Source organism: Vibrio penaeicida (assembly GCF_019977755.1).
Taxonomy (GTDB): Bacteria; Pseudomonadota; Gammaproteobacteria; order Enterobacterales; family Vibrionaceae; genus Vibrio; species Vibrio penaeicida.
This window is the reverse complement of record NZ_AP025144.1, coordinates 2,474,507-2,532,177: the sequence shown is the minus strand read 5'-3', so window position 1 is coordinate 2,532,177 and position 57,671 is coordinate 2,474,507. Positions and strand designations below refer to the sequence as shown.

Below are 57,671 nucleotides of genomic sequence, written 5' to 3'. Positions count from 1 at the left end.
CGTTAAGATTCCATTTTCATAGGTAGCCAGTTCAGTATCAACAAGATCAGAAATGAGCATGTCTAGCTCTCGGTAACCTTGTTGCTTTTCAGTCAGGGATACATCCAGTCTCTGTTCTTTACGACAGGTCGTCGCTAAGTAGTTGAGGGTAGCCAGACCAGGACCAAGTTCAAGGGCATTTCCTGCCCAGCGTTCACCTAATTGATACAGTTTTTGATCGAGCTGCTCTGGAATGACTTGTTCAGAAAACTCGCTTCTCGCCCCAAAAATGGTGAGGTAATCTTCAATTTTTATATGATCTTGTACTTGGGCATCTTCGCGACCGTCTGGGTATAGCCAACAAAGCTTGTCACTGAAAGGTTCAACCACAAAAATTGGCCAGTGATAAGTGCGAAAAACCTCGTAAACAGACAGTAATCGATGCCTTAATCCACAACTGGCATTGAGTTTTACTTCCACATTTCGAGTTTGTAAATCTTCCGCAAGTGCTTGAATGGATTTTTTAATTTTTGATGTATTAACCGCACTTGGTATTTCGTAAAATTCGGAAGTTATGCCTCTAGGCGCTAGTATCGAGTAGAGTCTTTGGTACATTGATTCTTGGTTCTTATCACCAATGAATACGATATGCGTACTTACTGTTCTGTGATCCAAAAGTGGCGTCACCAGTCGCACAGGATCTTGATCGATAATACCTACATGTACGGCCATTTCATGTCCTCAATAAACGGACCTGCTGGAAAATGAGAGTTGAAAAATCAGCAAGTAACTAAGTTATGGGGATGGGGTAAATAAATAACAAGAGCTATGCATTGAAAACTGCATCCTTTAAAGCTTAGAAGAGAAAATAAGAACGGTTCATTTGCATTGTTGATAAAACGGTTCTTATCGATAAAGCAAGCCCACTTTGAAAGTGGGCTAGAGGTTGATATTTGAATGCTCAGCCTTAAAGCTTAAAGCGGTGAACAATATCACCTTGCTGACTGGAAAGACGCGTTAGATCTTGGCTTACCGTGGCAATTTCCGACATTGCTTCATAGCTTTGATTCGCTATGCTGTTGATGTCGTTTAAGCTTCTAGCAATACTGCTGGATGTCGCTTGTTGCTCTGCTGCCGCTTGCGAAATGTGATTACTCATATGGCTAATCTCTAAAATCAGAGCCTGAATTTCTTCCATGGCGCTGTTCGCATCGGAGGCCTGAGTAACAGATTGCTCCATATCACTCATGCAGCTTTTTATCACTTCATTGGCTGATTGAGAGCTGCTTTGGAGGTTGCTGATCATGCTTTCAATTTCACTGGTGGAATGCGTTGTTTTTTGAGCTAACACCCTAACTTCATCCGCAACCACGGCAAAGCCTCGACCCTGTTCTCCAGCGCGAGCAGCCTCAATGGCTGCGTTTAGAGCAAGCAAGTTAGTTTGCTCAGCAATACTTCTAATAACATCCAATATAGAGCCAATCTCACTGCTCATTTGTTGAAGTTGAGAAACGGCATTAACCGAGTCATTTAAACGGGTTTCAAGCTGATTGATCGTTGAAATATTCGCATTCATAATCTTTCTGCCAGACTCGGATGCAGACTCAACTTTATGAACCATATCAGATGAGCTTTGTGCACTTTGCGCAACTTCGGTAACCGAGTGTTCCATTTCCGTCATCGCAGTAGCAACTCCTGCGGTTTGCTCTCTTTGAGTATTCAGTTGGCTTTGAGCTCCGACAGAGGTACTTCTATTTGCAGACGCCACTTCGGTTAGTTCATCGGCAGCTTCATTGAGTTCTTGCAAGATATCGTGAAGATTGTCGGCCAGTGAGTTTATATGGCGGCTTACTCGGCTGAATTCATTGTTGTAGCGGATGTCGATCCGTTTTGTCATGTCTCCAGCAGTGAGGCTTTCTAATGTTGCCAAAATTCGCGTTAGCGGTTCTCGAACACTGTGTGCAACGTGGTAGCCAATTCCAAGGGCGATGGCACAGACAATGACACCGATACCAATAGCCTTAACATAGCCTTCTTCGTACACTGTTCCCGCTTCTTCAAGCGACTTTCCAAGCTGGTTTGAAGCGGTTTCATTGAATGATTCAAGTAGCTGCATCGAGTCATCGACTTTAATTGCTAAATTAGCAATATTGTCGTAAAGCTTTTGACGTGCAACTAAATAGGTATAGTGCTGATCAAGTACGCCGCCCGCTTTTCCTACATCGCGAGTAAACTGGCTAACGGATTCATCGAAGACTTCTTTTAAAGAAGGAAGTTGATTTACCAACCCACGGTATGCGTAATTTAAATGAGTAACGGCCTTTTTATTCTTGTTTACGGCTGCTTTTACAAATTCGGTATCACTGCTCGCAAGTGCATCAGACGTGACTGTTTGAGAGTCTTTCAGTTTATCGAAATAGCTCCCTGACATGACTTTTACAGCGATGTTATCTTGCTTGTTCACATACTCCTTCATGCGAACGCTGAGCTCTGTATGCAATCTTTGGAAGTTGCGAGATGATTTTTGCACATCTTCTTGAGCCGAAAACATGGCTTTGTAGTTGTCCATCGCTTCGATGGCTTCCTCAAAGTATTGACCTTCCATCTGGCGTAACTCCTCGATTCTAGGAGCGATTTCAGGAATAGTACGGCTGGCTTTTTCCAAAGCGATCAAAGCTTCTTGGAAATTATTTTGAGCCTCGATGAACGCTGCTTTGGAGCTGTCCATTCGAGATTGACTTTGTGTGGTCAGATAATCCTTAAATGCTTTATCAGCAGAAAGTAACCGAACACTGGTTTGGTTAGACATTGAAACTAAAGGTAAAGACGTGTTGGAAACCGTCTCGAAGTTGGTGTGTATTTTTTCCATTCCACCCATCATGATAGTGATGGTCGCAATGAAGAGCACTACAATGAGTGCAAAGCCCGCATACATGCGCCGTATGACTGAACCCTTCATACGTTCTCTCCCAGATCAAAAAAGCTCGCAAAATGTCAGAACCTACAATTATTCTTCTAATTGAGGTATCGACTGAGCCAAAAAATAAATAAATATTGCCGACGTATTCTACGACGAGTATCAAAAATTTACTTTGACGAGCTTTAAAGTTTCCGTATGTGATATGGGTTCAAAAGCACTTTAGGTAACAAAATTATCATTACGGCATACTATATAATGCGAGTGTTATGTACAGTGTTTTTTATTGTTATATGTATTGGGTTCCGCCATACTATTGTTTCTATATCAAAAAGATATTTGTAGTATATCAATGAACTTAGTATTCATTATTGCGGTCAATCACTCAGGAGCTCGCGACCATGGCTGAAGAAACCATATTTACAAAGATTATCAATAAAGAAATTCCAGCAGATATTGTATTCCAAGACGATTTGGTAACGGCATTTCGCGACATTAACCCTCGCGCTCCTAAGCATATTCTTATCATTCCCAATAAACTTATCCCTACCACGAACGACGTAGAAGCTGAAGATGAAGCGATGATGGGGCGTATGTTTACCGCAGCGAGAAAAATCGCAGAGCAAGAAGGCGTGGCACAAGATGGCTACCGACTCATCGTGAACTGCAATGCTCACGGCGGTCAAGAGGTGTACCATATACACATGCATTTGGTTGGTGGGCAACCACTTGGTCCTATGCTTATCAGCTAATTAAGATGGATTTGATAGTATTCATCATCAATTAAAAAAACAAAGCAAACGTTAGGGGCCGGAGTGTTTTTTGTTCGAAAAACAAGTTTAATCCAGAAAGCGGCAGTTATTGGCTCAAGTGCTCTCTTGAGTGCTTGTGCGACGATGTCTGCCGGAAACCTGTTTAGCCACTATAGTGCGCAAACAAAAGAAGTGTATTTTGCAGTTCGTAACGGAAATTATCTTGAAGCCCAAGCCAGTCTAAATCAGGATATTGCTGGTCCGATTTTAGATAATATGGAAAAAGGCAGGGTGTCTTTTTTGGCAGAAGACTACCCACAAAGTTTATCGTTTTTCCAAGTAAGTGATAACGCGGTAAAGGTATTAAACGATAGAGCCATTATTTCTGTCAGTGAGACGGCTTCATCGGTAGGGGCATTGGCTACCAATGACAACCTTACGACCTATGAACCAGCAGATTATGAACTGGGCTTTTTACATTTATATTTAGGGCTGAATTACCTTAAGAAAAATGACTTGTCCGGTGCTCTCGTTGAAATGCGCAGGGCCAATCAAGTTCAAGAGCAGGCAAAAAAACGCAGGCAGTCCGAGCTTGAGTCTGCGCAAGAATCAGCAGTACAGCAAGGTGTCTCGCCAAACATTGCCTCAATCATGGCTAATTATCCAGACGCAGGTAAAACGCTTCAAGCTGTTCAAAATGGTTACTTACTCTATTTGTCAGCGTTACTTTATGAAACAGATAATGATTTAAACAGCGCTTATATTGACTACAAGCGTGCATTAGCTGTTATGCCTGAGAATGAGGAAGTCATTGATGGTGTGTTGCGAGTCGGTCATAAGCTCGGCATGAGGCAAGATTTAAAAACGTACGAAGCGCGCTACGGCAAATATTCTAAACCATCGAAAGATAAAGCTAGAGTGATTGTTTTAGATGAGCAACGTATCGTGAAGGCGATGGACTCTTGGAACTTTTCTCTACCCATTTACAGTTCTAGAGATGATCTGACATCCATCTATAGTTTGGCTTTACCCTATTACCCGAATATTGAAAGCTACCCATCGGCAAGTTTGATGCTAAATGGTCGGTCTCTAAACGGTTCGGAGCTAGTGGATGTCAATCTTATGGCACAAAACAATCTTAACGAGCGGATGCCAAGCATTGTGATTCGTCAAGCGTTGCGTGTTGTTGCAAAAGATCAGCTTAGAAGAGAAGCAGCAAAAGGTGATGATGTCGGTAACGCATTATTCAGTATTTGGAATGCACTTACAGAGCAAGCTGACACCCGCAGTTGGCAAACATTACCTGCCAAGGTGTACAGTAGCAGTCAACAAGTGAATTCAGGGGAACATACTCTCGTTGTGAACGGTCAAAACTATACTTTCAATGTTAAAGCCGGACAAACTACTTTGGTTTGGGTATCACGACAAGGGACAGGATCGTCAGTGTGGCACAAACAATTAGGGGCTATCTAATGAAAAGATTATCGATTGTATTATTGTCTGCGATTGCAGCGTTCGGTTGTGCTCAGGCACCTACCGCTGGCTTGAGTATCGATGGACAATCGCAAAGAGTGATTATGAGCGACAATGCGTTAGGCGGTCGTTTAGATATCGACAATATTGATACGGATGAAGTGAATGGTCACGCACGTGGCATTGTTCGTCTGGCAAGCCAATACAAAGGCGACCAGCATGTTCAATATCGCTTTTATTGGTACGATGACAAAGGCTTAGAAGTAAACAGTAAACCTGGCGCTTGGCGCAAAGTCATTGTTAGAGGTTTTGAGACGATTTCGATTTCAGAAGTCTCTGTGAACCCTAATGCGACTCAATACCGTGTTCAAATTCGCCAAGCTAATAACTAAGGAAACATTATGAAAAAAAGTGCTATTGCCCTACTTGGACTCGCTGCAATTTTGGGTGGTTGTTCAAACCAAGTGTCTTATGGTGACGCTCAAGCCGTTGAAACGACTACTATAGATTTTGGTTCTACTGACTTACAAACAATTGCAGGTCAAATGGTAGACAGTATGCTGATGTCAGGTTCTGTAGCGGCAATCACTCGTGAGAGCCGTCCAATTGTTTTTGTTGAGCGAATTAAGAACAAAACCAGTGAGCATATCGATACAGAATCCATCACGGATTCAATCAGTACTAAAATGCTGAATTCTGGTAAGTTCCGCTTCGTTGATATGGATCGTGTTGAATCGGTACGTGAACAACTGAACTTCCAAAACAATGACGAACTTGTAAATCAAAGCAGCGCTATCCAGTTTGGTAAAATGGTAGGTGCTCAGTACATGCTTTACGGAAACCTAGCAAGTATCGTTAAGAACGCTGGAAGCGACCAAGACGTTTACTACAAAATGACGATGCGTTTAATGGACCTAGAGACAGGTCTAATTGAATGGGCTGATGAAACTGAAATCCGTAAGCAAAAATCTAAGAGCTTCCTAGGTCTATAAGCTATAGACCTATAAGCATTGATTCTATACGCTCTAGGATTAAAAACGCTAAATGAAGGGGTAGTGTTAAGTGGCAAAAATGGGATGGCAAGAGGCAGTTCAACTCGATGATTCCTTAGTATCACTTACCGACTACTTTCCTGACCCACCAGAAGAGATGGAACTTCTCTCTGGTGGGCTTAGCAATAGATGTTGGAAAATATCCCATCAGGATCGCCAATATGTATGGCGACCAGTTTCAAAAAGTACGTCAGTTTTCGGTATTTCACGTGCTAACGAATACCACCTTCTAGTGGCGCTTTCCTCTTATCAATTCTCACCAAATCCAGTTCTAAACAATGATCGTGGATTACTCGTCAATTGGATTGACGGGCAACCAGTTGGCGATCAAATTTCTCAAGATGAACTTTTGAATACTCTCGCAACGATTCATAACGTCCAGATAAACGATAAGCCCATTCAAAAACTGCTGTTTTCCGAAAAAGTTGATCACTTGTGGATGCAACTTGCTAACGAACAGAAAGACGAAGCCTTAGTTAGTCTATATAAAAAGCATCGTGAACCACTGTATTTACCTGAATCACTCAAAACCTTATGTCATTTGGATTTAGGTGCTTATAACTTAATTCGAGCGCGCGATGGGATTGGTGTCATCGATTGGGAATATTCGGCTATTGGTGATCCTAGGATGGATCTTGCAATGACGATTGAAGTTTCCGGTCTTAGCCCTGAAATCGCGGTAGCAATGTATTGTCATTATCGCGGGATCGATTTGTCCGATATGGGTGAGTGGCAACAGAATGTAGAATTGTGGTTACCTAAAATCCGACTGTTAGGGATGTTGTGGTATCAAATAGGTTACCAGTTGTGGGGCGACGATTTGTATTATGAACGATTCCAGCAGCTTAAAATGGAGTTGTTGAAAACACTTAATTGAGCGTAAGCGCACTGAGGACAGTTTTGTATAAAACTGCTAGAAGGATCACTTTCCTAAACATTCTCTTTTATTGATTCTTTAAAACCCTAATGTTCGTGGTAGATTTGTTGAATAACAACATAAAATGGCACCGTAGGAGGTTCCATGATTATCTATTTGCACGGCTTTGACTCAACTAGCCCCGGAAATCACGAGAAAGTACTTCAACTTCAGTTTATTGACGATGATATTCGATTTGTAAACTACAGCACTTTGCACCCAAAGCATGACATGCAGCATTTATTAAAAGAAGTCCACAAAGCAATGGAAATGTCTTCCGATCCAAACCCGCTGATCTGTGGGGTAGGGCTAGGTGGATATTGGTCCGAGCGTATTGGTTTCTTGTCTGGTATTAAACAAGTCATTTTTAACCCAAATTTACACCCAGAAGACAACATGCAAGGTCGTATTGATCGTCCCGAAGAATATGAAGACATCGCGACTAAATGCGTAGAGAAATTCAGAACAAAAAATAAAGATAATTGCCTTGTGATCTTGTCACGAGAGGATGAAATCCGAAACAACCAAATCTCAGCTGACGAGCTTGAACCATACTATCAAGTTGTTTGGGATGAATCTGAAACCCATAAGTTTAAAAAAATTTCGCAACACTTACAGATGATGAAGCAGTTTAAAGAGCAAAGCGGAGGTTGAGAATCGAATCGACGAAATTTTTTACTTCATGCACTTAGAACCCAATAAGCATCTGGTTTTTCTAGAAAAAATGCCACATTAAAGTGGCATTTTTTTTTGGATATCTTAGATGGTAGTGGAACGTTGGGCTCTTAATTCATACCGTTTTTGCAAGTCTTTGATGAGTATTCAATGTAGCCCCGCGAGTTATTCCTTACATCTAGATAGCACCCTTTTGCTCTAATACTCTCTATATTGTCGTCTTTCAGCCCAAAGTGGAAGATAACCCCATTCTTACCGTTAACCTCTCCGCGGGGTACGTAATCCGTCATTGTTATTGATGTGTCGATGGCGTTTTTTAAGTTGTCGGAAGTTGTGACAATATTTCCCTTAGTTATACGTAGCTCTTTTCCTTCAACCTCAATCGTTGCGTCGGAGCGAAGGTGAATATTCTCGGTGAGTGCGATACCTCGCACAAATGTGTTTGCGCTACGTACGGCACTACCCGCACTTTCAATAACACTTGTTTTCGATGTATCAATTACTTCAATGAATCTAGGCGTTGCAACGGATGCTAGTACTCCTAGAATCGCGATGACAACGATCATTTCGAGGAGAGTAAACCCTCGCTGCATATTCGTACTCAATTTGTATAAACTCTGGAATGTTCAAAATTTGTTGCCTACCGTACAGAAGCTTTTTATGGCGAGCGAGTGTAAAGGTTAAACGAAAGCATCGATATATTAAGTTAATGCTCACTTAAGTTTCTTTCCTCTACAGTGCTCAAAGGCATGAAAGACTTATGCCTAACCAATTCCTATGGAGTACTACCGCATAAAGGATGATATCTAACGGCTCAAAAACTCGTCAATTAGTCTGAAAACAAAGGATTTCTTACAAACATAAGTTGCCAAGTTGGTGCGGGGCTTTATAATGATTTTTAAAGATATTTTTGATAAATATCAAAAAAATTTGAGAGCGAGTAAGAAACTTGCCCAATATATATGTGCTAGAGCACACTTTGATCCAAATTGTGATTCCTTAGGTTCCCTTCACTTCGTTGATATGAGGCTTCAATACAAGCCCAAAAGAATTCAATGCTTTGGCTGTTTTATCAGCGGGAGCAAATATTTTTCATATTACATAGGAGTGTCGTTGTGACGCGTATTATAGTTGTAGGCGGTGGCGCAGGTGGACTTGAACTTGCAACCAAGCTAGGGCGTACTTTGGGTCGAAAAGGGCGTGCAAACGTGACTTTGGTAGACCGTAAAGCCAGCCATTTGTGGAAACCTTTGTTGCATGAAGTGGCAACGGGTTCTTTGGATGAAGGTGTCGATGCATTGAGCTACCGAGCTCATGCTAAAAATCATCACTTTGATTTTCAAATGGGCAGCCTAAAAGACATTGATCGAGAGCGTAAGGTTATTTTCTTAACCGAGCTTCGAGATGAGCAAGATGAACTTTTGATGCCGGAGCGAGAACTTGAGTACGATATTCTCGTTATGGCCATCGGTTCTACCTCAAATGATTTCAACACGCCAGGTGTTCGAGACAACTGTATTTTCCTTGATAGCCCAGAGCAAGCTCACCGTTTCCGTACTGAAATGAACAATGAGTTCTTGAAGCTACACGCGAAAAACGGCCAAGGCACAGTTGATATTGCGATTGTTGGTGCTGGTGCAACTGGAGTAGAGCTCTCTGCCGAACTTCACAATGCTGTCAAAGAACTCCGAACTTACGGTTTTGGGGACTTGGACTCTAGCAAACTCAATGTAAACCTTGTTGAGGCGGGCGAGCGAATTCTTCCTGCACTACCACCTCGTATTTCAGCCGCAGCGCATCAAGAGTTAACCAAGCTTGGTGTTAATGTACGTACGGCAACGATGGTTACTCAAGCTGACGAAGACGGCTTAACGACCAAGGAAGGCGAGAAGATTCATGCTCAAATTATGGTTTGGGCTGCGGGAATCAAAGCCCCAGATTTCATTAAAGACATCGCTGGCTTGGAAACAAATCGCATAAATCAGTTGGTCGTTAAAGACACACTCCAAACCACGCGTGATGATGACATTTTTGTTATCGGCGATCTTGCGCAATGTACGCAAGCTGATGGGAAGTTCGTGCCACCACGTGCGCAAGCTGCCCACCAAATGGCAAGCCAAGCGTTTACCAATATTGTGGCGAAATTGAACGGACGTGATATTAAGCCATACATATACAAAGACCATGGTTCACTGGTTTCGTTGAGCCGATTCTCTACAGTAGGTAGCTTGATGGGTAATCTTACCAAAGGCTCAATGATGGTTGAGGGTAGGATTGCTAGGGTGGTTTACATATCATTGTACAGAATGCACCAAATGGCCTTACACGGTGTGATTAAAACGGGGCTTATGATGCTCGTTGGTCGAATTAATCGCGTGTTGCGTCCAAACTTAAAACTGCATTAATTCGGTGTTTTTTACTATTCAATAAAAAGGGCTCGTATGAGCCCTTTCTGTTTGAAATTCATCTTTATTCGAGATTTCTCTTTTATTAATCCAACCATTTTCAGATGCGACGAATACTCAGAAAAAAGTCGTTATTCAGGAATGATCGAATATACGATGCCATCTTTGGGTTTACCGTTATGAACGAAACGGTTTCGTGCAACTCCCTCGCAGATGGCTCCGCACTTTTCAGCAATTTTGTGGCTGATGATGTTCTCAGGGTCACACACAATTTCTAGCCGAGTCAGTTTCATCTTACTAAAACAGCATTCAATTAAAGCCTCTAGCGCTTCCTTCCCATAACCTTGATGTTGATGTGAATCAGAAATCCAATAGCCCAAACACCCCATATTGAAAGATAAATAGCGTTCAGTGAGAGCGACCATTCCCATAAATTGGTTAGTCTCTTTATCAAAGACACCAAAGCCAAAAGCCAGACCTTTTAACCAGTTCAGTCGATTGGCTATGAGGAAGTCATAACCGTCTTCCGTCGAAAAATCGCTGTCGCACCAGTCGAGCCATTGATGGAGAGATGGGGAGGTTTGAATCGCTTGCGTAAACGACCCGACTTCTTCATTTTTAATCAAACGAAGTACGAGTCGTTGAGTGATGATGCAAAAATCAGGTGAAAAGTGCATAGTCAGTAGAGACCAAATGACTTAATCAATACGTCGGGCTTAATCAACACGACGAACTTGAATTATCATACCCATTAATGGGTGATCCAAATAGTGGGTTTCTGTGCTGCGCATACGTCGCTTCTGGTCCATGCGGTAAGACTTAAGGAACTCTTCAACTTGCAATGTTGGGGAAACGGACTCCAAGTTACCAACTTGAACAGTATCGTTACCTTCTTCGGGTGTTAGCTCTAGAGCTTTTTCTTCGAATGTTACATCACGAATACTTGGCTTTTTTAAATCAAGTTTAATGTCTGCAAATAGGTAGTGCTGTACGTAAACTTGAAGTTTTCCTTCCAGTTCATAGTTTGGTTGGAAATGGGTTTCTTCGGTAATCCCATCACCTAAATCTGCAACTAACTGGTTTTTCGTACGAGCTTTGCCTGTTTCATCAAACTGCTGAGAATAATCTTTGCCCGCGTTAATTTTAAATACTGGCGCACTGTGACTGCCTCTGTCTCCTTGTCGCCAAGCAACATGAAGAAGAGGGGTAAATGCCGCGTGTTTTCTTAATGCGTTGTATTGGGCGTTGAGCGCGTAGCTTGATTTGGGCAGCAAGGCGGCCCCTTTACGACGCATGCCCTCTGAATCTTGGAAAGAATAAGTACCCTCCAAATTAACTTGAGGGTTTTGATTGGGCCAAGCTTCGTTCAGAATTTCGGGATCCACTGCGCGTTTAAACAAAATGACTTCTATATCAAATTGTCGGGCTGCCATAGATTCAAATGAAAACAGGCACAGCAGTAATGGGATCAGTTTTTTCATTGTTGCTCCGTCAGATAAGAGCGGCGGCGTGCCACTCTTCGGCTGTAAATAGGCATTCGGTAAGCGTACCAAATTACGGTTTAACTTGGCAGGCGATTCTCAGCAAACTGTTGAAGTAAGTCGTTAATAAAACGCACTCTTTCACGGCGATCTGTTAATGGTATCGCAAACTTCAGCTTGGTTGGACCTTCCATTCCATATTTTTGCGGTGCTGATTGCAGCAATTTAACAAGAAATGCAGGGTTAATGTCAGCGGTAGGATAAAATTCAATAAATCCACCTTTAGCATGTGCTTCGATTTTCTTGATGTGCATTTTGCCAGCTGTCAGCTTCACTTCGCTTATTGCCAGTAAGTTCTTAGCGGCATCTGGAAGCGTGCCAAATCTATCGATGAGTTCGACTTTCATTTCTGCCAATTCATTCTCTGTACTCACGCTTGCAATGCGTTTGTACATCGATAAACGTGTGTTGATGTCAGGGATGTATTCATCGGGCAATAGTGCAGGTAAGCGCAGTTCCACTTCGGTTTGATCTCGGAGAAGTTCATCCAGAGACGGCTCTTTCCCTTCTTTTAGTGCTTCTACCGCTTGTTCTAGCATTTCCATGTAAAGGGTAAAGCCAACGGATTGAATCTGACCACTCTGATCATCACCCAATAGTTCACCAGCACCACGAATCTCTAAGTCGTGCGTGGCGAGAGTAAAGCCAGCACCTAAGTCTTCAAGTGATGCGATTGCGTCTAACCGTTTAATGGCATCCTTTGTCATGGCTTTTGGATGTGGTGTGAGCAAATAGGCGTAGGCTTGATGGTGTGAACGACCAACGCGTCCTCTTAATTGGTGCAACTGTGCCAAACCAAGATTGTCTGCTCTATCCATGATTATGGTGTTTGCCGTTGGTACATCGATACCCGTTTCGATGATGGTCGTACAGACGAGAAGGTTGAAACGCTGATGATAGAAATCATTCATGATACGTTCCAGCTCTCTTTCTCTCATTTGACCATGAGCGACGGTAATTCGAGCCTCTGGAATCAATTTTTCAAGATCAGCCGCAACTTTATCGATGGTTTCAACCTGATTGTGCAGGAAGTAAACCTGTCCACCACGCATGATTTCACGCAGTACCGCTTCTCGCGTCACGCTATCTTCTCGCTCGCGAACAAACGTTTTAATCGCCAGTCTGCGCGCGGGTGGGGTTGCAATGATAGAAAGATCACGCATACCACTCATTGCCATATTCAGTGTTCTAGGAATAGGCGTTGCGGTAAGCGTTAATATATCCACATCGGCACGCATGGCTTTTACTTTTTCCTTTTGGCGCACACCAAAGCGATGCTCTTCATCAACAACGAGCAAGCCTAAGTCTCGGAACTTGATGTCGTTTTGTAGGAGTTTGTGAGTGCCAATAATGATATCGACTTTGCCTTCTTCGACATCGGTAAGTATTTGCTTTTGTTCTTTCGCTGATTTGAAGCGAGACAGCACTTCCACGCGAATTGGGAGATTAGCAAAGCGGTCTCGGAAATTTTCAAAGTGCTGTTGAGCCAGCAATGTTGTCGGAACGAGCACTGCGACTTGCTTACTGTTGTCGGTAGAGACAAACGCTGCACGCATCGCTACTTCCGTTTTTCCGAAACCTACGTCGCCACAGACCAATCTGTCCATCGCTTTCGCTTGGCACATATCAGACAGTACGGCGTTAATAGCCATTGCTTGGTCATCGGTTTCTTCAAAAGGAAAACTTGCTTTGAAGGTAGCGTATTGCTCTCTATCTAGCTTGAATTTGAAGCCAGGTTTGAGCTCACGCTTGGCGTATACATCCAATAGTTCAGCAGCGACATCACGAACTTTTTCCGCTGCTTTTCTTCGCGCTTTTGCCCACGCTTCTCCACCAAGCTTATGCAGAGGTGCACTGTCTTCTGCACCACCTGAATATCGGCTGATTAGGTTGAGTGAAGATACCGGAACGTAAAGCTTTGCACCGTTTTGATATTCGAGTGTGACGTATTCCGTTTGCATACCACCCGCTTCAAGGGTTTGAAGCCCAGTATAGCGACCAATACCGTGATCCAAATGAACGACGGGCTGACCCGGTTTCAGCTCTGCTAAATGGCGGATAACGGTATCGGAATTGACCGCTTTGCGATCTTTTTTACGCCTTTGAATGACTCGATCGCCGAGTAAATCACTTTCGCAAATTATCGCGAGATTGGCGGATTCATGGATGAAACCATGTTCGGCAGCACCGAGAATCAATGTGGTTTTGTCTTTAGACTCGATGGCATGAGTAAGATGATTATGCTCGACGGGTTTTAGCTTGATTCGTTGCAGCAGTTCTAACAAAGCTTCGCGTCTACCTTCGGATTCAACCGAAAACACAACTTGACCGCTGAATTGTTCAATGAACTGGCGAAGCAATGCCATAGGTTCTTTGTGTTGGTGCTGAACGTGCAACTCAGGTAGGGCACATATATTTTCGTTTGAACGACCTGCTTTTTCTGAAATGGCTTCGATACTAAGCAGTGATTGAGGCAATGACTTGAAGCGAGTGTACAATTCATCTTTTTTAAGCCACAGAGCTTCAGGCTCAAGCAAAGGACGAAGTGGATCGACTTTACGTTGATCAAATCGGTAATCCACATCCGTTAGAAATGTGTCCACTGCGCTGTCTAAGTCACCGACGGTAACAAGTAGCGTATTGTCAGGAAGGTAGTCGAACAGCGTCTCTGTTTCTTCAAAGAACAGCGGCTGCCAATATTCAATACCTGCTGGCCATGTCCCTTTGCTGATTTGCATGTAAATGGATTCGGGTTCTCGGCGTGCCTCAAATTTCTGGCGCCAACGCCCACGAAAGTCTTCAATGGCTTGCTCGGTGGTAGGGAATTCGTGAGCAGGTAGTAGTCGAATCTCTTGAATGTCGTCGATCGAACGTTGATTTTCAGGATCGAATGTACGAATACTGTCTATTTCGTCATCGAAAAAATCAATTCGATAAGGGTCACTTGCCCCGGTTGGGTACAAATCGATGATTGAGCCACGGCTTGCGTATTCACCCGGCCCAAACACTTGGTCCACATGTCTATAACCAGATTTCTCCAACTGAAGCCGCAATGCATCCAGAGAATAATTATCTCCACTCTTCACCATCAATGTGTGTTGAAGTAAGAAACTACGAGGAGACTGACGTTGGAGCAGGGTACTTACGGGGATGACAGTGATGCCATCGCCTTGACTTGGCATTTGATAAAGGTGCGCGATTCTGTCAGAAATGATGTCCTGATGTGGTGAAAAATTATCATAAGGCAATGTCTCCCAATCGGGAAACAGGTGGACATCTCGCTGTGAAAATTGTTCGACCTCAGCGGAAAGCTTGAGCGCTAATTGAGGGTCTGGGACAACAAGTAACAGGTGCCCTTGATGTTGCTCTGCAAGCTGTGCGATCGCGATCGATAGTGCCGAACCTTTAAGGTTACCGACGTGCTTTTTATCTCCCGCGTTACTTGGTAACGCCAGAGAAAGAAGATTTGAATTAGGCATAACGTTTATTTTCGGTCACGTTCCAGTGAACGTTGTCTTAGTAGTTTTTGTTGTTGATGAAGTGCGGCTTTGATCAGCAAATCCTGATCTTCTTCACGCAAGAGAGAGAATGATATCGTGATTTTATGGGATTGCTCATTCTCTTCACACTCCACGACTTCGCCGTAACAGTAAATGGCTGCTGCTGGAAATTCCAGAAAAATTTTGGTTCGTACCTGTCGCCCTAACGGTAATGCATTTTTAGAGAAGTACGTGAACTGGCTAGCGCCAAAAGAAGTCGTGGTATGGCTGAATGCAGGGTCATTTTGTTGAGAAAGCATATAGGTGAGTAATAAATTCAGCTTGCTGTTCTGAGTTTCCAGCAATTGAACGACATGAGATAGGTCGCTACTGCGGAGTTCTCCAATGGCTTTCTCCGTTACGGTGTCGAGGGAACTGAATTCGCTTGCGACCAAGAAAGGTGCCGGGATCTCAGTAACAAACTGCTCTAAATCCGGTAAAATGAACTCGGATTCTAGCGGTTCAATGTTGACTGATAGTCCATGTTGGACGGTAAAATACTCTTGCTGGCTCATACGGCAATTCCTTTCTGTTAACCTTTTGATTATCGTCATGTAGGCGTATGAATCAAGAAAACCCCTCGTATATGTCGTTTTTTCGTCAATTTAATTCTGCAAATCTCAGTAAAGACTACTAAATCAGTGTCTTTCTCGTTACATTACCGACCAGAGATTTATCAAGGTTCCCTTAATATGTTCCATCCCATTTCAATTTACATCGGGTTGCGTTATTTGCGCGGAAGGTCAGGAGATCGCTTCAGTCGCTTTGTTTCTTTTATGTCGACAGCTGGCATAACGATTGGTGTTCTGGCGCTAATTACGGTCACATCCGTAATGAATGGATTTGAAGGGCAATTGAAAGGACGAATCTTGGGGGTATTACCTCATGCAGTTATTAGTCAGGATTCCGGAAAAGCGGAAAAAACTGATGCACCACCAGAATTTCTGTCTCAGTATTCATTATCTTCCAAACCTTCCCCAATTGTTCGGTCTGAAGCGGTTATACAAAGCCCAGTTCAGTTAAGTGCTGGTATGCTGTTAGGCATTGACCCTGCGTTAAATGATCCCATAGGAAAACATTTGCTTGGTGGAAAACTAGAGCAGCTGGAGCAGGGGGAATACCGAGTATTTTTGGGGCATACCTTGGCTCGTCAATTAAAATCGAGGGTTGGCGATAAAGTGAGGATCATGGTGACAGGTGCGAGCCGATTCACTCCTTTAGGACGAATTCCTAGCCAAAGAAATTTTACTGTGGCCGGCGTATTTAATACGGGATCCGATGTGGATGCACAGTTGATGGTTGCGAATATTAATGATGCCGGTCGCCTGCTTCGATATTCTTCCGACACGATTACGGGTTGGAGACTGAGTTTTGATGATCCGTTCATCGTGTCTGAATATGCCTCGCTCTCATTACCTAGTGGGTGGAAATGGAGCGATTGGCGCGAGCAAAGAGGTGAGCTATTCCAAGCCGTTAAGATGGAAAAAAATATGATGGGTCTGATGCTAGGGCTTATTGTTGCTGTTGCGGCATTTAATATTATTTCTGCGTTGATTATGGTGGTAATGGAGAAGCAAGCTGAAGTCGCCATTCTAAAAACGCAGGGTTTATCCAATTTTCAGGTAATGACTGTCTTTATTGTTCAGGGGGCGAGTAGCGGAATTATTGGCTCTTTGGTGGGGGGCTTGTTAGGTATAGCGCTTGCGACAAACATAAACGGTGTATTAGAAACGTTTAATTTGAGCTTGTTTGCCGTCGGTGGTGAACTGCCCGTTCTTATCAATTATTCGCAAGTTTTCACCATCATCATACTTGCAGTGGCATTGAGTATTGTTGCCACGTTGTATCCTTCTTATCGGGCTTCGTCCGTCAAACCTGCTGAGGCACTTCGTTATGAGTAAATTACTTCTTTGTGATTCTGTCTGTAAAACCTATCGCGAAGGGAGTGTGGAAACCGAAGTTCTGAAAGGGGTGAGCTTTGCATTGGACGCAGGAGAGCTGGTCTCTATTGTAGGTTCTTCGGGGTCTGGAAAAAGCACTTTATTGCATGTTTTGGGAGCGCTAGATGATGCTTCTGAGGGAGAAGTCTCGTTTCAAGAGCAAAGCCTAAAGAAGTTATCGGGCAATCAGCAAGCGAAGCTGCGTAATCAACACATTGGTTTTGTGTATCAATTTCATCACCTTCTAGCTGATTTTACCGCAGTTGAAAACGTCGCTATGCCTCTTATGATTGGCGGTTCATCTCCAAAGCAGGCGAAATCAAAAGCAGAGAGCTTGCTCACTAAAGTAGGGTTAGCACATAGGTTGGCGCACCGACCTGCGGAACTTTCTGGTGGCGAACGGCAAAGAGTGGCTATCGCCAGAGCTTTAGTGAATGAGCCTGCACTGGTACTTGCCGATGAACCAACTGGTAACCTAGACCATACTACGGCTTTGGCTATTTATGACCTTATGCGTGAATTAAATCGAGAGTCTGGTACGGCATTTCTTGTTGTTACCCATGACAATGAACTTGCTGACAAGATGGACCGAAAGCTGCACATGCAAGATGGGCTACTGGTTCACGAAAATGAAATGCGCGTCGCGCACTAAGAGGCTGACCAGATGTTTTCTCTTTCCTTACTTATTGGAAGCCGCTTTAGCCGTGCTAAACAACGGAACAAATTAGTTTCGTTTATCTCTTTGTCTTCTACGATTGGTATTGCTGTCGGTGTGGCTGTTGTACTTATCGGTTTATCTGCGATGAACGGTTTTGAACGCGAACTTGAAAACCGTGTGCTTGCGGTTATTCCTCATGGTGAGTTTGAAGGGTTTAATGCCCCTATTTCAGATTGGCAAACTGTCGCGAGAACAGCAGAAGAGCATGAAAAAGTGATCGCGGCTGCCCCCTATATTCGACTAACTGGTTTAGCGGAGAAAGGGCAAACACTAAAGGCAGTGGAGATAAGAGGCGTCGACCCTCAATTGGAATCACGAGTGTCGAATCTATCTGACTACATTGGGGAGGAAGCGTGGCAGAATTTTCGCTCCGGCAGTAATCAAGTGATATTAGGAAAGGGGATTGCCGACCATCTTGGAGTAACGCTGGGTGAGAGCATTACTTTGTTGATTCCTCAAACGAGTAATTCGCTGAAAGTGCGCTCTCCAAAGCGTGTCCGCTTGAAAATCGTTGGGCTTCTGTCCTTAGGGGGGCAAATCGATCATGGGCTGGTATTGCTGCCTTTAGAAGATGCACAGAAATACTCTGATATTACTGAAGGTGTTACGGGTGTTTCCATTAAAACGACCGATGTCCTTAATGCTCAAATGATTGTGCGAGAAGCGGGTAACACGCTGCAAGTAAAGGTGTACCTAAAAAGCTGGCAGCAAAAGTTTGGCTTCTTGTACCGAGATATACAACTGGTTAGAACCATCATGTACCTAGTAATGGTATTGGTGATCAGCGTTGCTTGTTTCAACATCGTGTCTACTTTGATGATGGCGGTAAAAGACAGGCTTTCAGAAATTGCTATTCTAAAAACGATGGGTGCGACGGATGGGCTTATTCGTCGTACTTTTGTTTGGCAAGGAGTGTTTTCTGGAATAACGGGAAGTCTTGCTGGCAGTGCTTTAGGGGTGCTCGTTTCGAGTAATTTGACCGTTTTAATTAAAGGGCTTGAAAGTCTCGTTGGCCATCAATTTTTGTCGGGAGATATCTATTTTATCGACTTCTTACCCTCCGAGATTATTTGGCAAGACGTAGCGCTGGTTTCTGGCACCGCAGTTATCTTAAGTCTATTCGCTACGCTTTATCCTGCATCTAGAGCCAGTCAGACTAACCCCGCGAAAGTGCTGAGTGGTAAATAACCCGATTTGAATTGGAAAGTGACGAACTTAAAAGGGCTCAATGTGAGCCCTTTTTTGATGGTAGTAACTAAATCTAATTGTGAGAAACAGCGTGATTACATTTAGCTGTATATCGGCTCGGAGCGTTAGACTTCCAGTTACTTATTGTTAGAAAAATCTTCTAACGTACACGCACTCCGCGTTTTTGCCAGCTACGGACAACGGAGTAACGCCAAATCCCGCGTATGCCAAAGTAGCCCGCCATGGCACTGACCACACCGCAGATGGCGCATCCAAGAATAAACGGGGGACCGATGGTCGACATTTGAGCAACAATAAAATCCCAAGACAGCTCAAAGTGAAAGGTTTGCGGTGGAACAGACATAACGACTGCGCCTACTTTATACGCGAAGTAGAACAAAACGGGCATGGTAATAGGGTTGCTGACCCAAACGAGAGCGACAGAAAGTGGCAGGTTCACCCCGCAAGCAATTGCAAGACCGGCTGCCATGATCATCTGGCTAGGGAGTGGAACAAATGCCATAAACAAACCAACGGCAAATGCACCAGCGGCAGAACGACGATTTAGGCACCACAAGTTTGGGTTATATAGAACGTTGCCAAAGATTTTAAGGGCTTTTTGACGTTTGATTAATTCGTGATCGGGCAAGAAACGTCGGATTAGTTTTTTTGGCATAGGATATGAAAACTCACTTATCTAACTGGACACTAACTTCTTTCACGACATTGATTGCTTCGTCCGCACTTTGGACAATAATGCCGAGTGTTTACTGGGTCTTTCCTGCAATTATCCTATGCTTGCTCGTTTGGAATAGACCTTATACTGATTGCCTGAAAGGCATGTTACTCGGTTTAATAGTGGTAGTCGTCCATTCCAGCCTATTTCAACACCAGCAACGTTTGCTTTTTTCTGAAGGTCAGAATAGTACCATAACTGGGCAGATTGACAGCTTTTTTAAACAAATAAGTCATGGATATGAAGCGTCTTTTGTGGTGCATCAACTTAACGGCAGGAAAATTCCATATTTGCTCCGACCGACCGTTAGAGTTATTTGGTCTATTGATGGCGAGCTGCCATTGCTGGGCCAATTTTTAACCTTAGACGCCGCTCTCAAACCGGTTTATGGTCGGTTAAATGAAGCAGGCAGAGACCAAGAAAAACATTACGTAGCGAATCGTTGGCATGGGAAAGCGGTGGTTAAGCAAGCGACACTTCTTTACAACACCACTCAGTATAGACAAAGCCTTCACAGCCGTGTTTTTAATCTTGTGAACGATTTCAAAAGTGCACCATATCTGCTCGCACTCAGTTTTGGAGACAGACGAGGTTTAACGGATTCAGATTGGCGGTACCTACAAAGCAGTGGTCTTCTTCATTTGATGGCGATTTCCGGATTGCATATTGGTTTGATATTTGGACTAGGGTGGTTTTTTGGTCGAGTTATTGCACTTGTTCTGCCACAACCTTCGGTGAGAGTGTGGTTACCGATTGTAGCTGGGTTAATAGCTGCCTCAATCTACGCCAGCCTAGCGGGTTTCTCTATACCGACTCAGCGTGCACTTGTCGCGTGTATTATTCTCACAACCGTAAAACTAGCGGGTGCTCATTTTAGCAATTGGCGTCTGCTACTGATTGTTTGTTCGATTCTTTTATTATTGGATCCGTTTGCTGTACTTTCAGCCAGCTTCTGGCTCTCGTTCTCTGCTGTTTCAGTGATTTTTATCTTTATCGGTCTAAGGCGTTCAGAACAAAGTAATAAATGGCAAAAAGCCCGTGTTTTGCTTGAAATGCAATTTTGGTTGCTCATCGCACTTGCGCCAGTTTCGATTTTTGTATTTTCAGGCTTCAGCGTTCTTTCACCCATATACAACTTTGTCTTTTTACCGTTAGTAAGCTTGGTGACATTACCTTTTATTAGCCTTGCTTTGTTGTTCACCGCGGCTTCACCAAATCTTGCTTATCCGTTTTGGCAAGTTGCGGACTGGTCACTAAGCCCGATTATTTGGTCTTTAGAATGGGGAGAATATGGTTGGCTATCTCTTTCCTCTCGTTACGCTTTTTTCGTTTGTGCCTTGGTTACTTTATTGGTTTTGTCATTTCAATTTCGCTCTGTCATTCCTGTGATGTTTTTAGTTGTGACGATGTTATGGCGGTTTCCTCACGAACCCAAGCCAATATGGCGTGTGGATATGTTGGATGTGGGTCATGGGCTCGCGGTTCTTATTGAGAAGAATGGTAAAGGTATTTTGTATGACACTGGCATGGGGTGGGAAGGAGGGAGCTACGCGAAAAGCGTGATTCACCCAGTGCTTAAGAATCGAGGAATTAAATACTTAGATGGTTTTGTTCTCAGCCATCTAGATGCGGACCATGCTGGTGGGAAAGGTTATGTTGAATCGGAAATACAACCGAATTGGCGTAGAGCAAGCCAAAGTCTTGAGGGCTATCAGCCTTGTATTCGCGGGGAACAATGGTATTGGCAGGGACTGCGTTTTGAGGCGATGTGGCCTCCTCGCTTAACGCGTCGAGCATATAACCCTCATTCATGCGTTATTAGGGTCAGCGATGGCAAAACATCGATATTATTAACGGGTGACATTGATGCCATCAGCGAGTTTATATTATCTCAACAGGGCGAACACTTAGCTTCAGATATTCTTATCGTTCCTCACCATGGGTCAAGCACATCGTCTAAGAGTTTGTTTGTTGACCGTGTTGTACCAGATATTGCAATTGCCTCGTTGGCAAAAGGGAATCGATGGAATTTGCCATCGGCGCAAGTCCGCAAAGTGTACGAATCAAAAGGCATAAAATGGATGGATACGGGGGAAGAAGGACAAATATCAATCCTGATTTACAAGGACAAATGGGACATTAAAACCGCTAGAGCTGAACATTCCCCTCGCTGGTATAGGCAGATAGTAAGGAAAGGAGTAGAATAAGCGGAATTTTTTGACAATGACCTTTCTTATGTCGCAAGAAATAGATCAATCGACCTTTCAAACCTTTAAGCGCTTATGGCCTTATATTTCCTCATACAAAGCCGGTATTTTCATCGCGATTATTGCATTGGTGATTAATGCGCTCAGCGATACATACATGCTTTCTTTACTTAAGCCTTTACTAGACGAAGGCTTTGGTCAGTCGGACTCTGAGTTTTTACGCACAATGCCGATCATCATTCTGGTGTTAATGATCGTCCGTGGCGGAAGTGGGTTTGTGTCAGCGTATTTTATGAGCTGGGTTTCCAATAATGTGGTAATGAAGCTTCGCCGGCAGGTGTTTAATCATTTTATGCAAATGCCAGTCTCCTTTTTCGACAGGGAGTCTACTGGTCGACTACTTTCTCGCATTACTTATGATACGGAGCAAGTGGCAGGGGCAACGAGTCAAGCATTGGTCAATATCGTCCGCGAAACTGCAAGCTTGTTAGGGCTGATCGGTTTGATGGTATGGAGCAGCTGGCAGCTCTCTTTAGTGCTGTTGGTTGTGGGACCAATTGTTGCGATCGCTATTGGTGTTGTGTCTCGTCGATTCCGCAAAATTTCTAAAAATATGCAGACTGAAATGGGGAACCTCACCTCTTCTTCGGAGCAGATGTTGAACGGTCACAAAGTTGTATTGAGTTGCGGTGGTCAACCGGTAGAAGAAGAGCGATTCAATCACGTCAGCAATGCGATGCGTCAGCAAAATATGAAGATGGTCGTGGTCTCACAACTCTCGAGCCCTGTAATACAAATGATCGGCTCTTCTGCGTTAGTTACTGTGTTGTTCCTAGCTTCTGTTGATTCTATTCGCGCAGAGTTGACCGCGGGTACGTTTACAGTCGTCTTTTCTGCGATGTTAAGTATGCTTCGACCTCTTCGTGGATTAACTTCGGTTATGTCCGACTTCCAGCGCGGTATGGCGGCTTGCCAAACGTTGTTTAGCTTAATGGATATGCCAACAGAAAATGATGAAGGTAAGTTAGTTAAAGAAAAGGTGAAAGGCGATGTAGAGGTACGAAACGCCACTTTTACTTATCCAACAAAAGATACTCCCGCGTTAAAAGATGTCAGCTTCAATATACCGTCGGGGAAAACAGTGGCATTGGTTGGCCGCTCAGGTTCCGGAAAAAGTACGATAGCGAGCCTATTTACGCGATTCTACAATTTAGATTCAGGTTCAATTTCTCTAGATGGACATGATGTACGAGATTATGACTTACAGAATCTTCGCACCCATTTTGGTATCGTGTCTCAGCACGTTCACTTGTTTAACGACACGGTAGCAAACAACATTGCTTATGCTGCGGAAGATAAGTTTACAAAAGAACAAATCATTGAAGCGGCCAAGCTCGCGTATGCGCATGAGTTTATCGAGGCACTAGATAACGGGTACGACACGGTTATCGGTGAGAATGGAACGACTCTATCTGGTGGGCAGAGGCAAAGGCTCGCCATTGCACGTGCATTGCTGCGTGATGCTCCAGTTTTGATTCTTGATGAAGCCACGTCTGCTTTGGATACTGAATCTGAACGCGCAATTCAAGCTGCGTTGGATGTGTTGCAAAAAGATAAGACAGTCTTGGTGATTGCACACCGTTTGTCTACCATTGAAAATGCCGATGAGATATTAGTTATTGAAGATGGGAAAGTGATAGAGCGTGGTCAGCACGATGCATTGATGTCGGAAGACGGAGCTTATGCGTCGCTTTACTACATTCAATTTAGTGAGTCAAATTAATGGTAGAGAAGATCTGGTTTGAGCGACATTGGCTGAGCTTTTTGCTTTGGCCCATATTATGGCCGCTCAGCCTGTTGTTTGGTTTTGTCAGTACAAAGCGTAAACAAGATTTCTTGAGCCAAAAAAAAGCACGTTACCACGCCCCCATTCCTGTCGTCGTCGTTGGTAACATTACCGCGGGTGGGAATGGCAAGACACCTGTCGTGGTATGGCTTGTGGAAATGCTACAGGCTAAAGGGCTTAAGCCAGGGGTGGTATCACGGGGCTATGGAGCTAAAGCGCCAAGTTATCCGTTTTTGGTAACGCTGGATTCTAGCCCAGACCATTGTGGCGATGAGCCTCTTTTAATTCATCGTCGTACAAATGCCCCTGTTGTCGTCGATCCGAACCGAAGCAATGCTGTAAAAGCGCTCTTGGATTCAGGGGTCGATATTGTTGTCACTGACGATGGTTTGCAGCACTACGCATTAAACAGAGACATTGAAATTGTTGTTGTCGATGGTGTTAGGCGTATGGGAAATGAGAAGCTTATCCCTATGGGACCACTACGTGAGCCTGTTTCACGGATAGATGAAGTGGACTTTGTTATCACCAACGGTGGCAGTGCTCGTGCAAACGAATTTCCAATGATTCTAGAGCCTTCTAAAGCCATCAACTTGGTAACGAATGAACAGAAAAGTGCTGTTGAACTCGAATGTGCAGTGGCAATGGCGGGAATTGGTCATCCTCCTCGCTTTTTCGAAACCTTGAAGAGTATGGGATTGAATGTTTTAGCGGAACATGGTTTTGCTGATCATCAGGCAATGACAGAACAACAGATTAGTGCCATTGAATTGGCAGGTAAGCCGCTTATTATGACAGAAAAAGATGCTGTCAAATGTTTGCCTTTTGCAAAGGATAACTGGTGGTATCTACCGGTCTCTGCAACCCTACCTGCACAAGATACTGATAAGATATTACAAAGAATAAATGAGGTAATGAAAGAATATGGATCATCGACTGCTTGAGATTGTGGCGTGCCCTGTATGCAAAGGTAAACTGACTTTTGATAAAGATAAGCAAGAACTTATCTGTAAAATCGACCGCCTTGCTTACCCAATTAAAGAAGGCATTCCTGTTCTGCTTGAGCCGGAAGCTCGCACTATTTCAATGGATGAGGGCAAGTAAATGGCATTTACAGTTGTCATTCCTGCTCGATACCAATCGACGAGATTACCAGGTAAACCTCTTGCAGATATAGCGGGTAAACCTATGATTGAATGGGTTTACCTGCAAGCTATTCAAGCTGGTGCTGAAAACGTCATTATTGCTACCGATGACAATCGCGTTCAACAAGCGGCTGAAGGGTTTGGTGCGACGGTGTGCATGACATCGGACAAACATGAGTCGGGTACTGAGCGCTTGGCTGAAGTGGTTGATTTAATGAATATTCCGCCTGAACACATTATCGTTAATGTGCAAGGCGATGAGCCTTTGATTCCCCCAGCTATCATTTCGCAAGTGGCGCGAAACCTTCAGCAAAGCAATGCACCTATGGCAACGCTTTCAGTAGAAATTGAAGACGAACATGAAGTGTTTAACCCTAATGTTGTTAAAGTAGTTACGGATGAAAAAGGGTACGCACTGTATTTTAGCCGCGCTTCAATTCCTTGGGACAGAGATGACTTTTCGAAACCCAAGCCGTCTATTAGCCAGCCAGTACAACGTCATATTGGCATCTACGCATATAGAGCGGGTTTCATAAAAACCTACATAAACTGGGAACCGAGCGCGCTAGAGCGAATCGAATATTTAGAGCAATTGAGAGTGCTTTGGTACGGTGAGAAGATCCACGTAGAAGTTGCCAAAGAAACACCCGCAGCAGGGGTTGATACTCCAGAAGACTTAGAAGTGGTTAGAAAACTACTATCTCGTTAGACTACTTTAGCGTTTTAAAAAAATAGCAGCTAAATCGCTGCTATTTTTTATTCTGGGTGAGTAACGAGCGTTACATTATTTGCTTCAAGGTACGAGATGTAACGATCACTTCGAAGGTAATCATATTCCTTAATCCTCGCTAAACTGTGCTCCACGTTTGCCCCTTCTACGGCTGGGTGACACATAATTAATCCGTGATTATCGAGATTGTTGACCCAACCTTCCATTAGCTCGGGAAAGTTTGCCGTTTCGCTAATGGAATACAAGCCAGCAAAACTGGAATTGGTTTGCGCATCGGTGTGTTTACCTATGACTGAATCAAAACCCAAATTCAATCCTTGTATCACAACGGCTTTTAAAGCGGAGTCGTGTCCTGTTAGCGGCACTGATGGTCTTCTAATCCATGGAGTCTCAACTGCGTAGCGTTGGTTAACGACGGAGGCTAAAACGTCACGGATGACTGGAAATGCGTGAACGTGCTGGTGACCATCAATGTAGTCTGGTGCTCTGCTCATTTCGTTTTCAAAGTTATCCAGTTGCTGATTAAGTGTTGTTTCAATGGCTGACTTATCCAACGTGCGCAGTACTGCACTCAGCATTAATTTGCCTAAGCTTGCAACGTGACCCAAATCGAAATGCAAGCCGAAAGCCGCCTGTCCTTCAAGTTCTTTCAATCGATTCGCAGACGATTTCCAATTCGGCATTAATGTCATGCAGCTGGTGGCGGAAATACGTTTTTTCTCAATTAACTCTAGAATGGCGTCGTCAACTTCCTGAGACATGCCATAATCGTCTGCGCAAACTATGATGCTTTTCATTAATTATTTTTCTACTTTTTCGTCTTGAAACGTATCAGCTGCATCATGTCCATCTGCGCCTTTATCTACGCTTTTTTGGTATTCTTCAACAATATAAAGAGGGCGCTTTTTAACTTCTGAGAACACTCGGGCTAGGTAGTCACCCATGATCCCGATAGACAGTAATTGAATGCCTCCTAAGAAGAAAATAGAAACAATCAGAGATGGCCAGCCAGGAACATCTGTCCCAAAGAAAAGGGTGCGAAGCAGTACTAACATTCCATATCCAAACGACATGGCAGATATCATCGCACCAACCACCATCCATATTTTTAGAGGGATGCTACTGAATGACGTTAGTCCGGTTATCGCTAGGGAAGTAAGATCTCTGAAACGAAAGGTGCTGGTTCCGCTTAATCGCTCTTCAACATCAAACGACACAGCTTTACTCTTAAAACCAACCCACGCGTACAGACCTTTCATCATGCGGGTCCGTTCAGGTAATGAAACCAACGCATTAACAACGTTTCGGCTTAACAGTCTGAAGTCACCCGCGTCTGGGTGTATATCCACATCTGAGATTCGGTTTAAAAGCCCGTAATAGACTTTAGTGAACGCTCTTTTCGCAAAAGATTCGTCGTCTCTATTTGCTCTAACCCCGTAAACCATGTCGAAACCTTCACGCCAGTGCTCAATGAACTGTTCGATGACAGGTAACGGGTGTTGACCATCCGAATCCATGATAACGACTACGTCCCCACGGGCATTGTCCAAACCGGCGCTAAGAGCAATTTCTTTACCAAAATTTCTGGATAACTTCACGACAGAAATAGGGTAACTATTCGCAAGCTCTTGAGCGACGCTTACTGTGTTATCTGCACTGCCATCGTCAACAATAAGAATTTCAACTTCTTGGCAAAACTGCTTCAAGTAATTGTATGTTTCTGGCACGACATGCGGAAGATTCTCTGCTTCATTATAAGCAGGCAATAAACATGTGATCATATTAGGAAGATCACGACGATTTTGGCTTTCTGTGCGAGGGGCGTTTGAAGCGCTCATATTTTTATCACCAATCTGGATTTACCTTCGGCAATTAACCTAAAGGACAACAACGCGCCATTATAAACAGGTTTGACCTTAGTAATAAATAAACACAACTTGATATTTCGTATTGCTTCCAGCTTATCGAGTCTGTTCGCGAGAAAAATTATTCCTATAAAGCTCAATTTAACAAAGATAACAATTATGGAACTGGAAGTTTCTATAGCCTTGAACACCTTGAAAATCCTTACGCCTAACTATTTGACCTGATTTGTTTAATCTCATCAATGTAATTGGCGAACGCAATCGATTAGATTGATTTCAAGACGAGAAATGATAAGCAGCCAAGACATCAATAGAGTCAGGTTTTTGTTTTTCATATAGCTCATATGTGAAGTGCTCATGAGGAGAAAGGTATGAAACGAAATCTAGCGACAATAGTCCCAATAATCTCAGTTTTTCTACTTGCAGGTTGTTTTAGCGCTAAAAACGAAACAACGAAGAGTGTAGCCCCTAAAACCACTGCGCCAAAAGTATCGACAATTGCTCCTAAAAACTCGGATCTAGAACAAAAACTTTCATTGCTTAAATCGGACGGTAAAACTCTCGGCTCTGATGCGATTGAATCCGTTATCAATTTACCGGTAGGAAAGACAAGTCTATCGATATCAGTACCCAGCAAGTTCAGTGCTGTGAAAAAGAAACAACAGTCTAAGTAGTAAGCTGCGATAAGGAAGATGACTATGAAAATTAAGAATACGCTAATGGTTTCCGCTTTAGTAGCCTGCGGAATGACGGCTTACCAAGCAAGTGCAACTGATTTATATGCTGGGGCTTACAAAGTCAATACTGCGATGGAAGAGAGCATTGATGAGATGATCATGGCGAAGCTTCAGGCCTCATTTTTCTCTTCTGCAGCACTGTACATGGATGTTTTGAGTGTCAATAGCCACAAAGCTACCCCAATCGAACTGAAAAAACAGCTAGAAGTCGCTTATAAAGAGACAAAATACACTGATGAGCAACGTCAGGACCTAGCCGATGCGTTTAATGAGGTTGGATTGGTTATTGATTACCTTGCAGATAACGAAGAGACCAAGAGGATCGTAAACGAAACACTGACCTTTTGTTCAGCGCAAGGAATTGAAGCAAAACACTGGCCTGGGATAGACGACATCGTGTCTAAGTATGGGGCTTCTGCCAAGTACGACTTTGACTCTGTTATTGTTGATGTTATCCACGCTCCTGTATCTGGGGACGATTGTGGGCAAGCAAGTTCCTGGGTAGGCAATCTTAAGAAATCAGGCTCTGAAGCGGATTACAAATCTTTGCCAAGTAACATCATTGCTTATTCGCCTGAGGTGGGTAACTCACAGGGTGAGCTGGTTTATATCTTTGAAAACAGTATCCACGAAGAGTCTGGCTTTAAAGCCAATTACGAAACGTTTACTTTCTATCAGTCTAACTCGGAAGGGGTTCCGGATGATGGCATTTTTAGAAGATACCGTGTGAGTGACGAGGTAAACGGTTCGATCAACGAATTTACGAGTAATGTATCTTGTAAGCAGTGTGGCTCGGACAGTGAGTCATTTAAAATAGAGGCAAAACGCACTGTTGATGGTGTGCTTGAATATTCAGCTGGCACTGCAATTGAAAACGCTGGAAAGCTTGCCCCTGGCTTTATTAGTGAAACAGACAAGGTTCATCTGGTCGAGTACCGTGCGTCAGGATCCACAATAGACTTATTTGATACTGAGAATGGGATCGTAGTGGGTCGAAATGCTTCAATAAGCCCAACCGATATAAACGGCATAAAACTAATGAACCTAATTGGTCAGTTCGGGCTGAACGATATCCTTAATGGCAGCGGTCTTTACAACCCAACATCGTTTGTTATCTCACCAGATTTTGGTTCCTTTACGATTACAGACTCTTCCGATTCAAACAATCACATAGTACATACTGAATCAAATATTACGGATGAAGAAGAAAAGAAAATCTTAAGAGCGATCAATGATCTGGTTTTGTCAGACGTTGCTTACAAGCAAAATGATGTGGACTCAAAAGCTTGGGAAAGCATTAAATAGTTCAAAAATTTGAACTGAAAAGTGAAATTTGTAAGCCAGCAACGAAAGGTTGCTGGCTTTTTATATTAATAACTTATGGGTGAAAGAGATAATATTCAAAGTAAATAGAAATTACGATGCTTACACGACCTTACATTTGATTGGGGCGTTAATTGGTAATATGCGCTTGCAGCTCATTCAAGGGAACTGAAATCTGCCTAAAAAATAACTATTTCATCTAATCGCTTTGAGTAAAATTTATGAAATTTAATCGTTCCCTGATGACCATGGCAGTGGTCTCTGCTTTTACCGTTATGATTTCTGGTTGTAACAAAGATTCTAACGCGTCATCGCCTACCTTACCGACGAAACCAACAACATCACCGACGACTCCAACCAATAATAAGCCAGTCGCATTTGATGCCGAAGCTTACAAAAAACAGGTGAATTCTGCACCAGAGTGCGGAGAGTGGCATTTACCTGAACATATGGAATTCTTGCCTCAGCAACAAATCCTAGATAATGCAGTGCTCGACTCTCAGATGCAAAAGTTCATTCAAGGAATGTCTTCTGCTCAGGCACTGGAAGCTATTTTAAGTCAGGCTCCTAGTGCAATAACTCCCAAAATGAAGGATGAAATAAGACAGTGTTCCTCTATTACTACAGGAAACACAGTTCATGAGTTTTCTTCGTGTGGTTCTGAAATCAAAAAGCTGTTTACCAAGCTGTATCAGAGTGATGGCAACCGATTTCGAATGATTTGTCGTGTGACAAAACCGAAAATTAATATTGCTGTCATTCCAGTTGTTATTGATGGCTACACACTACAGTCGAACAGCATTCGGCAAGAGGTGGTAGCAAGATTCGGTGAAGGCTCGAATGTGGATAAACATTTAGAAGCAACTTTAAATAAAAATGTTGAGCTTACTGTCGCATCGGAATTAGCCGTGAGTGGTATTGAGTCTGATGACGATAATAAGGTTTCATTACCCTACAAGAATCAGATTATTAACCAGTCGCTTAGCCAATTCAATGGCTCTAAATTAGATTCATCCATGTATGACCAATTGGCGTTTGTCTACATTGCAGGAAACAATACCGGTCTCATTAGCTACGGCAATATATATAAGACCGAGACACTGAGCGATGGCACAGTCCTAAAAAACCGATTTATCATAAATAGCGATTTATCCAGCAAGTCTCATGTAGAGAAATTGGGGTTGGGCTCGACGAAAAAAAGTTTAGCACCAGACCAAGTCTTATTTGTACATGAATACCTACATGGTCTTGGTTTAGGTCATGCGTCCGTCTCTCCTTGTTCCTATAAGCACTTCACTAATGGGGATAAAGTTTTCGACTTTGGTCAGTCTTGTGATTGGACGAAAACCGAAGAGTTGAACAAAGAGACTATGCATAAGTTCCATGAAGACTCCAACTACTCAGTATTTAATTATGGTATTTACAATGGTGTGATGGGAGGAAAAGGCAATATTGGTCAAGAAGTTCTGCCATATTTCCAATATCGACTTGGAGTTGTGAACAGTAAGAAAGTGGTTGAAGTAAAAACTACCAAAACCGTGGAATTGTATGGCTTTGATCCGGAAAAGGATACGGAACAGCTGATTCATTTGAGCACCAAAAATGGTCACTTCTGGCTATGGTTTAATACGGGAAATGGCCGCTTCGATTGGATGATGGAACAATCTGGAATAATGACAGGGATAGAATTGCTGGCACCAACATATGGTGATGGTCTTACTTTAGCTACGGTTTCAACTAACAAAGATGAAACCTTGATTATTATTCCTAATGATTACTCGTTAGGCAATGCAAACGATCCCACGACCTTAAGGACGGACAAGTCTTTGTTTGAGAATGGCAAATACACAATCGAAAATGTAGAAATGACGGTTTCAACTAAGGGACCAAAAGCCAAAACAATCGAGTTTGTGTTTAAGTAACTTAAAAACCAGCAACAATTTAGCCAGCTTTGTTAAGCTGGCTTTTCTTTTTTTAGACACAAAAAAGCCCACAGATTTCGTGGGCAATTAGGAGGATTGGCAAATTCGAGTTATTGGCTTAGATTTCGGAGTTGTAGTCTTCACGCTCAGGGCAACTGCCTAGAATTTCTTTTCTTCCAGATTCATTCCGTTGCTCCAAAATGACATCAAACCCCCAAAGCCTATAAAGGTGTTTCAATACTTCTTGATGGCTGTCGCCTAATGGAATCCTATCATGAGGGACATATTGCAAGATCAAAGAACGATCGCCGCGTACGTCTACATTCCACACCTGAATGTTTGGCTCTAAGTTACTTAAATTATACTGTGCCGCCAGTTTTTCCCTAATTTGGCGATAACCTACTTCATCGTGTATTGCGCTGACTTCTATGTGGTTTTTTCTGTCGTCGTCACTGATAGCAAAGAGTTTAAAGTCACGCATTAACTTAGGCGACAAGTATTGGCTGATGAAGCTTTCATCTTTAAAGTTTGCCATAGCGAAGTGCAATGTATCTAACCAATCTGCTCCTGCGATATCTGGGAACCACTCTCTGTCTTCATCGGTTGGGTCTTCACACATTCTACGAATGTCTTGGAACATCGCAAAACCAAGAGCATATGGATTGATACCGCTAAAGTAAGGGCTGTTGTATGGAGGCTGGGCGACAACATTGGTGTGGCTATGCAAAAACTCAAGCATAAACTTCTCAGACACCAAACCTTCATCGTACAAATGATTCAGTATGGAATAGTGCCAGAATGTTGCCCAACCTTCGTTCATGACCTGTGTTTGTTTCTGAGGGTAGAAGTACTGGCTGACTTTTCTGACAATACGTACTATCTCTCTCTGCCAAGGCTCTAGAAGTGGGGCGTGTTTCTCAATGAAGTACAAGATATTTTCTTGAGGCTCCGTTGGGAAACGAATTTTTTGAGATTGCTCCTTCTCCTCGCTTTTAGGAACCGTTTTCCAAAGCTCGTTAACTTGGGATTGAAGGTATTCCTCGCGAGCTTCTTGCCGTGCCTTCTCCTCCACAATGGAGATCTTTTCTGGACGTTTGTATCGATCGACACCGAAATTCATTAGCGCATGGCAGGAATCCAACAGCTGTTCAACTTCGTCTACGCCGTGTTTTTCTTCACACTCGGTAATATAGTTTCTAGCAAATAATAGGTAATCGACAATGGAGCTTGCATCCGTCCAAGTTTGGAACAGGTAATTGCCTTTGAAGAAAGAGTTGTGACCATAGCAAGCATGAGCCATAACCAAGGCTTGCATGGTTACGGTGTTCTCTTCCATTAGGTACGCAATACATGGGTCTGAGTTAATGACAATTTCATACGCAAGACCCATCTGACCGTGCTTGTAGTTTTGCTCGGTTTGGATAAATTTTTTGCCAAATGACCAATGGTTGTAATTGATGGGCATACCAATGCTTGAGTATGCGTCCATCATTTGTTCCGCTGTGATTACTTCAATTTGGTTAGGGTAGGTGTCTAATCGATAGTGTTCGGCTACCCTTTTGATTTCTTTGTGGTAACGCTCCAGAAGCTCGAATGTCCAATCCGGACCATCTGGCAAGCGCTTGTTGTTTGTCGCTGTTTTTTTAGCTGCTTTAGTCGCCATAGCGCGCCTCCCTATGCCGTTTCTTTTTGAAACAGTTCCCTAAATACTGGGAAAATATCATCCACAGTACGAATATTTTTCATGGCAAAATTGTCGAATGCTTCTTCGAGTTTTTGGTATTCATGCCATAAGGTTTGGTGGGTTCTTCTTGTTATTTCGATATAGGAGTAATATTGACATTCAGGTAAAATATTGTTCACCAATAGCTCTTTACAACGAGGGGAATCATCTGCCCAGTTATCCCCATCTGAAGCTTGTGCTGCGTAGATATTCCACTCGTTAGTTGGATATCTGTCTTTTACGATTTCATTCATCAATTTCAAAGCGCTGGATACGATGGTGCCACCCGTTTCCTGCGAATAGAAAAATTCATGTTCATCGACTTCTTTCGCTTGAGTATGGTGGCGTATGAAGACGACTTCGACATTCTCGTAAGTTCTTGTTAAAAATAGATATAAAAGCACATAAAAGCGTTTTGCGATGTCTTTAGTTGCTTGGTCCATTGAGCCAGACACATCCATCAAACAAAACATGACCGCTTGGCTAGAAGGAATAGGGCGCTTTTCGTAGTTTTTGAAACGCAAATCAAAAGTATCAATAAACGGAACGCGCGCAATACGCTGACGAAGTTCAATGATTTCCTCTTGAAGTTTCTTTTCCTCTAAAGGTTGAGCGGGTTCGTTGCTTTCAATTCGCTCTAACTCTTCTTCTAGCTCTGCAAGTAGTCGCTTTTTGCCCGCGGTTAATGCTGTTCTTCGTGCCAGTGATTGTTGAAGAGAGCGCACTACACTGATATTGGCTGGAATACCCGCGGTTTGGAAACCAGCTCTATGGGTTTTCCATTCTGTGATTTTATTGATTTGGTTTTTTTGAAGGTTAGGTAGCTCTAGATCTTCAAATAGAATATCGAGATATTCGTCTTTTGAAATCTGAAAAACAAAGTCATCTTGACCTTCGCCATCAGCACTTGCATCACCTTCGCCAGAGCCGCCTCCTTGACCGCCTTTTGGTCGCTCAATTTTGTCTCCAGTGATGAATTGGTCATTACCTGGATGAACGCGTTCTCTAACGCCCCCTTGTCCTTGATGAAAAATTGGCTCTTTGATGTCTTTATGTGGAATCGATATATCTTCACCTGTCTCTGTATTGGTGATAGATCGGCGATTCACGGCATCGGCTACCGATTCCTTAATTTGCTCTTTATGGCGGCGTAAAAAGCGTTGTCTGTTGACTGTGCTCTTATTCTTGCCATTGAGCCTTCTGTCGATAAATTGCGCCATACGTTAGTCCCTCTGAAACGTCAAAGTGTCGAACTGTGTGTCATGAGTGACTGGCAATATCTGCCAGTCCCCATATCTAAGACACTTGGTACTAAGAGGATTTACGTACTCGTAGGTACCATTCCGACAACAATCTAACTTGTTTCTTGGTGTAGCCTTTCTCCATCATACGAGCGACAAAGTCGTCGTGTTTTTTCTGATCATCGGTTGAAGTTTTCGCATTGAAGGAAATAACAGGAAGCAGTTCTTCCGTATTCGAGAACATTTTCTTCTCGATGACCGTTCTGAGTTTCTCGTAACTGGTCCAAACGGGGTTTTGCCCTTTATTGTTTGCACGAGCACGTAATACGAAGTTAACGATCTCGTTTCGGAAATCTTTCGGATTACTGATACCTGCCGTTTTCTCAATCTTCTCTAGCTCATTATTAAGCGCGGCACGGTCGAATAACTGCCCTGTTTCCGGATCGCGATATTCTTGATCTTGAATCCAGAAATCGGCGTAGGTGACATAACGGTCGAAGATGTTCTGACCGTATTCAGAGTAGGATTCGAGGTAAGCGGTTTGAATTTCTTTACCGATAAACTCGACATATTTAGGTACTAAATAGCCTTTCAAGAACTCTAAATAACGCTCTGCCATGTCTTGTGGGAACTGTTCTCTTTCTACCTGTTGCTCAATAACATAGAAAAGATGCACAGGGTTTGCCGCCACTTCGGATTGATCGAAGTTAAATACGCGAGAAAGGATCTTGAATGCAAAACGAGTAGAAAGACCCGACATGCCTTCATCGACACCTGCAAAATCTCGGTACTCTTGGTAGCTTTTTGCTTTTGGATCGGTATCTTTCAGGGTTTCCCCATCGTAAACACGCATTTTCGAGAAAATGGATGAGTTCTCAGGATCTTTCATACGAGAAAGAATGCTGAACTGAGCCAAAATGTCCAATGTGCTTGGAGAACATGGCGCTTTTGAAAGCTCACTGTGATCCAACAGTTTTTTGTAGATTTTAACTTCTTCCGAAACACGCAAGCAGTAAGGTACTTTCACAATGTACACCCTATCGAGGAAGGCTTCATTGTTCTTATTATTGCGGAAGGTCTGCCACTCTGATTCGTTCGAGTGCGCCAGAATCATGCCATCAAATGGCAAGGCCGAGAGCCCTTCTGTACCGTTATAGTTACCTTCCTGAGTAGCAGTAAGTAATGGGTGCAGTACTTTGATTGGCGCTTTGAACATCTCTACAAATTCCATCAAGCCTTGGTTAGCTCGACATAATGCACCTGAGTAGCTGTACGCATCAGGGTCGTCTTGTGAGAAGTGCTCAAGTTGACGGATATCGACTTTACCGACAAGTGATGAAATGTCTTGGTTGTTTTCGTCACCCGGTTCCGTTTTTGCAATTGCAGTCTGACCAAGGATAGATGGCCTTACCTTCACAACTTTAAATTTGGAAATATCACCACCAAACTCAGTTAGGCGTTTTGCTGCCCAAGGTGACATGATGGAGCGTAGGTAACGTTTTTCAATGCCATAATCGCCTTTTAGCAAATCACCATCTTCGTTCACATTGAACAAACAGAATGGATGGTCATTGACTGGGCTACGTTCACCATTAGCAGAAAGAACGTAGATAGGCATTTTTTCCATTAGGGCTTTCAGTTTTTCGGCGAGTGACGACTTACCGCCACCAACGGGACCCAAAAGGTATAGAATTTGTTTTCGTTCTTCTAGACCTTGAGCGGCATGTTTTAGGTAAGAAACGATTTGTTCTATCGCGTCTTCCATACCGTAGAAATCTTCAAAGGTTTTGTATCTGGATATCACGCGATTAGAGAAAATACGGCTGAGTCTCGGGTCTAATGCGGTGTCGATGACTTCAGGTTCTCCAATCGCCATTAATAGGCGCTCAGCTGCATTGGCATAGGCGCTTTTGTCTTCACGACATAGCGATAAAAAGTCTTGCAGCGATAGTTCTTCATCCTTGGCTGCTTCATAGCGAGCCTGGTAGTGGTCAAAAATGCTCATAGCGAATACCCCTCTAAACCTGTCAAATCGACTAATTAACAGCGAAAATGTCACGTCCTTCACTAAATAAGGTTAGACCCAGAATTTGAATTCTGCTTATTAATTCGGTATTTATTTCAAATTTTTAAGAAAAAAGTATGAAGCAAGTACGGGTTTGTATGAGTGTGCTAGAAGTGATTCAAACAGGCTGGAGTGTTGCGCAACCTACGGTCGCAATAGGAAAGCACCACATTACAGCGGTGCTTTGATAAAAATATCAAACAATGTGAGAGACTTAGGTCAAAAATAGGACTAAGCGTTGAAGATTTGATTAAATTCCGCCGCAGAGAGGTGATATTGACGTGGACAGCGCTTCCAAGATGCTAACATTCTTTGGTATTTTTCAAGCATTGGCATTTGTGCGTTGAAGTGATGTTCACCCTTGTCGAATTGAGTGTACAACCCTTCGGAGTCGACGAGAAAACGCACATAGTGAACAAGCTGTGATTCACTAGCGATATCGAACCCTAAAAAGTTGAGTCTGCGCTGATCAACATTTTCTCTCTCATCATGGTTGAGCATTTTGTTCGATTCTTGCATCGCATGATACATTTCCATAATCTCAAGAATCTCTCGACACTGCGTTTCATCCAAGCAGCCATAGTCCTTATTTAGCTCTAACATTTGTAGTTCATATCCACGCTCTACAATCGTTTGAAGGCGTTGATACTTTTCGGCATTCTGCGGATCCATCTGCGACATTAGGTTGTATTGGTTCGACAAAATGAGTCGTTGAGCGTTGGTCATTTCCATAGCATGGTCTCTTAAATTTTATTACTTAATCTATGAAACAGGGTAACAGCAAGTATCTGTATCGAAACATGATCTCAACACATGTTTAATAAGGTTTGGTTGGAGATTGAGCGGATATTTTCGTGCTACTGCTAGACAGGAATTCTACTTGTTAGGAAAAAGGTAATGTCTGTCTGAGAATACGCGCAACCATTCTGGTCGATATACGCAAAGTACCGCTAATGTCATTCCGTTGAGGAGGCCTTCAGGAAATGCCATTAAGGGAATCAGCATGAAGAAGTTATCCATTACCGTGGTGAAATCATACAAACCCTGCCAAAGATAGTAGTTTCCTTTCAGCAGGAGGTGTGTGCTCCCAACAAACATGGCATTAAAAAAGCCAGCAACAAAAATGAAAACAAAGACATTTTTGGGTAAGTAGTGATAGCTAAGAGTAAATATGAAATAGCTTAAAAAAATAGGGATGAAGCCTGAAATGGTAATTTGTACCGGTAAATCTATTAACGGCCACTGATTGAAAATGGCGAGGGCGCCAAAAATAGGCAGGCTAAGAAGGCAGGCGACTCGCCAGCCAAACATCATAGTAAAAGCCGTTACACCAAGAAAGTGAATATCTAAACCGCTTTTGACCCCTGCTTTGGTTTGCCAAAGAAAAAAGAGTATTACTAAGGAAATGATAGTGAGGTTCTGAAAAGATTTTTCGCTTAGAAACTTAGGAATAAAGGCATGCTTTGTATCAGCCCAACTTCGTTGTACGACAAAGGCTGTAACGGCGAGACAAAGAAACTGAAGTATTGACATAGTGTAATTCCTAAGGGCACGAACTTTTGTGGAAACACACCCGAACGTTCCAAGATCGTGAGTTTAGCTCTGTTATTTCTATACCCAAGGGTAACTTGGCTATCAATACAACAAAGCCAGCATAATGCTGGCTTTGTTCATGATTGGTTACTTTGTATAGCTTGAGTATAAGGCTTACATGAAAACTAGTATTTCACATTGTCGTTATATTGCTCAAGTATTCCTTTTATCGCATCCATCGTTTCTTTCGGTGGTGGGTTAACCCCTTCGAGTGGGTAGTCGTGCCCTAACGCTTCCCACTTATGTGCGCCCAATTTGTGGTAGGGCAGCAACTCCACTTTTTCGATGTTATCCATATCTTGAATAAACTCACCGAGCATATGCGCGGCCTCTTCGTCGTCGGTGTAACCAGGTACAACAACATATCGAAGCCAAGTTTTTTGCCCAATTTTGTGAAGATAGCGTGCGAAATCTAAAGTGCGCTTGTTGGAAACACCAATAAAATCTTGATGAATGGCATCTTTCATATGCTTGATATCGAGCATGACAAGATCTGAGGCTTCAAGTACTTCATCAACAACATCAGTATGTTTCCGAATATACCCGTTAGTATCCAAACAGGTATGCATCCCTTCCTCTTTAGCCGCACGGAAAAAGTCACGTACGAATTCAGGTTGAAGCATGGCTTCACCTCCCGAGCAAGTGACCCCACCGCCAGAAGCTCTCATGAAGTGCTTATAAGACTTTGCTTCGCTAATGATTTCGTCCACGCTCACTACCTTGCCATCGTGGGTGTCCCACGTATCTCGGTTATGGCAATATTTACAGCGCATTAGACAGCCTTGGAGAAACACAATAAAGCGGATTCCCGGACCATCCACCGTGCCACAAGATTCGAAAGAATGAATACGACCAGTAGTAGACATGAGCTAATCTCTTAGGAATTATTTTCTGTCATTTTATTACAAAATGGCACTGTACCCTAGGAAAAACTGAGGTTATTTGGTCTTAAGGGCAAAATTATTATTTTGCAAAACATCGCTAATTGAATTGCTGAGTGTTTGAGATAGGAATGATACCTATTAACAATGGCTTTCAATGATAAAGTTATAAAAAACATCAGAATATCCAGAACAGGGAAACGGACCCGTTAGCATGGAAATGAGCTTGGTCTTCCTTAAAATCTGGTGTTTTAAGGGAGTAAGAGAGCGATACCCCTACCTCTTTGTAATGCGCTAGAGCGCCTAAAACAGCCGTAGACTGTAAGTGAGTTACAGAAACGAGTGGGACGAGGGGGGGGCGCTTTCCTGTAATTGTGATGTCGTTAAAGCGATATCGAGCTTCGAGCCCAGTAAATACAAACCATCCGCTGCGACCATAATCTAGATGAAGTCGATGTGCTGGGTTGTCGTATTTAATTTCGGCTGAACCAAAAGTATTGGCAAGCGCTTCGCCCATTCGCCACATTACGCCGCTGCCTATTTCGGAGCGAAAGTTTCCTAATGCTACTCGATTGATCCAACTAACCTCAGATTCGTGATTTTCAAAATAACCCGAGTTTCTATGAAGCAAGTTTTGCTGCCTGTAACCCAATTGGTAAACCCAAGGCTCTTCAATTTGGTATGCCCAACCTTGAGGGCGAGCAGACCCAATTAGATCATGAACAAACACTTGTGCAGAATCGGCTTGGGCATTTTTTCCCATTGTTCCAAGCATAACGTTGAGAGTTTGGTGTTTTTCGGTTGTTCTTGCGATCAATGAGCCACTGATGAAACTGATTCCAGAGTATGGGCGCTCATTTATCTTTGGTGTTGTGGATTCAATATCAGTGGGAGTCCATAGTTTTTGCCCAATGTTTAGATTCCAATAATAGCGAGCATTGTTATCCCCAAAACCTATTGTGCTTAAGGAGTGGCTTTGTTCGCTGGACTCGTTTTTATCTAATTCAGACAGAATACCTAACTGAATACCACTACTGTAATCTTCATCACTCCTTACTAAAGAGTCATTGTCCATTGTGAGAGATAAGTGCGATTTGGCTTGTGCAGTCAAAGAAGACAGCGACAGTAAAATAATAGGAACCCAGACAGCATTCATATCAATACTGACTCCTTAGTAAGTGAACTCGATATACGCAATGTGAAACTTTCCCAACTTTTATGCAATAAATCAAGTAAGTGGAAGCGAATAACTTTTTGCAAAAAGAGACATGTGTAGAATTTTGAAATAATTAATGATGCATTTGTCAATAATCAAATGTTAGAAAATTGTAAATTAACCTAAAGTGTCGTCGGATACTTAATAGTACTTTCGAACATTGAATGTACCAACATTGATTTATTAGTCTGAATTTCCAAAGTAGAGGAGGGAGTGATGACAAGTTTTGCGCTCTCACAGAAGCAAAAAGTATGGATATACCTAGCAGCGCTGATGGTAGGTTTTGCTGGGTTATCGGTGTTTATTTCAATAAAAATCAGCTCGGTAACTAATCAATATCAAAATCAGGGGTTTATTCACGAAGGCGTTGCCGAAATCGGTCAAACGCAAATCAGTTTATTGGATTTAGCGGCGCGCTTAAACAATATGACTGGAGAGCAGGTCGAAGAAATTAACGCCATGCTTGAAGATATCTCTCAAAAGGCATTGGGGAAAAAAACGATGCTAGCTGAGGTTGGGCTGCACGATGGAGCGGAAAGCTTTGTTGAGTCTATTTCGGCGTATCAGGATGCATTGGCACCATGGTTAGCGATAAGGCAAGAGATGGGGTTTAATGTTGATGATGGAAAACTAGGTGAACTAAAACAGCTAGCCAATACCATAGAGGCAAAGATTGCTGAAACCGGAATGGTGAGCATCAATTCCGATTTTCAGAATATGGTGAAGACGCAGCAAACTTATCTTTTGCAACCCAATGAAGAGAATCTAAAGTACTTCAACCGTGCGTTGGCAATGTTTATCAATATGTCAAATTCATACGCAATGCTCGACTTATATGAAAAAGAAGTGGAGCTATTTAAAGAGCATTCTGCTCGTGTGAGTGAACTGTCTGTTGAACTAGAATCCGTTGAAGAATCACTCTTTCAAAGACAGAAAGATGTGCAAACTGTCGTTAGACAGCTAGGCGCGAAAATGAATGTGATCAGTGCGGAGTATGGACAGGCAGCGCAGCAAACGTCTTCTACAGTGCAACTTTCTACACTGATCGCATGTTTCGTTTTAGCTCTGTTTACTTTGTTTATTTTTGTATCACAGAACATATCCATATCACGTGCGCTTAAAAAGGTAACGCAGATTCTCGAGCTTGTCTCTAATGGGGATTTGTCGCAAAGAATGCCTGTTTCGAACAACAAAAATGATGAGTTCAATCGTTTGGCACTCAACATTAACCAAGCTTGTGAAAACTTGGGTAAGTTGGTTAAAGGCGTGCAGCACAGCAGTCATGCGCTAGCATCTAACGCGAATGAATTGAACTCTGGCTTAGATGACTTAGTGGCAAGTCAACACGATGTTGTGGGGCAAACTCAAGTACTGGCTTCGGCAACGGAGGAAGTAAGCGTTACTACGCAAGAAGTATCAAGCAGTCTGGATTTGGTGGTGCAAGTGAGTGAGAAATCCAGTGAGTCGGCGCAAGAGGGGGCAACGATCATTACCAGCGCAATAGATTCAATTGAAGATATTGGGAAAATACTTGGTAATGCTGCGACTCACATCAATGCTCTTGAGGACGCTTCTTCAAAAGTGGATTCCGTTATGGATATTATTAATGGTATTGCTGAGCAAACCAATTTGCTTGCGCTGAATGCCGCTATCGAAGCCGCTAGAGCGGGTGAGCAAGGCAGAGGTTTTGCAGTTGTTGCAGACGAGGTACGAAGCTTAGCCGTGAGAACTGTTGATGCTGTCGCCGAAATATCGGGTACGATTGAAACCATGAAAAAAGAGAGTGCTGAAGTGATTCAATACATTGGGCAGTCCGAATCGTCTATGCAGCAGGGCCGAGAAAAAGGGCATGAAGCGATGGAAGCGTTGAAGTTGATTACTGAGCAAGTCAGCGAGGCAACGGAGCAAACCGAGCGAATTTCATCATCGATTAAAGAGTTGGCAACTACCAGTCAATCCATGGCGGATAGCATGTCTCAAATTTCCTCCTCAATGAGCACAATTGAAGACAATAATACCCAGCTTAGAGAGGCGAGCAGCCGAGTAGATGAACGATCTGGTGTATTAATTAAAGAATGCAATCAATTTGCAGTTTAGTTACTTGGGTATATGCCTATTAGAAACGCAAAAAAAGCCCCCGAATTTTCGGGGGCTTGTTTTTTAGAACTCAGTGATTATAGAGATTCAGTGAAAGTACGAGCAATAACGTCTTTCTGCTGTTCAGTGGTCAGAGAGTTGAAACGAACAGCGTAGCCCGATACACGGATTGTTAGCTGAGGGTAGTTCTCTGGGTGCTTAACAGCATCTTCTAGCGTTTCACGGTTAAGAACATTCACGTTCAAGTGCTGTCCACCTTCAATCCCTGTTTCATGGTGGAAGTAACCATCCATTAGACCAGCAAGGTTAGCACGTTGTGAATCTTCTTCTTTACCAAGTGCGTTTGGTACGATTGAGAATGTGTAAGAGATACCATCTTTCGCATCAGCAAACGGAAGTTTACCAACTGATGTTAGAGAGGCAACGGCACCTTTCTCGTCACGACCGTGCATTGGGTTAGCACCAGGAGCGAAAGGAGCACCGGCTTTACGACCGTCTGGTGTAGTACCTGTTTTCTTACCGTATACCACGTTAGAAGTGATAGTTAGGATAGATTGAGTTGGTACTGCATCGCGGTAAGTCTTAAGCTTACGGATTTTCGCCATGAAGTTAGAAACAAGTTCACATGCCATGTCATCAACACGTGAATCATTGTTACCAAATTTCGGGTAATCGCCTTCGATTTCGAAATCGATAGCAATGCCGTCTTCATCACGGATTGGTTTAACTTTAGTGTGCTTAATCGCAGACAAAGAATCGGCAGCAACAGATAGACCAGCTATACCACAAGCCATAGTACGTCGAACATCGCGATCGTGAAGTGCCATCAAAGCAGCTTCATAGCTGTACTTATCGTGAGAGTAGTGGATAGCATTCAGAGCCGTTACGTACTGTTTTGCTAACCAATCCATTAGGTTGTCTAGACCTGCCCAAACTTTATCGAAGTCTAGGTACTCTTCAGTCATTGGTTCGCTTTTCGGACCAACCTGCATCTTCAATTTCTCATCAACACCACCGTTGATAACGTATAGAAGTGTTTTTGCAAGGTTTGCACGAGCACCAAAGAACTGCATGTGCTTACCGATGATCATTGGAGATACACAACATGCGATCGCGTAATCATCGTTGTCGAAGTCTGGACGCATTAGGTCGTCATTTTCGTACTGGATAGAAGACGTATCAATAGATACCTTCGCACAGAACTTCTTGAAGCCTTCAGGTAGTTGTTCAGACCAAAGTACAGTGATGTTTGGCTCTGGAGAAGGTCCCATAGTGTATAGGGTATTTAGGAAACGGAAGTTAGTACGTGTAACCAACGTACGACCATCAACGCCCATACCACCCATAGATTCTGTTGCCCAGATAGGGTCGCCAGAGAATAGCTCATCGTACTCAGGAGTACGTAGGAAGCGAACCATACGCAGCTTCATTACGAAGTGGTCGATCATTTCTTGAGCTTGTTCTTCTGTGATGATGCCTGCTGCGATATCACGCTCAACATAAACATCGAGGAACGTTGAAGTACGACCTAGAGACATCGCCGCGCCGTTCTGAGATTTAACTGCAGCTAGGTAACCAAAGTATGTCCACTGAATCGCTTCTTGAGCGGTAGTCGCTGGAGCAGAAATATCATAGCCATATGAAGCTGCCATTTCTTTCAACTGACCTAGTGCACGATGCTGTTCCTGAATCTCTTCACGAAGTTGCATTGTCATTTGCAAGTCTTCACCAGACTCAAGTTGATCTTGAGTAGAGTGGAATTGAGCAACTTTGTCTTTGATTAGAAAATCTACACCGTACAATGCAACACGACGGTAATCACCGATGATACGACCACGACCGTATGCATCTGGAAGACCAGTTAGAACACCAGATTTACGACATTTTAGGATGTCTGGAGAGTAGACATCAAAAACACCTTGGTTGTGTGTTTTGCGGTATTCAGAAAAGATTTTTGAAACTTGTGGATCAAGTTCACGACCGTATGCTTTACAAGAACCTTCGATCATGCGCACACCGCCATTAGGCATGATGGCACGCTTAAGCGGAGCTTCTGTTTGAAGACCTACGATAGTCTCAAGATCTTTATTGATGTAACCAGCATCGTGTGACGTGATGGTAGAGATAACAGAAGTGTCGAAATCAACAGGCGCATGAGTGCTGTTTTCTAGCTTAATGCCTTCCATTACTTTAGCCCAAAGCGTATTTGTTGCTTCAGTGCCTTCAGATACTAGGAAAGATTCGTCGCCTTCATATGGCGTATAGTTCTTTTGAATGAAATCACGAACGTTAACTTCGTTTTGCCAGTCACCTTCAGCAAAACCTTCCCAAGCTTTAGCAAATTGCTCTGCCATGACATACCTACCTTTTTAGTAGTAAAAAACCGTACTGTCTTCGCCGTTGAGCCAGCTATCCTTTCTTAAGGAGCAGTACACTCTAATTAATAACAATATGAATAGTCTCGATTTTTCTTCATGAAACCATACATGTTGTTACTGGTTGTTCATTTTTATCTACAATTTGAAAAGTACTTTCTCTTTTCTTCGTTTCTGAGAATAGGCTAAAAAATTTTTGAAAACCTTAAACTAAATCAATAAATATCAAAAAAAGTTGATAAAAAGTGGGTGGCAAAGCTTGCCACCCACAAAATATTTTAATTTATAGCCAAGATGTCAGACCGTATTGGCTTTCAAGCATACCAACTGCCAGCATAGCAACTAGACATATAACGAGTACACCGCCAGGGATCACAACTCTGTCTATAAACGAAAGTTTCTTTGAACGCTCTTTGTCACCGATAAGACCGTTGTTGTCTAGTAACATAGTGATTGCCCAAGCAAGTACAGGGTTAACAACAGCGCTGCCAAAAATACAGATACCGGCTGCTTGTGAATCTTTGGTGTCCTTAACCATTTGCATACCTGCCTCAAGAAGCGGAAGGAATACACCGACTAACAGTGCGACTCGCATAACTGGTGGCCAAACCGCTACATCCATTGGGAAACCAAGAATGGCAACAATGATACACAGTGAGCCAAGCAAAATAGCACCAGCAGGAATTGGACGTTTGGCGATAGCTGCTGGGATCATGTAAGTACCCCATGATGAAGTGATGTTACCGCCACCAACTGCTGTACCAACCATTTGGCGAACTGAACACATGGTCATGGTGTCATCTACGTCCATCAGCACCCTGTTTGTACGTTTTGGGTAGTTCAGTTCTTGGAAAATTCGGTGTCCAAGGAAGTCTGGCGACCACATCGCAACGGCTAGAATGGCGAAAGGCAACGAAGCAATAAAATGCTGCATGGTAGGTAAACCTAATTGCCAACCTGTTTCCGTACTGCCCCACCAGTAAACTGGGTTAAGGTTAGGTAAGCCCATTTCGGTTTCGAATTTAAGGTCGAAACTAGCACCTAGCGCTAACGCAATCACCAAACCGACAGCGGCACACACAGGTATGGCTAACCAACGCATGTTTATTTTCGCAAGAAACGCGTAAATAACGATGGTAACCGCCAGCACAACTAAACCAACGTATCCCATGCTGCCAGCTGCTACATCTGCCGACTGTAGACCTGTCGCCCAGCTTTGAATAGAACCAATTTGACTCATGGTTCCAGTGAAGCCGAGGAAAATGAGTAAACCCCCAGCGGTACCTTCTGAAGTGAGGTTAACCAGTTTTGAGCCTCCCTTGAAATAGCTGAGAAGTAGACCAAAGACACCAAGAAGAATTGCGAGAGCAAGAGGGTGAGCACCGGCAAGAGCAATCGTACCGATTAGCGGAATCATTGGACCGTGGTTACCGGCTAAGTTTGCTCTAGGGTTTATAAATCCAGAGGCCAGAATACAAAAAAGAAGAGCGGGAATGAGCATTTCTACTCGTGCGACTTCAATGGCAAATTCTTTACCGAGATTGACATGATCCCAAGCAGCAGTTAGGCCGTCTGCCCACGACATCATTACAGCGGAGTACATTGCGATAATGCCAATGGTGCCCGCTAGTGCTGGGACCAGATCCTCAAGTTCAAATCTGAAATCGCGACCTGGTAGGTTCAAACCGTAGCGACGAGGCTTCATAATTTGAAGCTCGTGATCTAGATAATCGGAACGACTGTCGAATTCTGAAGCTGGTCTATGCAGTTCGCTATAGCTTTTTTCATCTATCGCGTCTGAGTTGTCTTTATGGACGGCGTCGGACATAGAATCCTCGTTTTCTTAAAGTTAGTAATTCTTCAAAGCGATGAATTAGCGCAAAGATGTCACTATTCATCAGTCTAATTAGTAGCACGAAATAATTGAGCTAGTTTTGCATAATATGAAACTAAATTTCAGACTAATTTCTTGTTTTTTCGTCTAATGCGAGTTTATCAACAGCCGCTTTAGAATGATTGATCTTGATCACTTTAAGGCTAAAGATGAAATAAAACTACAATACGGCGGTGTAAGCATGAGAAGCAGGATAGAATACGTAAGTTGGTTACGGTTATTTTTAGAAAGATACAAGAATTGCGATGCATCTATCAGCTCGGATGATAAAAACATGATTTTTATCATTAAGGCGTTGGGACGAGAGGGAATTTAATCATTTCCTGTGTGGGCAATATGCTCTCGAAAGCTCGTTGTTTCGATTTTTATGCTAATTCTTATGAGCTAATAGAGATGGCTTGATATTTGCTTTAATCCCCCTATACAGAGAAATGAACTTGCAGTGGCAATAGGTTGCCACTTTTGGGGACAAAGAATGAACAAAGTAAAGTATAGCGCCATTGTTGTCGCCTCATTGGTGGCCTTGTCTGGTTGTGGCTCAGAGAGCAAAAGCAGCACGGGCAGCAATAGTAAGCCTCCTACACCTCCAGCCCCTGAGCCTACTCCGCCGCCAGCACCGGAGTATTTTAACTTTCAGTTTTTACAGCTTCTAACAACGACAACAGCAAGTGAAGTTGCCGGTTGTACGGTTTTTTCAGAAAGCACGAGCGGTTCAACAACAACTTACACCTATGGCAAGCTTGCAAGTGATCTAACTGCACAGATTAACAATGCCGATGGAACGATTAATAGGCAGCTTACGGTGCCATCTTCAGGATATCTTAAAGTTGATAAAACATTGGTACCGACGGGTGGCTTCATAACTGTGATAGATTCACCTAGCGAGACGGACCACTATTACAAAGCGTTGTCTATTCAACGTAATCTATTGAGTAATCACACTATTAATGTTGGTCGTAACCAAGGTAACGTTCAATGCTATTCGGCAAATCAGTCGCCTAGCACCAAGGAAGGGTATGCCTCTGTAGGGGTACTAGGTCTTACAGTGACGGGTTATGACTATGCTTCAACACAGGGCAATAGCGGGGTAGTTAATTCAACTTCCCATGAAATAAAAGCGTTAACAAGCGAGCCAGTATTGGTGAGGGCTTACAATAATACTGACCTTGTTGGATACGCTGAAGTGACAGAGTTAACGCCAGCGGCTTTTGGGAGTGTTAAGCAAATTCAGGCCCTTACGGAAAGTGTGGACGGCTCTTTACAAACATCTGGTCACACATGGAATTCTATAGGTGTTAACCTTCACAAATCTCCTTACAACTATTCTTGGGAAAACCCTTCAGCATCAGGTAGTGCGTTCACTATCAAATCGAATTCCGATTTAACGTTTAATTACCGTGCAAAAGGAACGTCTTCTACAAGTTGGAATTTTACAGTAAATGGTGTGGTAGGCAGCACTTTAGACATACAGTTGCCTGACTCATTAAGCTTGAACGATACAGCACCTACCATACAACAAGATGCGTTAGGTCACAGCTTCATTAACGCTGGAGTATCAACATCAGGTAAATCGCTGATTACACGAGCTCAATACAACTCGACTGTAACTGGTTCAACACTAACTCACGCGATCTATTCTGTATCTACAAATGGTAATACTAAAATTCCACAACTGAATTTACCCAACATCAGTGCATCTAACAGCAACAGCGTTAGTACTTCAGCGTTCGAAGTTGCGGCTTTAGATTTGAGTTTTGCTCGTTATGTTATGACAGACACTGGTGCAAGTGCCAGTGACACGGTTCGGGACTTGGCGTTACCAAACCAAGTTGTTTCGCAAGAAAATACATTACGTCACTCAAACTATACGAAAGTCTCAAGGTAATTCGCTAAACGTACGAGGGTTTTTCTAGCAAGATTAATTTCGTATTTATGTGTGACTCAAGTTAACTTTTAAGAGCCTCATTAAAGAGGCTCTTTTTACATCATTATCCAGATTTACCGATGATAAACTCTGGTCGATGAATACTTATTCAGTTATATTGTCTGAATAATGAAAATTTCAAAGTTAATAATATGTTGCAAGAAGGTTTCTTGAATGCTAGCTTGTAACACAATTAGAGGTCGGAGTACCTTGCAGTCGGAAAAATACAGGGAGTAAAAGCGCATGAAGGATGTAATCGCGCTGGATATAAAAGAACTGCACAAAACATTCGGACAGAACGAAGTTTTAAAAGGCATTTCACTAGAAGCCCATAAAGGGGACGTAATTTCAATTATCGGCTCTTCCGGTTCAGGAAAGAGTACCTTCCTTAGATGTATCAACCTACTTGAGACGCCTACTGCTGGCGAAATATGGGTTAACGGCGAGTTGATCCAAATGAAACAAAATCGTCGCGGCGAATCTCTCCCTGCAAATGAAAAGCAAGTGCAACGAATCCGTTCTCGTTTAGCAATGGTTTTTCAAGGGTTTAACCTATGGTCACACATGACCGTTTTAGAGAACGTCATGGAAGCACCTGTTCATGTATTGGGTGTGCCAAAAGCGGAAGCGAAAGAAAAGGCAGAAGAACTGCTGAAAAAAGTGGGTCTCTACGAACGTAAAGATTATTACCCTGGTCACCTCTCTGGTGGGCAACAACAGCGTGCGGCAATTGCAAGAGCACTCGCTGTGGATCCAGAAGTTATGTTGTTTGACGAGCCGACGTCGGCACTAGATCCGGAGCTTGTTGGTGAAGTGTTGGGGGTTATGCGTGATCTCGCGGAAGAGGGCAGAACCATGCTTGTCGTCACACATGAAATGGCTTTTGCTCGCGATGTTTCTAATCATGTCATGTTTTTGCATCAAGGCTTGGTGGAAGAACAGGGAGATCCATCTAAACTATTTACAAACCCTGAATCCGAAAGGCTTCAGCAGTTTATATCTTCAATTTATTAAGCATTGTTTGCTTAAGTATTGATTTAAGAATAATTGGTCACTAAGCACCAAAGTAAGTAAACACAATATTTGAAACCATTCACAGGAGTATGGAAATGAAAAAATGGTTACTCGCTGCAACTTTAGCAGCTACGGCTATTGCTGGTACTGTTCAAGCAAAGGATTGGAAGACAGTACGTTTTGGAATTGAAGGAGCTTATCCTCCGTTTAGTTGGACGGAAGCTGATGGCTCGTTGAAGGGTTTTGATGTGGATATGGCCAATGCTCTGTGTAAAGAGATGGCTGTAAAATGTAAAATCGTTCCACAAGACTGGGATGGTATCATTCCTTCGCTTCTCGCTCGCAAATACGATGCGATCATTGCGGCAATGTCTATCACTGAAGAACGTAAAAAGAAAATCGATTTCACTGGTAAATACGCCCTGATTCCAAACAAATTCATTGCCAAAAAAGGTGCAAACATTAACTTCGACAACCTTGATGGTGTGAAGATTGGTGTTCAGCGTGCTACAACGCACGACAAATACCTAACAGATAACTACAAGGCAGTTGAGATTGTACGTTACGGTTCTTTTGATGAGGCTTACTTAGATTTAGCAAATGGTCGAATCGCATCGGTTTTGGGTGATGCCTCTGCACTTGAAGAAGGCGTGCTTAACAAAGACGGCGGGGAAGCTTATGAGTTTGTGGGTCCTTCGCTAACTGATCCAAAATGGTTTGGTGAAGGCTTTGGTATCGCAGTCCGTAAACAAGATAAAGATCTTACGGCTAAACTTGATAAAGCAATCAAGTCTCTACGCGAGAAAGGCATTTATCAAGATATTGCTGCTAAATACTTCAATTACGACGTATACGGCGATTAATTTCCGCTTTTCTCTTCAATAAAGAAAATTAGACGACAAAAGCAGGGGCTTTTTAGCCTCTGCTACTTCAAAAAAATACGGTCTTATTTTTTCTTCTCAGCTCGTTGTATTACTGGATGTAAATATGCTGGATCTTCAAGGATACGAAGTCTCGATATTAAAGGGCGCGTTACTTACAATTGAAGTTGCGATCCTGTCACTGATTCTTGCAATGGCATTAGGAATGCTAGGCGCACTCGCCAAACTCGCACCTTATCGCTGGGCACGCGCCATCGCTACGTTATACACAACCGTCATTCGAGGCATTCCTGATCTTGTTCTGATGATGTTGATTTTCTTCGGTGGTCAGATTCTTCTTAATAATAGTTTGTATTCGATCAACGAATGGTTGAACGAGTGGATGACGTCTAGCAACCCAGACCATGAGTGGGTGTCTTACCTACCGGATTACATTGATGTGAGCCCGTTTGTTGCTGGCGTGTTGACGATAGGATTTATATTTGGGGCCTACATGGCGGAGACATTTCGTGGCGCTATCATGGCAGTGGACAAAGGTGAGCTCGAAGCCGGTAAAGCGTATGGTATGAGTAGTGTTCTCGCCTTTCGACGTATCTTGTTGCCTCAAATGATTCGTCATGCATTGCCTGGTTTCGGTAATAACTGGCTGGTATTGCTCAAAACGACGGCTCTGGTATCTATTATCGGTTTAGAAGATATGGTTCGTGTAAGCTCTTTGGCTGCGGGCTCAACTAAAATGCCTTTCACTTTTTACATGACTGTTGCTGTTATCTTCCTCATTTTTACTAGCGTTTCTACTGGCTTCCTAAAGCTTGTAGAGCGTAAGTTCAGTATTCACGCGAGGTAATCCCATGGACTTTTCATTGATAATAGAAAGTTTCCCGGTTTACTTAGAAGGTTTGTGGACCACGGTATGGTTAGTCGGTTTGGCACTGATCATTGGGTTGATGGTTGCGATACCTTTGGCGGTAGCACGCAATAGTACGAACTATCTGATCAGTACGCCTTCTTGGGGGGTCATTTATTTCTTTCGTGGAACTCCGCTCTTGGTTCAGCTCTATCTAATTTATTATGGAATGGACCAGTTCTTTCCGGTGAAAGATACGCTGTGGGAACACGCTTGGTTCTGTGCGCTTGTTGCGTTTGTTTTGAACACTTCGGCTTATACTGCTGAAATTATACGTGGCGCGATAAATGGGCTCCCTAAAGGGGAAATTGAAGCCGCAAAAGCATACGGAATGAGTACTTGGAAGACATATCGGAGAATTATTTTACCAAGTGCCTTAAGAAGAGCACTGCCAGCATACAGTAATGAAGTGATATTTATGCTTCATGGCTCGGCAGTAGCAGGCATCGTTACCATCATGGATTTGACGGGAGCGGCTAGGTTGGTGAACTCTCGTTATTACGCTCCCTTCGAATCATTTTTAACGGCTGGGCTGTTCTATATGGGACTAACCTTTATCATTTTGGGTTGCTTCAAAGTCGCAGAGAAAAGATTTCTGGCATACTTACGCCCGCTTTCTTAACTGGTCTTATCGAACAAAAAGTATCTGGGTATAAAACAGAAGCATTAAAAAAAGCTCAATGCAGAGGATGAAAACCGATGCATTGAGCTTTTTGAGTTTGGGCACATTCGTTTATTCTACGATTTCTCCTGCAATGACAGATGGCTCGCCCGATACCGTTGGCATCACCCCAATATTAGCATTACCAGAGATGGAGGTGGGCACAGACACAGCGGGCTCCTCGAGGGTTAGTGCGGTACATTGCCCAGTTGCGTCTTGCATTTGCTGCTCGATTTCAATTGCTTTTACCACGTAGATGTCGCTAGGGCCAACAAGCGTGCCATCCGCCAATGAGAACTTAGGTCGATATTGATTACCTTGCTTCTCATAGGGAATTCCCCACAAATCACCATTACCGCCATAGTTCAGCATGAACGTTTGCCCAGCATAGCTTCCTGCGCTACCGGAGCGGTCATTACCATTACTGTGCGTATAACTGAACTGAATTGGTTTATCAAAGGTGACAATATTGTTTTGGCTATTACGAACCGTGGAAAGCTGGTTCCATTGGCTGATCCCTGTTTCCCACACATAGTAGGTGGTCACAACACTAGGGTCGTAAATATCCCAAATGTTAGTCATGGTTGCTGCTACGTCACTGGTTACCATGGGTCCTGATCTCACACCCCAGTTGTAAGGTGAGTTATTTAGCTGTTGCTTGGTAATGGAGGAGTTGTATTGAACTGGCTCGCTATTACTTGTTCGCATCAGTGTTAGTGCGTTACTGCCTGAGTCAGAGAATGAGAAATCAATAGCAGAAGCAACGTTGGCGACTTGTGCCGAATACGGGCTACCTGAACCATCAAAGTTCGCTAAATCGCTCAAATCAAGCGTACCGACAGGGCATCGGTCAAAACACTTGAGGGCAACAGAACCTGATTCCAGTAGATCTCCTGTTCCTACTTCGCTGCCATTGATGAAGGTTTGTTCGTAGAAAGTTAAGCTTGTACTGCCATATAAGTATTTTACTTCTCCCCCTAGTTGCTCCGACCACATGTAGATAGACTCACCTGCGGATATCGATATCAGCTGATCAGTAACATCTGTGATTTGTTGCCCGTTATCTCCCCAGTTAAGTCCGTCAGTAATATAGAATCCATCAGTACCAACAGAGTCGTCATTGACCGTGAGATATTTCACAACCCATTGATTGTAACCAGCGCTATAAACACTTGAATCCCAATATGAAAAAATAACGCCACGAGCATTACTTAAAGCAAGCGTTTTCACTTCATTCTTAATTAAGCGACCTGGTGCTGTAACCAACGTGTAGTTTTGACTTGTCCCTGTATTTTCATCTTCGGCTACTAAAGTTGTCCCGTTTGGTAGTGTAGTATCACCTTCTGTCCATACTCCCCAGTACCCAACATGTCCGTAGGCATCCACTTGTGTATCGTTGTTGCTGTCATAGCGGAAAGAGAATCCACTGTTTAGCGAGATACTGGCGCCTGTCGATGCGTTAAACAAATCGTATCTATGTACGGAATCATTGAACTGGGTTCTGTCTAGACATTGCCCGGTATTACTGCCCGTTTTAAAGGGGAGGCTGTCTATGTCTGTGGCGTTTTGGATCAATACATTGTTGGAATTGAACGCTAAAGCGTAGGCACTGCCAGTATTACTGCCACGATCGGCTGAAGTAATTGCGCTACCTGTTGATCTATCGGCGCTCATTACCACACTTGCGCTTTGGACATATGTGTCAGCTCCTCGTGTACTGGACTCATATAAAGTAAACCCAATGGAGTTTTCGACGGAGTCCGAGGCAACAATTTCACCAGCACCATTTTGTGTGCCTTCCAATTGGTCGAAAAGTTCGAAATTAAATGTAAATGCACCAAATGGATTGCTTTCGCTCGCACCAGATGTCACTTCGGCCTTAAATTTGATGGCTTGGTCGCCATCCCCACCGGACATTTCCGGAATCCAGACATTAATCACTAGAGGGTCACTGTCTGACGCACGAGTAACGTTTGCTACTGCTTTTAGATAAGCGGGGGAATTGGCGGCGCCGGAAGATTGACCTGTTGAGCCGTCGTCTTCGTTATCAAAACATGCAGCTTCATCAGCTAAAACAAGATAGGGACCTTGATTAGCAAAATTGGTCGCTTTGAACTGGGCAGTAAAACACAAAATACTGTTTACGAGCTCAATAGGCTCTAACGCCTCAATCCACACATGTGACCTCTGGTTAGCATTTGAGTAATCGGTTCCAGTATCGTCGAAAGCCGCCAATCCTGCTCCAGAGAAAAGAACGCTACTGGCGAGTAATATTTTAATTGTTTTCATTAGTCACAACCTCCAACTGTTCTGGAAGAACCAACTGAGAAGTTGGTGTTGCTTGGGATTGAGCAGCAGAACTACTACTGTCACAGCCACTTAGTCCTAAAACCATAACTAAGGTAAGTAAGCCGCCAACGATGACTTTGTTCATGTAATGTCTCCCTAATGTAAGCCTCAAAATAAAATATAGAAGACTGTCGCAAGAAATCATTACAAAAAATAATGTTATTTATTTCTACTTAATAAACAAAATGTTGTGATTGAATAATTAGCTTTGGTGTGATTATTGGATTGAATTTGGAATAAAAAAATCGAGCTAATTGTGAAATAAATTAATGTGTGAGGTGATAGCGAGCTTGAATGATAAAAAAAGCCCAAACCACGAGGGTTTGGGCTGATACAAATAGGAGTTAATAAGAAAAAAGCAGCGTTTGTAACAAGTTACAGTGATTAAATCAGTCTAATACGGCCCTAAACTCAAAATGCTCTGCTTGTTACATAAATTAGGACTGACCAAAATTCGTTTAGTTCAAAATTATTTTAAAAATTTTTCCAGTTTCTAAAAGCGGTTACCGGTGAGGTGATGGATTTGTGATGTTATCGCCTTGTTAAATAAGTTGTAGAGGAGTATATTTTCAAACAAGCGTTTAATACGAGTGATTGAAATGAGTGCAAAGAATAAAACCAAAGACAAAATCTTAGATGTTGCAGAAGCGCTCTTCGCTGAACATGGCTTTAATGATACTTCGTTAAGAACCATAACAAGTAAAGCGAACGTGAACTTAGCTTCTGTTAATTATCATTTCGGAGACAAAAAAACCTTAGTACGAGCAGTGCTCAATAGATATCTAGAGGCTTTCATGCCTGCACTGGGGAAGGCGCTTTCCGAGTTAAATCAAGCAACGGACTATTCAATGGAAGAGGTCTTCCAAACGTTAAAACAACCGCTTCTTTCTTTAAACACACTTCGTCCTAACGGTGCGAGCCGTTTCATGTCATTGATTGGGCGAGGATATACCGATGTACAAGGGCACCTGCGTTGGTTCATTACCACGCGTTATGACGAGGTATTAACTCAGTTTACCTCTTCGGTTAGCAAAGCGAACCCCTCTCTGACTCCTGAAACACTTTTCTGGCGGCTACACTTCACTCTAGGAACGTGTGTATTCACCATGGCTTCAAGCCAAGCGTTAGCCGAAATTGCCTTTAATGATTTTGATAAACAGGTGGACTCAGAAGCCATCATTGATCAACTCATACCCTATTTAGCGGCAGGCGTTGCCGTAAACTAAAAAACAGGTCAACAGAACCTAACCAATAAAAATAAATATCAGTTATATAAAGAAACAAAAGGACTGAAACATGAGCTCTCTAAAACAACTAAGAAGAAAATGGGTCAGTGACCCAGCGTTCAAATTCTTCAAAAAAGTGCTTCCACCACTCTCTGACACCGAGAAAGAGGCAATGGAAGCAGGCAGCGTATGGTGGGATGGCGAACTGTTTGGCGGCTCCCCAAATTGGCATATGTTGCATCAATATCCTAAACCTGAACTGACGGATGAAGAGCAAAGCTTCGTTGATAATGAATTAGAAACGTTGCTCTCGATGCTGAATGATGACCAAATTGTTAGGCACGATCGAGATCTTCCTGACGAAGTTTGGGACTATTTGAAGAAAGAGCGCTTCTTTTCATTGATTATTTCCAAAGAGTACGGTGGGCGGGAATTTTCTTCTTTAGCCAATTCCACCATTGTGACCAAGATTGCTACAAAGAGCATCAGCGCCGCGGTGTGCGTAATGGTGCCAAACTCACTTGGTCCTGGTGAATTGCTCTCGCACTACGGAACACAGGAACAAAAAGACTACTGGTTGCCGCGTCTGGCTGACGGTCGTGATATTCCTTGTTTCGCTTTAACCGGTCCTGAAGCGGGCTCTGATGCAGGTGGTATACCTGATCAGGGAACCGTCTGTATGGGCGAACACGATGGTAAAGAAGTGCTTGGTATTCGGCTTAGCTGGAACAAGCGTTACATTACTCTCGCACCGGTCGCGACGGTATTGGGTTTGGCGTTTAAGCTTAAAGACCCAGATGGTCTACTTGGGGATAATCCCGACTTGGGCATTACGTGTGCGCTAATTCCAGCTGATCATCAAGGCGTTGAACTGGGTGAGCGTCACGATCCACTTGGTCTGGCGTTTATGAATGGACCAACTCGCGGAAACGATGTTTTTATTCCTATGGAATGGTTGATCGGTGGTTCTGAATATGCCGGAAAGGGCTGGCGGATGCTGGTGGAATGCCTTTCTGCAGGTCGTGGTATTTCATTACCAGCCCTTGGCACATCGATAGGACACTTATCTGCGCGTACGACGGGTGCATATGCATACGTCCGTAAACAATTTGGTATGTCAATTGGTAAGTTCGAAGGTGTGGCGGAAGCCATGGGGCGCATTGGGGGACTTACGTACCTTCTTGAAGCCACCCGCACGCTAACGACAACTTCACTGGACATGAAGGAAAAGCCAGGGATTGTTACTGCTATCGCCAAATATCACATGACAGAAATTGCGCGGGATATTCTGAACGATTCAATGGACATTCACGCAGGTCGTGCGATTCAAACAGGACCGATGAATTACCTAGCGCACCATTATTCAGGAATTCCAGTCGCGATTACGGTGGAAGGGGCGAATATTTTGACCCGCAACCTGATGATATTTGGTCAAGGTGCAACGCGATGTCACCCTTATGTATTGAAGGAAATGGAAGCGGCAGCGAATCCCGACTCCAAAGAAGGAGCGAAAGAGTTTGATGACTTGCTTTTCAAGCATATAGGTCATGCAACTAAGAATGCCTTTGGCGCTTTTGGTGCTGCCCTAACGGGTTCCAAGTTTGTTTCCGCTTCTATGAGTGGCGAAACAAAAGAGTACTACCAGCACATGACTCGTCTAAGCCGTGCCTTGGCTATCAGTGCTGATGTTGCCATGTTGACACTTGGTGGGGAACTCAAGAGAAAAGAGATGATTTCCGCCCGGTTGGGGGACGGTCTTAGCTATTTATTTATGGGTTCAGCCGTGCTGAAGAAATACGAGGACGACGGTAGACAGCAGTCCGATTTGGATTACGTTCATTACGCCATGAATCATTGTCTTCACCATGCTGCTCAGTCGTTGCAAGAAGCGTATTCAAACTTCCCGTCTAAAGTTGCGGGTAAGTTCCTTAACTTCTTGGTTTTCCCTCTGGGGAACCGATTCAAGAAAGCATCGGATGATAATGCTGTTGCGATTGCGAACAGCCTAATGACCCCTG

General features: G+C 43.2%; 47 protein-coding genes (2 of these 47 running past the window's edge). 26 read left to right on the top strand and 21 right to left on the bottom strand.

The features are described from left to right. A protein-coding gene (locus tag LDO37_RS11280; protein WP_126608367.1) for a DUF1887 family protein crosses the window boundary here: on the bottom strand, window positions 1-711 show its 5' portion. The gene continues 453 nt to the left of window position 1, outside the view; only the first 711 of its 1,164 coding nucleotides appear in the window; its start codon is at window positions 709-711; the stop codon falls past the left edge of the window. A gap of 235 nt (window positions 712-946) precedes the next feature. Beyond that, window positions 947-2,938: a methyl-accepting chemotaxis protein gene (locus LDO37_RS11275; protein ID WP_126608366.1), complete on the bottom strand. Its 1,992-nt coding sequence runs from the start codon at window positions 2,936-2,938 to the stop codon at window positions 947-949. A gap of 359 nt (window positions 2,939-3,297) precedes the next feature. On the opposite strand from LDO37_RS11275, the gene hinT reads away from it, so the two are divergent. The 6 genes from hinT (at window position 3,298) to ycfP (ending at window position 7,743) form a co-directional block, all read left to right on the top strand. After that, window positions 3,298-3,648, top strand: coding sequence for a purine nucleoside phosphoramidase (gene hinT / locus LDO37_RS11270; RefSeq protein ID WP_101115466.1), 351 nt, complete (start codon window positions 3,298-3,300; stop codon window positions 3,646-3,648). Between the two features lie 144 nt (window positions 3,649-3,792). After that, a complete protein-coding gene (locus LDO37_RS11265) occupies window positions 3,793-5,121 on the top strand; it encodes a COG3014 family protein (protein ID WP_126608383.1) in 1,329 nt (442 codons plus the stop codon). Then, window positions 5,121-5,513: a YcfL family protein gene (locus LDO37_RS11260; protein WP_126608365.1), complete on the top strand. Its 393-nt coding sequence runs from the start codon at window positions 5,121-5,123 to the stop codon at window positions 5,511-5,513. Before LDO37_RS11265 ends, LDO37_RS11260 begins: the two co-directional genes overlap by 1 nt. 9 nt (window positions 5,514-5,522) lie before the next feature. After that, window positions 5,523-6,113, top strand: a complete 591-nt coding sequence (gene lpoB, locus LDO37_RS11255) for a penicillin-binding protein activator LpoB (protein WP_101115468.1) — start codon at window positions 5,523-5,525, stop codon at window positions 6,111-6,113. Window positions 6,114-6,192: 79 nt separating this feature from the next. Then, entirely contained in the window at window positions 6,193-7,050 is an 858-nt protein-coding gene (locus LDO37_RS11250; protein WP_224055448.1) for a phosphotransferase, read from the top strand. Between the two features lie 144 nt (window positions 7,051-7,194). Next, window positions 7,195-7,743: an alpha/beta hydrolase YcfP gene (ycfP, locus tag LDO37_RS11245; RefSeq protein ID WP_126608363.1), complete on the top strand. Its 549-nt coding sequence runs from the start codon at window positions 7,195-7,197 to the stop codon at window positions 7,741-7,743. A gap of 131 nt (window positions 7,744-7,874) precedes the next feature. Here ycfP and LDO37_RS11240 read toward each other — a convergent pair whose 3' ends face one another. Beyond that, a complete protein-coding gene (locus LDO37_RS11240; RefSeq protein ID WP_185829838.1) occupies window positions 7,875-8,357 on the bottom strand; it encodes a type II secretion system protein in 483 nt (160 codons plus the stop codon). Between the two features lie 522 nt (window positions 8,358-8,879). On the opposite strand from LDO37_RS11240, the gene LDO37_RS11235 reads away from it, so the two are divergent. Then, a complete protein-coding gene (locus tag LDO37_RS11235) occupies window positions 8,880-10,169 on the top strand; it encodes an NAD(P)/FAD-dependent oxidoreductase (RefSeq protein ID WP_126608145.1) in 1,290 nt (429 codons plus the stop codon). Window positions 10,170-10,300: 131 nt separating this feature from the next. Here the strand turns inward: LDO37_RS11235 and LDO37_RS11230 are convergent, their stop codons facing one another. The 4 genes from LDO37_RS11230 to LDO37_RS11215 all read right to left on the bottom strand — a co-directional run bounded on the left by LDO37_RS11230 (window position 10,301) and on the right by LDO37_RS11215 (window position 15,764). Then, window positions 10,301-10,846, bottom strand: coding sequence for a GNAT family N-acetyltransferase (locus tag LDO37_RS11230; RefSeq protein ID WP_126608146.1), 546 nt, complete (start codon window positions 10,844-10,846; stop codon window positions 10,301-10,303). 39 nt (window positions 10,847-10,885) lie between these two features. Next, window positions 10,886-11,650, bottom strand: coding sequence for a peptidoglycan binding protein CsiV (locus LDO37_RS11225; RefSeq protein WP_101115122.1), 765 nt, complete (start codon window positions 11,648-11,650; stop codon window positions 10,886-10,888). A gap of 80 nt (window positions 11,651-11,730) precedes the next feature. Then, window positions 11,731-15,189, bottom strand: coding sequence for a transcription-repair coupling factor (gene mfd, locus LDO37_RS11220; RefSeq protein WP_126608147.1), 3,459 nt, complete (start codon window positions 15,187-15,189; stop codon window positions 11,731-11,733). A gap of 5 nt (window positions 15,190-15,194) precedes the next feature. Further along, entirely contained in the window at window positions 15,195-15,764 is a 570-nt protein-coding gene (locus LDO37_RS11215) for a PilZ domain-containing protein (protein WP_101115120.1), read from the bottom strand. 177 nt (window positions 15,765-15,941) lie between these two features. Between LDO37_RS11215 and lolC the strand changes: the two genes are divergently transcribed. The 3 genes from lolC to lolE are packed head-to-tail and all read left to right on the top strand — an operon-like array spanning window position 15,942 to window position 19,095. Further along, window positions 15,942-17,150, top strand: a complete 1,209-nt coding sequence (gene lolC / locus LDO37_RS11210) for a lipoprotein-releasing ABC transporter permease subunit LolC (protein WP_126608148.1) — start codon at window positions 15,942-15,944, stop codon at window positions 17,148-17,150. Continuing rightward, window positions 17,143-17,841 carry a lipoprotein-releasing ABC transporter ATP-binding protein LolD gene (gene lolD / locus LDO37_RS11205; protein ID WP_126608149.1) on the top strand — a complete coding sequence of 233 codons (699 nt, stop codon included), beginning with the start codon at window positions 17,143-17,145 and terminating at the stop codon, window positions 17,839-17,841. Before lolC ends, lolD begins: the two co-directional genes overlap by 8 nt. Before the next feature lie 12 nt (window positions 17,842-17,853). Continuing rightward, on the top strand, window positions 17,854-19,095 hold the full coding sequence (gene lolE, locus LDO37_RS11200) for a lipoprotein-releasing ABC transporter permease subunit LolE (RefSeq protein ID WP_126608150.1): 1,242 nt from the start codon (window positions 17,854-17,856) through the stop codon (window positions 19,093-19,095). Between the two features lie 160 nt (window positions 19,096-19,255). Here lolE and LDO37_RS11195 read toward each other — a convergent pair whose 3' ends face one another. Further along, window positions 19,256-19,771: a DUF2062 domain-containing protein gene (locus LDO37_RS11195; protein ID WP_101114947.1), complete on the bottom strand. Its 516-nt coding sequence runs from the start codon at window positions 19,769-19,771 to the stop codon at window positions 19,256-19,258. 5 nt (window positions 19,772-19,776) lie between these two features. On the opposite strand from LDO37_RS11195, the gene LDO37_RS11190 reads away from it, so the two are divergent. The 5 genes from LDO37_RS11190 to kdsB are packed head-to-tail and all read left to right on the top strand — an operon-like array spanning window position 19,777 to window position 25,738. Then, a complete protein-coding gene (locus LDO37_RS11190; RefSeq protein ID WP_126608151.1) occupies window positions 19,777-22,038 on the top strand; it encodes a DNA internalization-related competence protein ComEC/Rec2 in 2,262 nt (753 codons plus the stop codon). 28 nt (window positions 22,039-22,066) lie between these two features. Then, a complete protein-coding gene (gene msbA, locus LDO37_RS11185; RefSeq protein ID WP_126608152.1) occupies window positions 22,067-23,821 on the top strand; it encodes a lipid A ABC transporter ATP-binding protein/permease MsbA in 1,755 nt (584 codons plus the stop codon). Next, window positions 23,821-24,828, top strand: coding sequence for a tetraacyldisaccharide 4'-kinase (lpxK, locus tag LDO37_RS11180; RefSeq protein ID WP_126608153.1), 1,008 nt, complete (start codon window positions 23,821-23,823; stop codon window positions 24,826-24,828). Before msbA ends, lpxK begins: the two co-directional genes overlap by 1 nt. Then, complete coding sequence (locus tag LDO37_RS11175) at window positions 24,809-24,988, top strand: Trm112 family protein (RefSeq protein ID WP_126608154.1); 180 nt, start codon at window positions 24,809-24,811, stop codon at window positions 24,986-24,988. The genes lpxK and LDO37_RS11175 overlap by 20 nt, the downstream gene beginning before the upstream one ends. Then, window positions 24,989-25,738 (top strand): 3-deoxy-manno-octulosonate cytidylyltransferase, encoded by a 750-nt coding sequence (gene kdsB, locus LDO37_RS11170; RefSeq protein WP_126608155.1) that lies wholly within the window; start codon window positions 24,989-24,991, stop codon window positions 25,736-25,738. 47 nt (window positions 25,739-25,785) lie between these two features. On the opposite strand, the gene LDO37_RS11165 is transcribed toward kdsB, so the two are convergent. Further along, window positions 25,786-26,556: a ChbG/HpnK family deacetylase gene (locus tag LDO37_RS11165; RefSeq protein WP_126608156.1), complete on the bottom strand. Its 771-nt coding sequence runs from the start codon at window positions 26,554-26,556 to the stop codon at window positions 25,786-25,788. A gap of 3 nt (window positions 26,557-26,559) precedes the next feature. Continuing rightward, a complete protein-coding gene (locus LDO37_RS11160) occupies window positions 26,560-27,597 on the bottom strand; it encodes a glycosyltransferase family 2 protein (RefSeq protein WP_224055199.1) in 1,038 nt (345 codons plus the stop codon). A 398-nt stretch (window positions 27,598-27,995) separates the two neighbouring features. On the opposite strand from LDO37_RS11160, the gene LDO37_RS11155 reads away from it, so the two are divergent. From LDO37_RS11155 to LDO37_RS11145, 3 genes are all read left to right on the top strand, one after another. After that, window positions 27,996-28,298, top strand: a complete 303-nt coding sequence (locus LDO37_RS11155; RefSeq protein WP_104400732.1) for a hypothetical protein — start codon at window positions 27,996-27,998, stop codon at window positions 28,296-28,298. Between the two features lie 24 nt (window positions 28,299-28,322). After that, window positions 28,323-29,666, top strand: coding sequence for a hypothetical protein (locus tag LDO37_RS11150; RefSeq protein WP_126608158.1), 1,344 nt, complete (start codon window positions 28,323-28,325; stop codon window positions 29,664-29,666). A 239-nt stretch (window positions 29,667-29,905) separates the two neighbouring features. After that, window positions 29,906-31,606: a hypothetical protein gene (locus LDO37_RS11145; protein ID WP_224056023.1), complete on the top strand. Its 1,701-nt coding sequence runs from the start codon at window positions 29,906-29,908 to the stop codon at window positions 31,604-31,606. A 118-nt stretch (window positions 31,607-31,724) separates the two neighbouring features. Here the strand turns inward: LDO37_RS11145 and LDO37_RS11140 are convergent, their stop codons facing one another. The 7 genes from LDO37_RS11140 to LDO37_RS11110 all read right to left on the bottom strand — a co-directional run bounded on the left by LDO37_RS11140 (window position 31,725) and on the right by LDO37_RS11110 (window position 40,265). Next, the gene (locus LDO37_RS11140; protein ID WP_126606478.1) at window positions 31,725-33,269 is read right to left on the bottom strand and encodes a SpoVR family protein; all 1,545 of its coding nucleotides are present in this window, start codon (window positions 33,267-33,269) and stop codon (window positions 31,725-31,727) included. An 11-nt stretch (window positions 33,270-33,280) separates the two neighbouring features. Beyond that, window positions 33,281-34,549 (bottom strand): YeaH/YhbH family protein, encoded by a 1,269-nt coding sequence (locus LDO37_RS11135; protein ID WP_126606479.1) that lies wholly within the window; start codon window positions 34,547-34,549, stop codon window positions 33,281-33,283. 91 nt (window positions 34,550-34,640) lie between these two features. Then, on the bottom strand, window positions 34,641-36,575 hold the full coding sequence (locus LDO37_RS11130; RefSeq protein ID WP_101114959.1) for a PrkA family serine protein kinase: 1,935 nt from the start codon (window positions 36,573-36,575) through the stop codon (window positions 34,641-34,643). A gap of 291 nt (window positions 36,576-36,866) precedes the next feature. After that, window positions 36,867-37,367, bottom strand: coding sequence for a YfbU family protein (locus LDO37_RS11125; protein WP_101114960.1), 501 nt, complete (start codon window positions 37,365-37,367; stop codon window positions 36,867-36,869). A gap of 144 nt (window positions 37,368-37,511) precedes the next feature. Next, a complete protein-coding gene (locus LDO37_RS11120; protein WP_126607028.1) occupies window positions 37,512-38,168 on the bottom strand; it encodes an energy-coupling factor ABC transporter permease in 657 nt (218 codons plus the stop codon). 185 nt (window positions 38,169-38,353) lie between these two features. Continuing rightward, on the bottom strand, window positions 38,354-39,094 hold the full coding sequence (pflA, locus tag LDO37_RS11115; RefSeq protein ID WP_126607027.1) for a pyruvate formate lyase 1-activating protein: 741 nt from the start codon (window positions 39,092-39,094) through the stop codon (window positions 38,354-38,356). Between the two features lie 193 nt (window positions 39,095-39,287). Next, window positions 39,288-40,265, bottom strand: a complete 978-nt coding sequence (locus LDO37_RS11110; protein WP_126607026.1) for a lipid A deacylase LpxR family protein — start codon at window positions 40,263-40,265, stop codon at window positions 39,288-39,290. Between the two features lie 276 nt (window positions 40,266-40,541). Between LDO37_RS11110 and LDO37_RS11105 the strand changes: the two genes are divergently transcribed. Further along, window positions 40,542-42,422 (top strand): methyl-accepting chemotaxis protein, encoded by a 1,881-nt coding sequence (locus tag LDO37_RS11105; protein ID WP_126607025.1) that lies wholly within the window; start codon window positions 40,542-40,544, stop codon window positions 42,420-42,422. 77 nt (window positions 42,423-42,499) lie between these two features. Here LDO37_RS11105 and pflB read toward each other — a convergent pair whose 3' ends face one another. Together pflB and LDO37_RS11095 are read right to left on the bottom strand one after the other, a co-directional pair. Further along, window positions 42,500-44,776, bottom strand: a complete 2,277-nt coding sequence (gene pflB / locus LDO37_RS11100; RefSeq protein ID WP_126607024.1) for a formate C-acetyltransferase — start codon at window positions 44,774-44,776, stop codon at window positions 42,500-42,502. Window positions 44,777-45,080: 304 nt separating this feature from the next. Then, window positions 45,081-46,625: a DUF3360 family protein gene (locus LDO37_RS11095; RefSeq protein ID WP_104400743.1), complete on the bottom strand. Its 1,545-nt coding sequence runs from the start codon at window positions 46,623-46,625 to the stop codon at window positions 45,081-45,083. Window positions 46,626-47,166: 541 nt separating this feature from the next. On the opposite strand from LDO37_RS11095, the gene LDO37_RS11090 reads away from it, so the two are divergent. The 5 genes from LDO37_RS11090 (at window position 47,167) to LDO37_RS11070 (ending at window position 52,039) form a co-directional block, all read left to right on the top strand. Next, the gene (locus tag LDO37_RS11090; RefSeq protein WP_126607023.1) at window positions 47,167-48,576 is read left to right on the top strand and encodes a hypothetical protein; all 1,410 of its coding nucleotides are present in this window, start codon (window positions 47,167-47,169) and stop codon (window positions 48,574-48,576) included. Window positions 48,577-48,858: 282 nt separating this feature from the next. After that, entirely contained in the window at window positions 48,859-49,629 is a 771-nt protein-coding gene (locus LDO37_RS11085) for an ABC transporter ATP-binding protein (RefSeq protein ID WP_104400745.1), read from the top strand. A 95-nt stretch (window positions 49,630-49,724) separates the two neighbouring features. Further along, window positions 49,725-50,492 (top strand): ABC transporter substrate-binding protein, encoded by a 768-nt coding sequence (locus LDO37_RS11080; protein WP_317982627.1) that lies wholly within the window; start codon window positions 49,725-49,727, stop codon window positions 50,490-50,492. Window positions 50,493-50,616: 124 nt separating this feature from the next. Then, window positions 50,617-51,357: an ABC transporter permease gene (locus LDO37_RS11075; RefSeq protein ID WP_101114971.1), complete on the top strand. Its 741-nt coding sequence runs from the start codon at window positions 50,617-50,619 to the stop codon at window positions 51,355-51,357. 4 nt (window positions 51,358-51,361) lie between these two features. Next, a complete protein-coding gene (locus tag LDO37_RS11070) occupies window positions 51,362-52,039 on the top strand; it encodes an ABC transporter permease (protein WP_126607022.1) in 678 nt (225 codons plus the stop codon). A 111-nt stretch (window positions 52,040-52,150) separates the two neighbouring features. On the opposite strand, the gene LDO37_RS11065 is transcribed toward LDO37_RS11070, so the two are convergent. Next, a complete protein-coding gene (locus tag LDO37_RS11065) occupies window positions 52,151-54,367 on the bottom strand; it encodes a hypothetical protein (RefSeq protein ID WP_126607021.1) in 2,217 nt (738 codons plus the stop codon). Continuing rightward, entirely contained in the window at window positions 54,354-54,512 is a 159-nt protein-coding gene (locus LDO37_RS11060) for a hypothetical protein (protein ID WP_180958482.1), read from the bottom strand. The genes LDO37_RS11065 and LDO37_RS11060 overlap by 14 nt, the downstream gene beginning before the upstream one ends. A 514-nt stretch (window positions 54,513-55,026) precedes the next feature. Between LDO37_RS11060 and LDO37_RS11055 the strand changes: the two genes are divergently transcribed. Together LDO37_RS11055 and LDO37_RS11050 are read left to right on the top strand one after the other, a co-directional pair. Beyond that, a complete protein-coding gene (locus tag LDO37_RS11055) occupies window positions 55,027-55,653 on the top strand; it encodes a TetR/AcrR family transcriptional regulator (RefSeq protein ID WP_104400778.1) in 627 nt (208 codons plus the stop codon). 70 nt (window positions 55,654-55,723) lie between these two features. After that, on the top strand, window positions 55,724-57,671 hold the 5' portion of the coding sequence (locus LDO37_RS11050; protein ID WP_126610276.1) for an acyl-CoA dehydrogenase. 344 nt of this gene lie beyond the right edge of the window; the window shows 1,948 of its 2,292 coding nt (coding positions 1-1,948); it begins with the start codon at window positions 55,724-55,726; the stop codon falls past the right edge of the window.

Excerpts from the sequence above, each read along its gene's own strand:
- msbA (WP_126608152.1), top strand. The coding sequence starts at position 22,067 with ATGTCGCAAGAAATAGATCAATCGACCTTTCAAACCTTTAAGCGCTTA.
- LDO37_RS11070 (WP_126607022.1), top strand. The coding sequence starts at position 51,362 with ATGGACTTTTCATTGATAATAGAAAGTTTCCCGGTTTACTTAGAAGGT.
- LDO37_RS11090 (WP_126607023.1), top strand. The coding sequence starts at position 47,167 with ATGAACAAAGTAAAGTATAGCGCCATTGTTGTCGCCTCATTGGTGGCC.
- LDO37_RS11215 (WP_101115120.1), bottom strand. The coding sequence starts at position 15,764 with ATGAGCCAGCAAGAGTATTTTACCGTCCAACATGGACTATCAGTCAAC.
- LDO37_RS11135 (WP_126606479.1), bottom strand. The coding sequence starts at position 34,549 with ATGGCGCAATTTATCGACAGAAGGCTCAATGGCAAGAATAAGAGCACA.
- LDO37_RS11125 (WP_101114960.1), bottom strand. The coding sequence starts at position 37,367 with ATGGAAATGACCAACGCTCAACGACTCATTTTGTCGAACCAATACAAC.
- lolE (WP_126608150.1), top strand. The coding sequence starts at position 17,854 with ATGTTTTCTCTTTCCTTACTTATTGGAAGCCGCTTTAGCCGTGCTAAA.
- lpxK (WP_126608153.1), top strand. The coding sequence starts at position 23,821 with ATGGTAGAGAAGATCTGGTTTGAGCGACATTGGCTGAGCTTTTTGCTT.
- LDO37_RS11230 (WP_126608146.1), bottom strand. The coding sequence starts at position 10,846 with ATGCACTTTTCACCTGATTTTTGCATCATCACTCAACGACTCGTACTT.
- LDO37_RS11275 (WP_126608366.1), bottom strand. The coding sequence starts at position 2,938 with ATGAAGGGTTCAGTCATACGGCGCATGTATGCGGGCTTTGCACTCATT.
- LDO37_RS11055 (WP_104400778.1), top strand. The coding sequence starts at position 55,027 with ATGAGTGCAAAGAATAAAACCAAAGACAAAATCTTAGATGTTGCAGAA.
- hinT (WP_101115466.1), top strand. The coding sequence starts at position 3,298 with ATGGCTGAAGAAACCATATTTACAAAGATTATCAATAAAGAAATTCCA.
- kdsB (WP_126608155.1), top strand. The coding sequence starts at position 24,989 with ATGGCATTTACAGTTGTCATTCCTGCTCGATACCAATCGACGAGATTA.
- LDO37_RS11080 (WP_317982627.1), top strand. The coding sequence starts at position 49,725 with ATGAAAAAATGGTTACTCGCTGCAACTTTAGCAGCTACGGCTATTGCT.
- LDO37_RS11085 (WP_104400745.1), top strand. The coding sequence starts at position 48,859 with ATGAAGGATGTAATCGCGCTGGATATAAAAGAACTGCACAAAACATTC.
- LDO37_RS11110 (WP_126607026.1), bottom strand. The coding sequence starts at position 40,265 with ATGAATGCTGTCTGGGTTCCTATTATTTTACTGTCGCTGTCTTCTTTG.
- LDO37_RS11060 (WP_180958482.1), bottom strand. The coding sequence starts at position 54,512 with ATGAACAAAGTCATCGTTGGCGGCTTACTTACCTTAGTTATGGTTTTA.
- lpoB (WP_101115468.1), top strand. The coding sequence starts at position 5,523 with ATGAAAAAAAGTGCTATTGCCCTACTTGGACTCGCTGCAATTTTGGGT.
- LDO37_RS11145 (WP_224056023.1), top strand. The coding sequence starts at position 29,906 with ATGAAATTTAATCGTTCCCTGATGACCATGGCAGTGGTCTCTGCTTTT.
- LDO37_RS11150 (WP_126608158.1), top strand. The coding sequence starts at position 28,323 with ATGAAAATTAAGAATACGCTAATGGTTTCCGCTTTAGTAGCCTGCGGA.
- lolC (WP_126608148.1), top strand. The coding sequence starts at position 15,942 with ATGTTCCATCCCATTTCAATTTACATCGGGTTGCGTTATTTGCGCGGA.
- LDO37_RS11075 (WP_101114971.1), top strand. The coding sequence starts at position 50,617 with ATGCTGGATCTTCAAGGATACGAAGTCTCGATATTAAAGGGCGCGTTA.
- LDO37_RS11120 (WP_126607028.1), bottom strand. The coding sequence starts at position 38,168 with ATGTCAATACTTCAGTTTCTTTGTCTCGCCGTTACAGCCTTTGTCGTA.
- LDO37_RS11130 (WP_101114959.1), bottom strand. The coding sequence starts at position 36,575 with ATGAGCATTTTTGACCACTACCAGGCTCGCTATGAAGCAGCCAAGGAT.
- LDO37_RS11250 (WP_224055448.1), top strand. The coding sequence starts at position 6,193 with ATGGGATGGCAAGAGGCAGTTCAACTCGATGATTCCTTAGTATCACTT.
- LDO37_RS11160 (WP_224055199.1), bottom strand. The coding sequence starts at position 27,597 with ATGAGCGCTTCAAACGCCCCTCGCACAGAAAGCCAAAATCGTCGTGAT.
- LDO37_RS11165 (WP_126608156.1), bottom strand. The coding sequence starts at position 26,556 with ATGAAAAGCATCATAGTTTGCGCAGACGATTATGGCATGTCTCAGGAA.
- ycfP (WP_126608363.1), top strand. The coding sequence starts at position 7,195 with ATGATTATCTATTTGCACGGCTTTGACTCAACTAGCCCCGGAAATCAC.
- LDO37_RS11155 (WP_104400732.1), top strand. The coding sequence starts at position 27,996 with ATGAAACGAAATCTAGCGACAATAGTCCCAATAATCTCAGTTTTTCTA.
- LDO37_RS11195 (WP_101114947.1), bottom strand. The coding sequence starts at position 19,771 with ATGCCAAAAAAACTAATCCGACGTTTCTTGCCCGATCACGAATTAATC.
- LDO37_RS11175 (WP_126608154.1), top strand. The coding sequence starts at position 24,809 with ATGGATCATCGACTGCTTGAGATTGTGGCGTGCCCTGTATGCAAAGGT.
- lolD (WP_126608149.1), top strand. The coding sequence starts at position 17,143 with ATGAGTAAATTACTTCTTTGTGATTCTGTCTGTAAAACCTATCGCGAA.
- LDO37_RS11265 (WP_126608383.1), top strand. The coding sequence starts at position 3,793 with ATGTCTGCCGGAAACCTGTTTAGCCACTATAGTGCGCAAACAAAAGAA.
- LDO37_RS11225 (WP_101115122.1), bottom strand. The coding sequence starts at position 11,650 with ATGAAAAAACTGATCCCATTACTGCTGTGCCTGTTTTCATTTGAATCT.
- LDO37_RS11105 (WP_126607025.1), top strand. The coding sequence starts at position 40,542 with ATGACAAGTTTTGCGCTCTCACAGAAGCAAAAAGTATGGATATACCTA.
- LDO37_RS11260 (WP_126608365.1), top strand. The coding sequence starts at position 5,121 with ATGAAAAGATTATCGATTGTATTATTGTCTGCGATTGCAGCGTTCGGT.
- LDO37_RS11190 (WP_126608151.1), top strand. The coding sequence starts at position 19,777 with ATGAAAACTCACTTATCTAACTGGACACTAACTTCTTTCACGACATTG.
- pflB (WP_126607024.1), bottom strand. The coding sequence starts at position 44,776 with ATGGCAGAGCAATTTGCTAAAGCTTGGGAAGGTTTTGCTGAAGGTGAC.
- LDO37_RS11065 (WP_126607021.1), bottom strand. The coding sequence starts at position 54,367 with ATGAAAACAATTAAAATATTACTCGCCAGTAGCGTTCTTTTCTCTGGA.
- LDO37_RS11140 (WP_126606478.1), bottom strand. The coding sequence starts at position 33,269 with ATGGCGACTAAAGCAGCTAAAAAAACAGCGACAAACAACAAGCGCTTG.
- mfd (WP_126608147.1), bottom strand. The coding sequence starts at position 15,189 with ATGCCTAATTCAAATCTTCTTTCTCTGGCGTTACCAAGTAACGCGGGA.
- pflA (WP_126607027.1), bottom strand. The coding sequence starts at position 39,094 with ATGTCTACTACTGGTCGTATTCATTCTTTCGAATCTTGTGGCACGGTG.
- LDO37_RS11240 (WP_185829838.1), bottom strand. The coding sequence starts at position 8,357 with ATGCAGCGAGGGTTTACTCTCCTCGAAATGATCGTTGTCATCGCGATT.
- LDO37_RS11095 (WP_104400743.1), bottom strand. The coding sequence starts at position 46,625 with ATGTCCGACGCCGTCCATAAAGACAACTCAGACGCGATAGATGAAAAA.